At 39.2% G+C, this 57,671-nt stretch carries 50 protein-coding genes (1 of these 50 only partly in view); 13 read left to right on the top strand and 37 right to left on the bottom strand.

Annotated features, from left to right (window positions below):
- The first annotated feature begins 120 nt into the window (after positions 1–120).
- A complete protein-coding gene (locus tag BUQ87_RS00735; protein ID WP_077216421.1) occupies positions 121–1,302 on the top strand; it encodes a Card1-like endonuclease domain-containing protein in 1,182 nt (393 codons plus the stop codon).
- 119 nt (positions 1,303–1,421) lie between these two features.
- Here BUQ87_RS00735 and metK read toward each other — a convergent pair whose 3' ends face one another.
- Entirely contained in the window at positions 1,422–2,600 is a 1,179-nt protein-coding gene (gene metK, locus BUQ87_RS00730) for a methionine adenosyltransferase (RefSeq protein WP_038261089.1), read from the bottom strand.
- 581 nt (positions 2,601–3,181) lie between these two features.
- Between metK and BUQ87_RS00725 the strand changes: the two genes are divergently transcribed.
- Positions 3,182–3,370, top strand: coding sequence for a hypothetical protein (locus tag BUQ87_RS00725; RefSeq protein WP_038261090.1), 189 nt, complete (start codon positions 3,182–3,184; stop codon positions 3,368–3,370).
- 3 nt (positions 3,371–3,373) lie between these two features.
- Here BUQ87_RS00725 and BUQ87_RS14900 read toward each other — a convergent pair whose 3' ends face one another.
- Positions 3,374–3,820, bottom strand: coding sequence for a family 1 glycosylhydrolase (locus tag BUQ87_RS14900; RefSeq protein ID WP_077216422.1), 447 nt, complete (start codon positions 3,818–3,820; stop codon positions 3,374–3,376).
- Between the two features lie 291 nt (positions 3,821–4,111).
- Between BUQ87_RS14900 and BUQ87_RS00715 the strand changes: the two genes are divergently transcribed.
- On the top strand, positions 4,112–4,849 hold the full coding sequence (locus BUQ87_RS00715; protein WP_038261092.1) for a metallophosphoesterase family protein: 738 nt from the start codon (positions 4,112–4,114) through the stop codon (positions 4,847–4,849).
- Between the two features lie 155 nt (positions 4,850–5,004).
- Positions 5,005–5,649 (top strand): epoxyqueuosine reductase QueH, encoded by a 645-nt coding sequence (locus BUQ87_RS00710; RefSeq protein ID WP_038261093.1) that lies wholly within the window; start codon positions 5,005–5,007, stop codon positions 5,647–5,649.
- A gap of 119 nt (positions 5,650–5,768) precedes the next feature.
- Here BUQ87_RS00710 and BUQ87_RS00705 read toward each other — a convergent pair whose 3' ends face one another.
- From BUQ87_RS00705 to BUQ87_RS00685, 5 genes are all read right to left on the bottom strand, one after another.
- Positions 5,769–5,993 carry a hypothetical protein gene (locus tag BUQ87_RS00705; RefSeq protein ID WP_038261094.1) on the bottom strand — a complete coding sequence of 75 codons (225 nt, stop codon included), beginning with the start codon at positions 5,991–5,993 and terminating at the stop codon, positions 5,769–5,771.
- Between the two features lie 309 nt (positions 5,994–6,302).
- Positions 6,303–7,766, bottom strand: a complete 1,464-nt coding sequence (locus tag BUQ87_RS00700) for an aminoacyl-histidine dipeptidase (RefSeq protein ID WP_038261096.1) — start codon at positions 7,764–7,766, stop codon at positions 6,303–6,305.
- A 13-nt stretch (positions 7,767–7,779) separates the two neighbouring features.
- The gene (locus BUQ87_RS00695; RefSeq protein ID WP_207647160.1) at positions 7,780–8,133 is read right to left on the bottom strand and encodes a hypothetical protein; all 354 of its coding nucleotides are present in this window, start codon (positions 8,131–8,133) and stop codon (positions 7,780–7,782) included.
- A complete protein-coding gene (locus BUQ87_RS00690) occupies positions 8,117–8,485 on the bottom strand; it encodes a PqqD family protein (protein WP_052635858.1) in 369 nt (122 codons plus the stop codon). The genes BUQ87_RS00695 and BUQ87_RS00690 overlap by 17 nt, the downstream gene beginning before the upstream one ends.
- A 152-nt stretch (positions 8,486–8,637) precedes the next feature.
- On the bottom strand, positions 8,638–10,551 hold the full coding sequence (locus BUQ87_RS00685; RefSeq protein WP_038261103.1) for an OPT family oligopeptide transporter: 1,914 nt from the start codon (positions 10,549–10,551) through the stop codon (positions 8,638–8,640).
- A 361-nt stretch (positions 10,552–10,912) separates the two neighbouring features.
- Here BUQ87_RS00685 and BUQ87_RS00680 point away from each other — a divergent pair, with 361 nt between their 5' ends.
- A complete protein-coding gene (locus BUQ87_RS00680; protein WP_038261107.1) occupies positions 10,913–11,575 on the top strand; it encodes a TetR/AcrR family transcriptional regulator in 663 nt (220 codons plus the stop codon).
- Positions 11,576–11,728: 153 nt separating this feature from the next.
- Here the strand turns inward: BUQ87_RS00680 and BUQ87_RS00675 are convergent, their stop codons facing one another.
- Positions 11,729–13,033: a GerMN domain-containing protein gene (locus BUQ87_RS00675; protein WP_052635859.1), complete on the bottom strand. Its 1,305-nt coding sequence runs from the start codon at positions 13,031–13,033 to the stop codon at positions 11,729–11,731.
- A 233-nt stretch (positions 13,034–13,266) separates the two neighbouring features.
- Here BUQ87_RS00675 and BUQ87_RS00670 point away from each other — a divergent pair, with 233 nt between their 5' ends.
- A complete protein-coding gene (locus BUQ87_RS00670) occupies positions 13,267–13,410 on the top strand; it encodes a CDGSH iron-sulfur domain-containing protein (RefSeq protein WP_074209998.1) in 144 nt (47 codons plus the stop codon).
- A 168-nt stretch (positions 13,411–13,578) separates the two neighbouring features.
- Here the strand turns inward: BUQ87_RS00670 and proC are convergent, their stop codons facing one another.
- The 4 genes from proC to BUQ87_RS00650 form a co-directional block, all read right to left on the bottom strand.
- Positions 13,579–14,397 carry a pyrroline-5-carboxylate reductase gene (gene proC, locus BUQ87_RS00665; protein ID WP_038261111.1) on the bottom strand — a complete coding sequence of 273 codons (819 nt, stop codon included), beginning with the start codon at positions 14,395–14,397 and terminating at the stop codon, positions 13,579–13,581.
- A gap of 84 nt (positions 14,398–14,481) precedes the next feature.
- Complete coding sequence (hypD, locus tag BUQ87_RS00660; RefSeq protein ID WP_038261115.1) at positions 14,482–16,851, bottom strand: trans-4-hydroxy-L-proline dehydratase; 2,370 nt, start codon at positions 16,849–16,851, stop codon at positions 14,482–14,484.
- A gap of 3 nt (positions 16,852–16,854) precedes the next feature.
- Positions 16,855–17,751 (bottom strand): glycyl-radical enzyme activating protein, encoded by an 897-nt coding sequence (locus BUQ87_RS00655; RefSeq protein ID WP_038261118.1) that lies wholly within the window; start codon positions 17,749–17,751, stop codon positions 16,855–16,857.
- A gap of 39 nt (positions 17,752–17,790) precedes the next feature.
- On the bottom strand, positions 17,791–18,357 hold the full coding sequence (locus BUQ87_RS00650; protein ID WP_038261120.1) for a helix-turn-helix domain-containing protein: 567 nt from the start codon (positions 18,355–18,357) through the stop codon (positions 17,791–17,793).
- A 220-nt stretch (positions 18,358–18,577) separates the two neighbouring features.
- On the opposite strand from BUQ87_RS00650, the gene BUQ87_RS15795 reads away from it, so the two are divergent.
- Together BUQ87_RS15795 and ltrA are read left to right on the top strand one after the other, a co-directional pair.
- Positions 18,578–18,709, top strand: coding sequence for an MATE family efflux transporter (locus BUQ87_RS15795; protein WP_077216424.1), 132 nt, complete (start codon positions 18,578–18,580; stop codon positions 18,707–18,709).
- Positions 18,710–19,542: 833 nt separating this feature from the next.
- Positions 19,543–20,547 (top strand): group II intron reverse transcriptase/maturase, encoded by a 1,005-nt coding sequence (gene ltrA / locus BUQ87_RS00640; protein WP_330391162.1) that lies wholly within the window; start codon positions 19,543–19,545, stop codon positions 20,545–20,547.
- A gap of 98 nt (positions 20,548–20,645) precedes the next feature.
- Here the strand turns inward: ltrA and BUQ87_RS00635 are convergent, their stop codons facing one another.
- The 10 genes from BUQ87_RS00635 to BUQ87_RS00590 form a co-directional block, all read right to left on the bottom strand.
- Positions 20,646–21,137 (bottom strand): GNAT family N-acetyltransferase, encoded by a 492-nt coding sequence (locus BUQ87_RS00635; protein WP_038261122.1) that lies wholly within the window; start codon positions 21,135–21,137, stop codon positions 20,646–20,648.
- Positions 21,138–21,352: 215 nt separating this feature from the next.
- Positions 21,353–22,471: a GNAT family N-acetyltransferase gene (locus BUQ87_RS00630; RefSeq protein ID WP_038261125.1), complete on the bottom strand. Its 1,119-nt coding sequence runs from the start codon at positions 22,469–22,471 to the stop codon at positions 21,353–21,355.
- Complete coding sequence (locus tag BUQ87_RS00625) at positions 22,455–23,789, bottom strand: B12-binding domain-containing radical SAM protein (RefSeq protein WP_038261128.1); 1,335 nt, start codon at positions 23,787–23,789, stop codon at positions 22,455–22,457. The genes BUQ87_RS00630 and BUQ87_RS00625 overlap by 17 nt, the downstream gene beginning before the upstream one ends.
- 1 nt (position 23,790) lies before the next feature.
- Positions 23,791–25,137 carry a B12-binding domain-containing radical SAM protein gene (locus BUQ87_RS00620; protein WP_038261131.1) on the bottom strand — a complete coding sequence of 449 codons (1,347 nt, stop codon included), beginning with the start codon at positions 25,135–25,137 and terminating at the stop codon, positions 23,791–23,793.
- Positions 25,118–26,473: a B12-binding domain-containing radical SAM protein gene (locus tag BUQ87_RS00615; protein WP_052635860.1), complete on the bottom strand. Its 1,356-nt coding sequence runs from the start codon at positions 26,471–26,473 to the stop codon at positions 25,118–25,120. The genes BUQ87_RS00620 and BUQ87_RS00615 overlap by 20 nt, the downstream gene beginning before the upstream one ends.
- A gap of 14 nt (positions 26,474–26,487) precedes the next feature.
- Entirely contained in the window at positions 26,488–27,813 is a 1,326-nt protein-coding gene (locus tag BUQ87_RS00610; RefSeq protein WP_038261135.1) for a B12-binding domain-containing radical SAM protein, read from the bottom strand.
- Complete coding sequence (locus BUQ87_RS00605; RefSeq protein ID WP_052635861.1) at positions 27,810–29,567, bottom strand: GH3 auxin-responsive promoter family protein; 1,758 nt, start codon at positions 29,565–29,567, stop codon at positions 27,810–27,812. The genes BUQ87_RS00610 and BUQ87_RS00605 overlap by 4 nt, the downstream gene beginning before the upstream one ends.
- Positions 29,560–30,279, bottom strand: coding sequence for a hypothetical protein (locus BUQ87_RS00600; RefSeq protein WP_052635862.1), 720 nt, complete (start codon positions 30,277–30,279; stop codon positions 29,560–29,562). Before BUQ87_RS00600 ends, BUQ87_RS00605 begins: the two co-directional genes overlap by 8 nt.
- A gap of 325 nt (positions 30,280–30,604) precedes the next feature.
- A complete protein-coding gene (gene rfbH / locus BUQ87_RS00595; RefSeq protein WP_038261138.1) occupies positions 30,605–31,990 on the bottom strand; it encodes a lipopolysaccharide biosynthesis protein RfbH in 1,386 nt (461 codons plus the stop codon).
- Positions 31,991–32,314: 324 nt separating this feature from the next.
- Positions 32,315–33,460, bottom strand: a complete 1,146-nt coding sequence (locus BUQ87_RS00590; protein ID WP_038261141.1) for a tyrosine-type recombinase/integrase — start codon at positions 33,458–33,460, stop codon at positions 32,315–32,317.
- Between the two features lie 916 nt (positions 33,461–34,376).
- On the opposite strand from BUQ87_RS00590, the gene BUQ87_RS00585 reads away from it, so the two are divergent.
- Positions 34,377–34,646 carry a hypothetical protein gene (locus BUQ87_RS00585; protein WP_052635863.1) on the top strand — a complete coding sequence of 90 codons (270 nt, stop codon included), beginning with the start codon at positions 34,377–34,379 and terminating at the stop codon, positions 34,644–34,646.
- 100 nt (positions 34,647–34,746) lie between these two features.
- Here the strand turns inward: BUQ87_RS00585 and BUQ87_RS00580 are convergent, their stop codons facing one another.
- The 7 genes from BUQ87_RS00580 to bioF form a co-directional block, all read right to left on the bottom strand.
- Positions 34,747–36,741: a methyl-accepting chemotaxis protein gene (locus tag BUQ87_RS00580; RefSeq protein ID WP_038261142.1), complete on the bottom strand. Its 1,995-nt coding sequence runs from the start codon at positions 36,739–36,741 to the stop codon at positions 34,747–34,749.
- 240 nt (positions 36,742–36,981) lie between these two features.
- Positions 36,982–37,674: a class I SAM-dependent methyltransferase gene (locus BUQ87_RS00575; protein ID WP_038261144.1), complete on the bottom strand. Its 693-nt coding sequence runs from the start codon at positions 37,672–37,674 to the stop codon at positions 36,982–36,984.
- A gap of 392 nt (positions 37,675–38,066) precedes the next feature.
- Complete coding sequence (locus BUQ87_RS00565; protein WP_038261150.1) at positions 38,067–38,708, bottom strand: dienelactone hydrolase family protein; 642 nt, start codon at positions 38,706–38,708, stop codon at positions 38,067–38,069.
- A gap of 4 nt (positions 38,709–38,712) precedes the next feature.
- The gene (locus tag BUQ87_RS00560) at positions 38,713–39,354 is read right to left on the bottom strand and encodes a phosphoribosyltransferase (RefSeq protein ID WP_038261153.1); all 642 of its coding nucleotides are present in this window, start codon (positions 39,352–39,354) and stop codon (positions 38,713–38,715) included.
- A gap of 139 nt (positions 39,355–39,493) precedes the next feature.
- The gene (gene bioC, locus BUQ87_RS00555; RefSeq protein ID WP_038261155.1) at positions 39,494–40,339 is read right to left on the bottom strand and encodes a malonyl-ACP O-methyltransferase BioC; all 846 of its coding nucleotides are present in this window, start codon (positions 40,337–40,339) and stop codon (positions 39,494–39,496) included.
- The gene (locus BUQ87_RS00550; RefSeq protein WP_038261158.1) at positions 40,336–41,088 is read right to left on the bottom strand and encodes an alpha/beta fold hydrolase; all 753 of its coding nucleotides are present in this window, start codon (positions 41,086–41,088) and stop codon (positions 40,336–40,338) included. The genes bioC and BUQ87_RS00550 overlap by 4 nt, the downstream gene beginning before the upstream one ends.
- 4 nt (positions 41,089–41,092) lie before the next feature.
- Positions 41,093–42,265 carry an 8-amino-7-oxononanoate synthase gene (bioF, locus tag BUQ87_RS00545; protein WP_038261159.1) on the bottom strand — a complete coding sequence of 391 codons (1,173 nt, stop codon included), beginning with the start codon at positions 42,263–42,265 and terminating at the stop codon, positions 41,093–41,095.
- Positions 42,266–42,428: 163 nt separating this feature from the next.
- Here bioF and BUQ87_RS00540 point away from each other — a divergent pair, with 163 nt between their 5' ends.
- From BUQ87_RS00540 to thpR, 3 genes are all read left to right on the top strand, one after another.
- Positions 42,429–42,662 (top strand): phosphopantetheine-binding protein, encoded by a 234-nt coding sequence (locus BUQ87_RS00540; RefSeq protein ID WP_038261162.1) that lies wholly within the window; start codon positions 42,429–42,431, stop codon positions 42,660–42,662.
- A gap of 9 nt (positions 42,663–42,671) precedes the next feature.
- Entirely contained in the window at positions 42,672–43,904 is a 1,233-nt protein-coding gene (gene fabF, locus BUQ87_RS00535) for a beta-ketoacyl-ACP synthase II (protein ID WP_038261165.1), read from the top strand.
- A 116-nt stretch (positions 43,905–44,020) separates the two neighbouring features.
- Positions 44,021–44,545 (top strand): RNA 2',3'-cyclic phosphodiesterase, encoded by a 525-nt coding sequence (gene thpR, locus BUQ87_RS00530; protein WP_038261168.1) that lies wholly within the window; start codon positions 44,021–44,023, stop codon positions 44,543–44,545.
- 107 nt (positions 44,546–44,652) lie between these two features.
- Here thpR and BUQ87_RS00525 read toward each other — a convergent pair whose 3' ends face one another.
- The gene (locus BUQ87_RS00525) at positions 44,653–44,844 is read right to left on the bottom strand and encodes a hypothetical protein (RefSeq protein ID WP_038261170.1); all 192 of its coding nucleotides are present in this window, start codon (positions 44,842–44,844) and stop codon (positions 44,653–44,655) included.
- A 390-nt stretch (positions 44,845–45,234) separates the two neighbouring features.
- Between BUQ87_RS00525 and BUQ87_RS00520 the strand changes: the two genes are divergently transcribed.
- Positions 45,235–45,966, top strand: coding sequence for an MEDS domain-containing protein (locus tag BUQ87_RS00520; protein ID WP_038261173.1), 732 nt, complete (start codon positions 45,235–45,237; stop codon positions 45,964–45,966).
- 61 nt (positions 45,967–46,027) lie between these two features.
- On the opposite strand, the gene BUQ87_RS00515 is transcribed toward BUQ87_RS00520, so the two are convergent.
- The 7 genes from BUQ87_RS00515 to BUQ87_RS00485 form a co-directional block, all read right to left on the bottom strand.
- The gene (locus tag BUQ87_RS00515) at positions 46,028–47,596 is read right to left on the bottom strand and encodes a hypothetical protein (RefSeq protein WP_038261177.1); all 1,569 of its coding nucleotides are present in this window, start codon (positions 47,594–47,596) and stop codon (positions 46,028–46,030) included.
- A 174-nt stretch (positions 47,597–47,770) separates the two neighbouring features.
- Positions 47,771–49,150, bottom strand: a complete 1,380-nt coding sequence (locus BUQ87_RS00510; RefSeq protein WP_038261180.1) for a branched-chain amino acid transport system II carrier protein — start codon at positions 49,148–49,150, stop codon at positions 47,771–47,773.
- A gap of 222 nt (positions 49,151–49,372) precedes the next feature.
- Positions 49,373–51,562: a sigma 54-interacting transcriptional regulator gene (locus BUQ87_RS00505; RefSeq protein WP_038261640.1), complete on the bottom strand. Its 2,190-nt coding sequence runs from the start codon at positions 51,560–51,562 to the stop codon at positions 49,373–49,375.
- A 764-nt stretch (positions 51,563–52,326) separates the two neighbouring features.
- Complete coding sequence (locus BUQ87_RS00500) at positions 52,327–53,331, bottom strand: GGDEF domain-containing response regulator (RefSeq protein ID WP_038261183.1); 1,005 nt, start codon at positions 53,329–53,331, stop codon at positions 52,327–52,329.
- 2 nt (positions 53,332–53,333) lie between these two features.
- Positions 53,334–53,903 carry a chemotaxis protein CheB gene (locus BUQ87_RS00495; RefSeq protein ID WP_038261186.1) on the bottom strand — a complete coding sequence of 190 codons (570 nt, stop codon included), beginning with the start codon at positions 53,901–53,903 and terminating at the stop codon, positions 53,334–53,336.
- A gap of 44 nt (positions 53,904–53,947) precedes the next feature.
- Positions 53,948–54,778, bottom strand: coding sequence for a CheR family methyltransferase (locus BUQ87_RS00490; protein WP_038261189.1), 831 nt, complete (start codon positions 54,776–54,778; stop codon positions 53,948–53,950).
- Positions 54,775–57,671: the 3' portion of a response regulator gene (locus BUQ87_RS00485; protein ID WP_052635864.1), read on the bottom strand. The gene runs 736 nt beyond the window's last position; only the last 2,897 of its 3,633 coding nucleotides appear in the window; the start codon falls outside the window, past its right edge; the stop codon is at positions 54,775–54,777. The genes BUQ87_RS00490 and BUQ87_RS00485 overlap by 4 nt, the downstream gene beginning before the upstream one ends.

Here is a 57,671-nt window from a genome sequence, read left to right as displayed (position 1 = left end):
CGTCTTATTGAGGGTATTTTTATTGTAAACAGTGAAAGGTCGGCACTACAGGCATACACAGATTCGAACAAGGTGACGCAGCATTGCAGATTATAAGAAATAAGATAGTGAAAATAATATATGAATGTGGGTGATAATATGAGCGTAATAGTAGGGCTTGTAAACAGAAGACACATTTCGCTGCTGGTGGCAATTAAAAAACTCAAGCCAAGAGGGGTGTATCTTATACATTCGGGTAAGGAGTATGACAAAGACGATCTTTCGGATATCCGTGAGTTTTTGAATGACATGTATCCCGACATATTCGTGGAGGACAGAAGGGTGAACTGCTACAGCTGCAATGAGGTTACAAGTACCCTTGAGCAGATAGCCGCCAGGGAAAAGGAAGATCTGGTCCTGGACCTTTCAAACGGCCATCCCGTAGCAATGGCCTTTCTCAGGGAAGCTTCTCACAACAAGTATCCAGTGTTTATATTCTCGGAAAGAGATAACAGGGCTGTCATCATAGAAAAGGGGGAGTGCCGCGATCTCCAGTTGAAGGAAGTAAGCTTCGAGGTTGAGGATTTCATAGAAAGCGGAGGAGGCGCTGTATATCATAAGTCCACCGAGACATTTGACAGAGCAGAGATAGAAGATATATTGTCCTGGCAGATTGGAAACTACTCAAAGTGGCTCAAAATAAACAGGATAATAAAGGAAAGGGCGATTTTCAAGACATTCGGAGAAAGCGAGCAGGAGACAAGGGTCCTTGCGGACATGAAAAATATCAAGCCCAAGGATAAGAGTCTGATACTGGAGTACATCTATGCCCTCCACAGATTCAAGCTCATAAAAATGGACAAACACAACAAAAACAATTATTTTCTCAACTTCAAGTCCATGGCCTTCAAACACTATGCAATGACATATGGCACTTGGCTCGAAGCCCTGGCCTACAGCGTCATAAAGCATTTGGACATAATGGATGATGTCGAAAGCGGAGTTACGCTTTTTTGGGACAAGTCAGACACATCCATAGTCAACGAGATTGACGTAATGGCTGTCTACAAGGGGCGACTCGTAGCCGTATCATGCAAGGACTCGTCAAGGTATGACGAAGACACGCTTCGGGAACTCGAAATGGAGGCGGCCACGCTGGGAGGCTCGTCTGCAATCAAGATACTTGTAACTACATCGTTGCCTTCCAAGAAAACAATAGAGGAAAGAGCGGCGCAGATGGATATTAGGCTTATTATTTTCAAGGGTGATTTGAATGAGTTTTGTAAGGAATTCAAGAGCGTGTTCATCCAGAGCCAGGCATAGCATTTTGGTGCTGAATGAGCTAAACAAAAAGGGCGGCTTATTTTTTTAGAGCCGCCTTTTTCCAATCCCGATTTCTTCGCTTATACTATTAACTTAAATTCATTTTCAAGTTTTGATTGCTATAATTCTTTCCTCAATAGCTCGGCCTTGTCTGTATTTTCCCATGGAAGATCAAGGTCTGGCCTTCCGAAGTGGCCGTAGCAGGCCACCTGCCTATAAATAGGTTTTCTTAGATCGAGATTCTTCATAATTGCCGATGGCCTTAGGTCGAAATGTATTCTTATAAGCTCTTCTATTTTTTCTTCTTCTATTTTGTTGGTTCCAAAAGTATCCACCATTATGGAAATGGGATGGGACACGCCTATTGCATAGGCCAGCTGGATCTCACACTTGTCTGCAAGACCTGCGGCTACTACATTTTTGGCTACATATCGAGCGGCATAAGTAGCTGAGCGGTCAACTTTGGTAGCATCCTTGCCAGAGAAAGAGCCGCCGCCATGTCTTGAATAGCCGCCATAGGTATCTACTATTATTTTTTTGCCGGTAAGTCCTGAATCAGCCTGAGGTCCTCCAGTTACAAACCTGCCCGTGGTGTTGACAAAGTATTTCGTCTGATTGTCGAGCAGAGCTGCGGGAACTACGGCTTTTATTACTTTTTTTATTATGTCCTGCCTGATTTGTTCCTGGACTACGTATTCGGCATGCTGGCAGGAAACAACAATGCTATCAATACGAACGACTTTGCTGCCAAGATATTCCACTGTGACTTGGACTTTACCGTCAGGCCTCAAATATGGAAGTTCCTTAGATTTTCGCACGTCTGCCAGCTTTTTGGCTAATTTGTGGGCAAGTGAAATGGGCATTGGCATAAGCTCGGGAGTTTCATTACAGGCAAAGCCAAACATAATTCCCTGGTCTCCTGCTCCGAGAAGGTCCAGCTCATCGCCTGAGCCCTCTTTGTATTCAACTGATGCATTTACACCGATAGCAATATCTGATGACTGTTCATCTATTGCAGGCAAAACAGCACAGGCATCTCCATCAAAGCCGAACTTTGCCGTTATGTATCCAATGTCTTTAATAATCTCCCTGGCGATTTTGGGGATGTTTATATTGCAAGTCGTAGTTACTTGTCCAACTATCAAAACTAGTCCTGTGCTTATAGAAGTTTCAACGGCAACCCTGCCATAGGGGTCTTGTTCCATTATTGCATCCAAGATGCCGTCTGATATTTGATCGCAAATTTTGTCAGGATGACCTTCAGCTACGGATTCTGAAGTGAAAAACCATTTTTTCATATTCTTTGCCCCTTTCGATAATCGTAATTGTTGTTTTGTTTATCATTCCATTCTAAAATTTAATTTCACATTACATTGTGACATATCAACTGAATACTTCTTTGTCATTATGTTAATCACTTTATACCCAATATATATTTGAATTGTTTAAATTCCAGCAAAAAAATAGAGCTTTTAATTCGGGTTGCATAAAAGCATGGAAAAATAATGCTCTACTGATATATTATTGTTGAATTTATATTTATTTATAGCTGCCAGTTAAATAACAATGAATTTTATATTTGTGAAAGTAATTTAATGTAATGTGCGGTGAAATTTATATGGAGTGTTTTGAAAATGCTAAAAACACTCCATTGTTGTTAAAGTCAGAATGAAAACATAACAGGATAAAATTTAACAATGTTGCAAGGAAAAATCAGTCCAATTCTTTTGTCAGAAAACTAACGGAGAATATAGCGCGAAAACGTTGTAATTGATATGGTTTTATAATATAATTTATCTACAAACTGCATGTTTGTTTGAGATACATGCATATCATACGTGCTAATGTAAACGGTGTTAAAATTGGAGGGGAATTTTTTATGGAAAATGCAAGAAAAATCGTGAGTTGTGTTATTGAAGGTGGAAAGATATTTACAGAGGCAATTAGATTTGAAAGAGGCTCAGAGGAGTGTCCTGTGTCCCTTATGGCATCAGAGCTTCAGTCAAGAAATGAATTGATATCTAGCTACAATGAACAATATGAATTTTGCAAAGTGGATCTTGTATAGCTTTTACTTAAATATTAAAGTGGACATAATAAGCGGTATATCTCCTAAGTTGACGGGAAGCGTCAACTTAGGAGATATACCGCTTATTATGTTTATACTTTTTATCTTTATAAAATTGCCATGCCAGTATCCGCTGTCCTTTATTCTTCCAGAGTGACTTTCAAAGTCAACATAAACAAGGCCGAATCTTTTTGTATATCCAGATGTCCATTCGAAGTTATCTAGAAGGGACCAGACATATATTCCGCGCACATTAACCCCTTCGTTCATGGCCCTTGCAATTTGGCTTATGTGTTCTTCTAAATAAACTATCCTCTTGCTGTCGTGAACCCTGCCATCAGGCGATACTGCATCATCGAAAGAGCAGCCTATTTCGGTAATGCATATAGGAAAGTCTCCGTAATAATTCTTGATCCTCTTTAGGTTTACATAGATGCCTTCAGGAAATATCTCTTTTCACATGCTTGTGAATTCATTTCCAATTTTAGCCTCCAGACTATCTTGCATATAGATTGCCAGTGCTATAAATAGGGAATTAAATTATGATATAATGCGCTTGCAATTCATATTTTAAAAGAAATGCTACGTGAATATGTAAAGCTGATGCATAACATAAAGACATATACATTTTAAGGGCTGAAATAGGCAAGTGATTGTTCTATGGAATTAAATCCTGAAAATAAGGGTAATATTAATACAATATATTTGTGTGAGTAAAAAGGGTGTTACTGGAGGTGAGTGATGAAGATAGCACTGCTTTCCGACTGTCATGGAAATATTGCAGCTCTTGAGGTCGCCATGAATATTGTCAGGAAAATAAGGGTAGACAAAGTATATTTTTTAGGGGATATGGTAGGCTACTATCCAAATCCTAACGAATGCCTTGATATTGCAAAATCACATGAATGCATTATGGGAAATCACGAATATGCATGCCTTCATAGAGAATATGCAAGCCTTTTTAATCCAGCTGCGAAAAATGCAATAGAATGGACGCTCAATGAGCTTACAGCTGATAATATTGAATATATCAAGAATCTGCCGGATAAACTCAGGAATGAAGAGTTTGGCTTTTTAATGATTCATGGGGCTCTGACAAGGCCTTTTGAATATATAAGGGACAAGCACACTGCATGGGCCAATTTTAAACTGTTTAAAGAATATATTATGTTTGGCGGGCATACGCACATACCTGCGATATGGACACAAGGCGAATCAGGTGAATATGATATCGACATGGTCCGGGTGCAAGATGATTTCACATTTTTTATTGACTCTAAAAAAAGATATATCATAAATGTGGGATCTGTCGGCCAGCCGCGGGACGGAAACCCTGACGGCTGTTTTGTGATTTTTGAAACTGGCGATAAATCCGTCAGTTTCATACGGTTTGAGTACCCTGTGGAGATTACATCTGAGCGGGCATACAAGGCGGGAATGGACAGGTTCTTATGTGAGAGGATATTTATGGGAATGTGAAAAGCAAAAATGTATATGGATTTGTATTTTTTATGAAAAGCGAGTATATATAAATGCCTTGCTATATTGATTTATTGACAGGCTTGGATTAAAATATAAGAGCACATTTGGTCAGATTTTCAAATACTTTTAAAGAACGACTTGGAGTTGATAAAGTGAAAATAAACTATCAAAAGCTGCTTGACGAAAATATATACCAGATTCAAAAAAAAGGAACTAGGCCTTCACTTTTGATTCACAGCTGCTGCGCACCTTGCAGCTCTTATGTCATAGAATATCTTTCCAACTATTTTGACATAACGGTGTTTTTTTATAATCCAAACATACACCCTGAAGAGGAATACAGGAAAAGGGTTATAGAGCAAATGGAGTTCATTCGAAAATTTCCTTCTGCAAGCCCTGTTTCATTTGTAGAGGCAGTCTACGATGTTGGATCATTCTTTGCCATCTCGAGAGGGCTTGAAAACGAGCCTGAGAGAGGCAAAAGGTGCACTCTGTGCTTTGGGCTTAGACTTGAACAAACTGCCCGCTACGCTGCTGAAAACGGCTTCAATTACTATACCACTACGCTTTCAATAAGCCCGCATAAGGACGCGCAGCTTTTAAACTCTATGGGAGAAAAACTTGGAGAAAATTACGGGGTCTCATTCCTGAGTTCCGATTTCAAGAAGAAAAACGGATACAAGAGGTCATGTGAGCTCAGCTTGGAGTATGGACTTTACAGACAGGACTACTGCGGATGTGTATATTCCAAAATTCAAAGTGATGCCCAGAGGGAATCTCAGCAAAATACAGAATAGTTTAAGAGAGAACTAAACGAGGGACATACATTATGGCAAGTGTCTGCAGATAGCGAATATAAAAAAGCTGCTCAGCAGGATTATCCTGCTGAGCAGCTTTTGCATTATACATAAAATTTCTATCTCAATTCTATTCTTCTATCCTGAATGAATCTCTTTATAGTTTTGAGGGGTATCCTGGTATTGGTATAGATTTCAGCCATGGATGCTCCTTGATGACTAACGAGATAGTTCTTCACAGCTGAATATTCCATAGTGTCCCTGTCCATGCAGGTTTCACACATTTCCTCATCTGAACTTGTCCTTATGAACTTTCCGCATACCTGGCAAATCTTATATCCCATATAAAACACCTCCCGCATGTAAAGACATATCAAGAATTTAATATCGAGTCTCCTATTAGCTATATTATACCGCCTAACTGGAGTTTTGACGCATACAACATGTCCGATTTATGCATATGAACCCAAAGGCGCATGTTTTGCAGAAATAGCTGTGAATCTTAAGATACCCCATTTTGTTTAATCAGGTTCTAAAGTAGGATATTTGCTTAAGCGCTGCATATTGCACAAAAAAGCCCAATAGGAATATGGTATAAATATTCCTATTGGGCTGAAGTGGTTCATATAGAAAATATGACTTGCTCAGATGTTCTATTTTATGTTTTTAAGCACATCACTCAGGAAGTCAAACACCCTTGCTGTAGAAGATATGCTCAGACTTTCGTTTGGCGTGTGTACATCATACATGTTTGGTCCTATTGATATCATGTCTATGTCGCCTATCTTCTCTTTTAAAAGCCCGCATTCAAGTCCTGCGTGTATTGCATCTACTTTTAGCTCTTTGCCGTATTTGTCTTTGTAGACAGACATCATAAGGTCTCTTATTGGAGAGTCGGCCTTGTATTCCCATTCTGGGTAGTCTGACTGCTTTTCAACAGTTGCATTGCATCTATTAGCTGCTGCTTCTATCCTGTCGCTTATTTCATCTTTAAGGCTCTTTACAGAGCTTCTTACGGCGCTTTCAAACACTACTTCGCCGTCTTTAAGCTCCAAAACGCCAATATTGCTTGAACTTTCAACAAGCCCATCTATGTCGGCGCTCATTGTTTGGATTCCTGTAGGAATCAAAAGGGCAAGGTCTACAACGTTCTTTGAAGTGGCTTCATCAAGAACTTTTTCAGGAGTTTCTATGTTTTCAATTGAAATTGATATTCCGGGGTCCGAAGTTTTGAATTCGTTTGAAAACTTATCGTGGTATCCTGAGACTATATTCTTGATGTTTTCTATTTCACTTGCATTTGTGACTATTACAGCGTGGGCGTGTTTTGGAATTGCATTCATCTTTTCCCCGCCGGCTATGTCGGCAATATGAATTTTGTCTCCGAGTCCTTTTTGCAGTGCGCTTAGAGTTCTTCCCATAAGCCTTATTGCATTGGCTCTGTTTTTGTTTATCTCCATGCCTGAGTGGCCGCCTGCCAGTCCATCTATTTGAAGCTTTAGTGTGATGTTGTCATCAGAGTCGATGTTTTCCCACTGCAGTGGAAGGTGCACTATCACCCTGACTCCTCCTGCGCATGAAACAGTGGCCTTGCCTTCTTCTTCAGAATCTATGTTTATAAGTATGTCTCCTGATATGTTCTCAGGCTGCAGGTTTATGGCTCCGTCCATTCCAGTTTCTTCGGCAGATGTTATAAGGGCCGATATTGCAGGATGTTTCATGTCTTTTGACTCAAGTATGGCCATTGTCATTGCAACAGCTATTCCATTGTCAGCTCCAAGTGATGTTCCTTCTGTCTTTATTATGTCTCCATCTAGAGCTATTGGTATTGCATCTTTTTCAAAGTCAAATTCAAAGCCGGGTTTTTTTACGCATACCATGTCCATGTGTCCCTGAAGTATTACCTTAGGTGCGTTTTCGTATCCTGGTGATGCTGGTTTTTCTATTATAACGTTGTGTGAGTCTTCCTGGATTGCTTTTAATCCGTTCTTTTTTGCAAAGTCCATAAGAAAATCGCTTACCATCTTTTCATTTCCAGACTCTCTTGGTATTCTTGTCAAGTCCTCGAAATGTGTAAATACAGCTTTTGGTTCAAGATTTGAAAGTATTTCTGCCACTTTCAAGCACCTCCTATTTGAGTATATAGATTTTTCTATTGTTGCTAAAATCTTCTTCTATTATACCTTCTCTAAGCATTTTTTCGATCACTATTTTTGCAGCTGTCTTGGCATTTGTAATTTTAACATGCTCTTTGCTCCAAAAAAGAGAGGCTTTGGTGTTTAGTATAAGGGATTCTATTTCCTTCATTGAAAGTTGTCCGCTTTTTTCGAGCCCCTGTGTTATTTTATTTTGCATTTTCGCATATATCTTATCTATGAGTTCTTTTGACTTTTTCTGCTCCTTAACTATCCCCCACGCCCCGAGAAAAGCTATGGTGAGAGCCAGAAAGAGGACTTTAATTATGAAATCAAGCATTTTGATCATTTGCCTTTTCAAGATGTATGAAATTGTTGTTTCTCAATATGTTTATGTGCATTAAAAGCCTCTCGTAAATAGGATCTACATCTTTTCCGAATTCAGACTTTAAAAGCGAGCCTATTTCATATATGCTGTTTTGCCCGTTTATGGACTTTATTACGAAGCTGCCTATGCTGTCAAGCTTTATGTTCATCTCCTTTGGAGTCTTGCAAAAAAGCCTGACGAGCTTGTCGAAAAAGCCGTCTCTGGGCACTACAATAGTCGCTATTCCATTTTCATCTTCATTCAGGCTTATCTTTTTATTTAGTAGGGGAATCAGTTCAAGCATATTGTCATCTTTAGATATTTTGCTTTTCAAAAATAACACCTCTTTTTCATCGAAATAACTTTGAGAAGAAACTTGTCTGTACATATGATTTCAAGCGCATGCTAAAAATCAACTAATTATTAAGAAGACTAAAAGGGATGAATTCATCCCCTTTAGTCAGAAAATTTCAATCTATAGGCTCGCTATGAAACCTTTTTGAATACCGAGTACTTGGCTAGAGAGAATGTCAAAAGACCAAATGCTACAAGCGCTCCGAGCTGGCCTAGATCGATTCCGAGATTAGTATTTATGCCTACAACTGTAAGAACTGCAAGCATTATGCCAACAAGACCTTCTCCAGCTATAAGACCTGACGCGTAAAGTATTCCAGAGTCTATCTTTTCTTTTATCTCTTCCTGGTTTGCATCTGATTTTTCAGCCCTCTTGTCAAGTATTCCCCTTATTATTCCACCAAGCATTATTGGCGTACTAAGGTGTATTGGCAGGTACATTCCTATTGCTATAGGAAGCACTGGAAGACCAAGAAGCTCTATTGCAACTCCCATTCCCATTCCTGTAAATACTAGAGACCAAGGCAGGTTTCCGCCCATAACCCCTTCTATAACAAGACGCATAAGCGTAGCCTGTGGAGCCGGAAGCTCCTGAGATCCAAATCCCCATGCGTTGTTTAGAAGAGTAAGAACAGCACCTATTGCAAGAGCCGCTGAAACAGCTCCTATAAGCTCGCCTATCTGCTGCTTTACTGGAGTCGCTCCAACAAGAAATCCAGTCTTAAGGTCCTGAGATGTGTCCCCTGACATTGCAGCTATTATACATATTACGGCACCAACGGAAAGTGTTGCTATCATTCCAGGAAGCCCGTCGTTTCCTGTAGCCTTGAATATTATTGCTGTTATTATAAGGGTAGCTATTGTCATACCTGAAACAGGGTTTGACGAACTACCTACAAGTCCGACTATTCTTGAAGAAACTGTAGCAAAGAAGAAACCAAATACTGCTATTATAAGCGCTCCGCCTATTCCAACAGGTATTATAGGAAGCATTGCCATTGCAGCTACAACAGCTAAAGATCCGATAAGAACAAGCTTCATTGACATGTCCCTGTCTGTTCTTATGTCGACTCTCTCGCCCATGTTAGACGAATAGTCCTTCATAGTGTCCTTAAACGTTTGAACTATAAGAGGTATGGTTTTTATAAGATTGTATATACCTCCGAACGCAACAGCTCCGGCACCAACGTATCTTATATAGTTGTTCCATATTCCCCAGTATCCAAGTTCGCTTATAGGAACAGAAGCGGGATACATTACAACCTCTCCTATGGATCCTATGTTGGATATAAGAGGTATTAGTCCGAACCAGCTTATTACCGCTCCTGAAAGCATGTATGCTGATATCTTAGGTCCTATTATGAATCCGACACCAAGAAGCGCAGGAAGTACGTCAGCTCCTATTGCAGCATCTTTGTATCCTGGTATTGTAGTTTCTATTTCACTTGGGAAAAGACCAAATCCGCCAGCTATGAATTTGTATAGCGCTCCTATTCCAAGACCTGTAAAACATGCAGCAGCCTTGTCTCCGCCTTCCTCTCCGGCAAGAAGAACTTCTGCACATGCAGTTCCCTCGGGATAAGGAAGAACACCGTGCTCTTTTACTATAAGGGCCTTTCTAAGTGGCACCATGAAAAGAACACCCAGAATACCTCCGCAAAGAGCTATTACTGTTATTGTCATAAGACTTGGTGCAGGCATGCCTTCCTGCTGGGTCCATATATAAAGCGCAGGCAGTGTGAATATCGCACCTGCGGCAAGTGATTCACCGGCCGATCCGATAGTCTGAACCATGTTGTTTTCAAGTATTGATTCTTTTTTAAGTACTCCTCTTATTATTCCCATAGATATTACCGCAGCAGGTATAGATGCACTTATTGTCATACCGACCTTAAGTCCAAGATATGCATTGGCGCCACCAAATATAACAGCCAGCAGTATACCAAGTATTATGGATGTTCCTGTGAACTCAGGAAGAACCCTGTCTGCCGATATAAATGGTTTAAACTCGGTATCTTTTTGCTGCTTTTTAAGTTGAGTTTCCATCCGTCAACCTCCTCATTTGTAGTTAAGAAAATAGATACATAAAATATAAAAACAATCCAATTGGCCAATGGATAATTTTAGACTATGTTATTTAATGAAAGAATCGTGTATATGTAGCAAATAAATTTAATTTAAATTTAAAATTATATATTATTATTGTACCATCAAAAGTATTTATTATAAATAATTTTTTTTGTAAATTAGAATTTTCAGACTCTTCAGCCGTTTAGACTGATTTATATATCCTGATGACTGAAAGTGTAGCAGTATTAAAAAAAAGTGTCAACAGGACAAATTGTACTGGAAACGAGTACATATTGAATGATATAATCTACCTAACGACAGGTAGGTGGTGTTTTAAATGAATACACGTGAAAAGATAATTGATTCATCTCTTAAAAATTTTTTGATATTTGGATATGAAAATACGTCCCTTTTAAAAGTAGCAGAAGAGGTTGGCATAAAAAAGGCTTCAATATACTATCACTTTAGAAACAAAGAAGAGATTTTCCATGAATCCATAAGATACCTTATATCGACAATAAAAAATACAATAGAGGATTCGGTAGGTGGGAAGTCAAATGCAAAAACAATAATACATTCCCTCATGAACAGTATAATAGAATTTAACTTTCATCTTTCACACATGGCTGGAATTGAAAAATCACATTTTTTAAGTGCGTCAAGACTTATGGAATATGGGCTTAGGGAATTTCCGGATCTGAAAAAAGATGTAGACAACTACTACGACTATATAAAAAACACCCTTATGGACGCAATTCATTCGGGACAGAAGAACAAGGAGATAAAAAAGGAATTCAATGCTGAAATGCTTGCATTTGAAATCATATCCAAGATAGAGGGGTTTTGCCTACTGTCTAGCTCATATTCGAAGTTCAATATAAATATTGTAAGGCAGAGCATGTATGATAATTTGTGGAAGCTCATAGGAGATGAAAACAGCGGGAAGAGGGGATTTTTCAAATACAAGGCAAAGTCCATACCTATATCCACAAGGTGGTAAAAGGATTTGCTGGTTAGAGTGGAATAAAATGCATATTTTCAAAAATCACCATTTTGAGTATGCTCTGAATCTAAAAAGCTCTACTTGAAAGTAGAGCTTTTGGGGGTTGGTAGTATTAAGCATGTACTTCTTTTTATATTTTAAATTTATCGATTAACAGTTGCAACCTTCAGATAACCTTTCTAGGCTTTGTGAATGACTAGACAGTTCTTCAATGGATGCAAGTTGTTCGCCTATCAAGTTATCCATTCTTTCAAGTGGCACATCGAGCAGTATGTTTCCTAGTGTCTCGCCTTTTTTCCCTTCAACAAGTATTTGAACCTTTTTGACGGAGTCAAATTCGGTCAGTGTGTTCACTATGGATGCGAGTGTCATAAGTTCTGAGGCGCTTCCCCCGGAATGGTTGTCTATGAACTCTCTTGAAAAGTCAACATAACAGACTCCATTGGATATTGATATATCTAAAAGCCTTGTGCCAATGGGAATTGCTCCTGCAAGGTTATCATCTATAGGGCCGCGCATGAGCGTCTGCATAGCACCTTGAGCTATTTTGGCATCATCTATAAATATGTTTCTCTTTTCCATATGCACTTTTTCTGCTTTTTTATCTGGAAAATAGATTTTCACATCTACTCTTTTAACATCACCGCTTAAATACAGAAAATAGCTTACAGGAAAAGTTGAATCTTCAAGCTCCAGCAGCTTTTCAACAGATATGACGCCAGCCCCTTCTTTTATAATACGTTCTTCATAATAGCTGCTGTTTATGTCTTCATATCTTACTGTATATTGCTTTAAACCATCTTCATCGATTTCAACTTTAGTGATAATCGAATTTATGCTAGTTCCTTTGCCGCTACTGTCAGTAAGCTTTTCGCTCCAGAACGTGCCTGCGACAAGAGGTGTCTTTATAAGTGTTATCCTGTCAAACTTCGAATCCAGCATTGCCTTTTCAGTTTTTTCCTGGATTAGGCTGTTTTCGCTTATTATATATGTTATATCTATGCCCATGTCCGATTTGCTTTCTCCATCGGAAAGGTCTTCCACTTCGCCTCTTATGAAATATGTCATTTTCTGATATTCATCTTTTATTGAATCTAAAGTCATTTCATGGGCATATTCCGCAAACCCATTGTAAATCCACCTGTAGCCAGTCTTCTGGGGAAGAAGCTTTGAAATCTGGTTTTTTTCATACTTCTTGTTATCTATGCTGGCTACATTAGTAAATGCATTCCAGCCTACACTTTTACCTAATATTTCAGATATGGCCCTGAGAGGCACATATGTAGTTCCATTGTATATGAAATTGTCGGCATTTAACCGTTCACCGTTTACATCTATTTTGGCCTTGTTTCTATATATTGTAACTGTTTCTCCATTATCTTCGCAGTATGCAATGCCAAATGAGAATATTAAAAGTGCTGACAAAGCAAATGCATATAGTCCTATCTTTTTCATATACACTAACCCCCTGCAATAATATTTATAATATTTATATCCATATATAGTGGGAGTAATAAAGTATATTTACTGTAGGGGAATGTAAAAATCAATTATTGTTTGAGTAAATTCCAAACCCATCGGGTATGATAATTCAAATATAAATTATAGATATTGCAAGGGAGGAGTGATTTACTTGGCAGACAAAAAGGATAAGAAGCCCATTAGTATTTACGAAGTATTTGCCTTACATGGTTGTTGATATGGATGAGATAGAGGATTCGGAAAGCAAAAGATACAAAATGGAAAAGGTGACTTCGCTGTGCAGGTGTGGAAAGTCTGAAAACAAGCCTTACTGCGACGGAACGCACAGGGATATTGAATTTAAAGGCTAAATATAATTTTAATATCGACATAAACACAGGGAACCTCTGTTCGAAGAGGTTCCCTGTGCCATTTAAAACCATTGTTTGCATTAATGCGTTGATTTAATTATCTTTCACTTCATTCGTGGGCACGTATTCAGTGTCCAAATATATATAACTTTTACAGGCGTATTAATGCTATTTGCTTGAAGGTTGCGACATTTTGATTGATTTTTCTATGCATTTTTGTACTCCGGATATTACAGAAGCTCTAAGTCCAGTTTTTTCAAGTTCCGCAACAGCTTCTATGGTAGTTCCGCCAGGTGAGCAAACCATGTCCTTTAGCTCTCCAGGATGCTTTCCTGTTTCAAGCACCATCTTTGCAGATCCAAGCACTGCCTGAGCAGCCATTTTGTACGCACTTTCCCTTGGAAGGCCCGCCATTACAGCAGCATCGGCCATGGCCTCTATGAACATGAATACATACGCCGGAGACGAACCGCTTACTCCTATTACCGCATCAATTAGGTATTCAGCTACTACCTGTGTTTTTCCAAAGCTTTGAAGCAGCTGGTCTATTTGAGAAAGTTCATCCTCTTCAACATTTGCATTCGGGCATACTGCAGTCATACCTTCTCCCACAAGAGCAGGCGTATTCGGCATTGTCCTGACTATTTTCTTGTCAGGGCCCACTACCTTTTCGATGTCGCCTATGGTCTTTCCAGCAGCTATTGAAATGACTACTTTTCTTGAATCTATGTCGTTCTTTATTCCTTCAAGCACCATGTCGAATATGTTAGGTTTTACCGCCATGACTATTATGTCTGAATTTTGAGCCACAAATGAGTTGTCTGTGGAAGTGTTCACTCCGTATTCTGCCTCAACAGTCTGAAGCTTTTCAGCGTTCATGTCAGATATAAACACATCAGATGAATCCAAAAGACCCGACTTTATTATACCGCCCATCATTGCTGTTCCCATGTTTCCGCATCCTATAAAACCAACTTTTCTTTGCATAGCATAAACCTCCCATATTATTTTAGTATATAGACTATATTAACCCAAATATGCTGCATCTTAAAATATAAATTTGCCAATGTCCTATAGGCACTGCTCTGTTCTGCCTATTATTTCATCCTGAAGTGATTTGTCTAGATTGTGGAAATAGTCGCTGTAGCCTGCAACTCTTACAATGAGATCCCTGTATTCTTCAGGACTTTTTTGGGCGTTTACAAGGGTCTGCCTGTCTATTACGTTAAACTGTATGTGGTGGCCGTCCATTTTGAAATACGTTCGTATAAGCGCCGACAGCTTTTCAAGACCATCGTTCCCTGCAAGAACTGAAGGAGTGAACTTTTGGTTCAAAAGTGTTCCGCCTGTTCTGAGGTGGTCCATTTTTGAAGCTGACTTTATTACAGATGTCGGACCGTTTTTGTCTGCGCCCTTGCCAGGTGATATTCCCTCTGAAAGAGGTCTTCCGCAGAGCCTTCCATCTGCCGAAGATCCCATTATCGATCCGAAATATACGTGACATGTGGTAGGGAGCATGTCTATTCTGTAAGAGCCGCCTTTCATATTTTTTCTTCCAGTGACTTCGCTGTAAAAGGCATTGAATGCCATAAGCATTATTTCATCTGCGTAGTCTTCATCATTTCCGTATTTTGGAGTCTTGTTCATTATGATATTGTATATCATTTCATGGCCGTTGAAGTCATCGTCAAGTGCGCTCATAAGCTCTTGAATTGAAAATCTCTTCTTGTCAAATACATTATATTTTATTGACGAGAGGCAGTCTGTAAGAGTTCCTATGCCGACTCCCTGTATATAATTTGTATTATACCTTGCTCCTCCACTGTTATAGTCCATTCCCTTTGATATGCAGTCGTCAGTTATGACAGAAAGAAACGGCGCAGGCATATGCTTTGAATATATGCTCTCTATTATGTTGTTTCCCCTGATCTTTATTTCCACAAAGTGGTGAAGCTGCATTTTGAAGGCTTCAAACAGATCGTCAAACGTCTCAAAGTCTTTGGCCTCTCCCGTTTTAATTCCAAGCTGTTTGCCGCTTTTTTTGTCAAAACCATTATGCAGCGTTATTTCGAGTATTTTGGGAATGTTGAGATATCCCGTGAGTATATATGCCTCTTTCCCAAATGCACCGGTTTCTACGCATCCGCTGGTTCCGCCCTGCCTCGCATCTTCAATGCTCTTCCCGGCGTTCAAAAGTTCCTGAACTATTGCTTCAGTGTTGTAAAACGCTGGTTGTCCCCATCCCTTTCTCGATATTTCGCAAGCTCTTTTGAGGAATGCATGGGGAGTCTTTTTGCTTATTTGGACATTTGAACTCGGCTGTAGCAGTTTCATCTCGTCCATTACATCCAGTATTATGTATGAGACGTCGTTCACGCCGCTCATGCCGTCTTCTCTTATACCGCCTGTGTTTATATTTGCAAAATCAGTGTATGTTCCGCTTTCTTTCAGTGTTATGCCTACCTTAGGAGGTGCGGGCTGGTTGTTGAACTTTATCCAAAGGCATTCTAGGATCTCCCTCGCCTTGTCCCTTGTGAGAGTACCATCAGCTGCTTCTCTCTCGTAAAACGGGTAAAGATGCTGGTCAAGCCTTCCGGGGCTGAATGCGTCCCAGTTGTTCAGCTCGGTTGTAACCCCTATGTGTACAAACCAGTACATCTGAACGGCCTGCATGAAAGTCTGAGGAGGATTTGCAGGCACCACGTCGCAGTTTTGAGCTATTGTAAGAAGCTCATTTTTTCTGTTTTGCTCTTCTTCGTTTTGGGCAAGGCTTCTTGCGTAGTCTGCATATCTCTTTCCATATTCTATTATGGCATCGCAGCATATTGACATGGCCTCAAGCTGGGCTTTTTTATCATAGGCCTTGTCATCGCTGTAAAAGTCGAGATTTTCGAGGGCCGTTTGTACGTCTTCCTTGAATCCTAAAAAACCCTTCTTGTACATTTTGCCGTCTGCAACGGTATGACCCGGAGCCCTTTGCTCCATGAACTCGGTGAATATTCCGTTTTCATAGCAGTCTACCCATTCATTTGACATGTGGTCGAATATTTTTTTCCTAATTGAACGGTTTTTCCAGTATGGGATTATCTCTTTCTTCTGGATATTTTTTGCCTCTTCAGATACCTTGAATGATATGTTCTCCCTATTGTCCATGACTTCAAAATCGTCAATAGTGTGGCAGCAAAGCTCTGGATATGTGGGAGTCGACTGAGGACTTTCTCCCTTTTCACCCACTATAAGTTCGCCATCGTTTATGCAAAGCTTTTTGTTTTCCATTATGTGTTTGAATGCAAGAGCTCTCATAACAGGTGTTTCAACGCTTCCTTCATGCTTCTTGTAGGCCTGTGTCAAAAGAACCGCCCTCTCTATGGAAATATGGGGCTGGGTTGAAATGCTTTCTTTCCTCAAAGTCATTGTTCTTTCATTCATTCCTCTGCTCATATTTTATCCTCCTATCTTTGCGTTTAATCCGTATTCCTCAAATATGATTTTTATGTTTTGGAGCTTTTCATCACTTGGTTTTTCAAACTGCAAGGCTACTCCCATTCCAAGCCTTGGATACTTGTAGTTCCCTATGCTGTGGTATGGGAGTAGGCTTACTCCCGTAATTCCAAGTTCTTTTGAAAAAAAGGCTGTTTCTCTTATATTTTTTTCATCGGTGTTGAAACCGTCTATTAGGGGAATCCTGAGCTGCACTTTGCACCCAAGCCTTGAAATAAGCCTTAGGTTATGGAGTATAAGCGCATTGGAAACTCCGGTGTATTCCTTGTGTATATTTTCATCCATGTGCTTTATGTCATACAGGAAAAGATCTACAAGATCTGCGATCTTTTCGAAGCTTTCAGAAGGGGCATACCCGCATGTGTCGACTGTGACGTGTATTTGGGAGTCCTTGCAAAGACTTATGGTCTCATGTAAAAAGTCGATATGGGTCATGGCCTCTCCGCCTGAAAATGTAGCCCCTCCCCCTGATTCTTCATAAAATGGAATGTCTTTTTCTATCTGTGACAAAAGTTCCCTTGAAGACATTTTTTTGCCTGTGATTTCTATGCATGAACTTGGACAAAAATCCACGCATTTTTCGCACATTGTGCACTTTTGGGGATCATATGATATTAACGGGTTGTCAAATGAAATGGCCCCCATGTCGCATTTTGATATGCATATTTTGCACAATGTGCATGTATCGCTGTTGTGAAACATCTCAGGCATATAGGACTGGGTCTCTGGATTGTGGCACCATTTGCATTTTAATGGGCACCCTTTAAAAAATACGGTGGTCCTTATTCCAGGGCCGTCATGGACTGAACATTTTTGTATGTTAGTTATGAATCCTTCCATTTGAATACCTCACTTTCAGATATATTTTTGAAGCCGTCCCTATTCTTTTTCTCTCAAAAAGTTGGGGGTGTTTACAGTTATTATCTTTACTGTCATGGAAGTGTAGTTTGCCCAGTTGTGAATGTCTCCAGAGTCAAAATGGGCGCTGTCTCCGGGATATAGCTGGTACTCCCTGTTTTTGAGGTAAAGGGTTAGTATACCTTCTAGAACGTATATGAACTCTTCACCTTCGTGCTGGTATTCTTTGACATGCTCCCGGCTGTCCCCGGGAAGTATTTCTATGAGCTTTGGTATCATATTCCTTTTAGATGGAGAGTTTGTAAGGTGATAGTGTATGAACCTTCCACCTTCAACCTGAAAGAGCTTTTTCTCGTAGCTTTTTACTACTATGTCGTCGCCCCCAGCGGGAGTTCCTATGAAATATCCCGCTTCTACGCCGAGTGCCTTGGCTATTTTTGCAAGTGAATCAACTGCAACGCTTGTAAGCCCCCTTTCAAGCTGGGACAAAAAACCGGTTGAAAGACTAGTCTTTTCGCTGAGTTCCTTGAGAGTCATCTTTTTAGATGCTCTTACCCTCTTTATGGAACTGCCCACATCTATATTCAATTAAAAACCTCCTTTAACTGTTTGGAATTTGCCGTATTTAAAATTTTCATATGAAACATAGACTAAAGCTGTTCATATATATGAAAATTTATAAGATTATGTTCATGATACCATATTTTATATGTTAATATCCATTATTTATCAAAAAAAATAGTATGCTCACCACACCTGCTCGTTTGACTATTTTCATTAAACAGTTCGATCAAGCGTACTTACCAATATGGCTTTGAATTTTCAAAGAATTTATTTAGTAAAATACGTGTTCTTATGTGTTATGACGGTTTTATCCAGTACCCTGAGGGGGGCAAGGGATACTAAGTTCCCCATGTATTCCGATTTGATAGGCATATAATAAGGGTAATTGAAGTATATATACTGAGCATCAGAATGGGATTTGGACTATCTCTTCAGCTGAAGACAAGTTTGTAAAATGACAATAAACCAGATAGCATTTCGATTCCACATAAAGTTAGAATCGAAATGCTATCTGGTTTACATAATCTTGATACGGTGAAGTTTATAAGGATATTAGATTTTACTACTGCTGTTTGCGGACATCCATGCTTTTAATGAATTCTGGCAGAAATAATGAGTTGGTTTGCATAATTCAAACGCAGTAAACCGATACGCGGATGTCAGTGCGCCACGAAAGCGCGTCCAAGTAGCGTAAGCTATTTGAAGACAGCTATGCTGTACAGATGATGGTGGCGGGCCCACCGAAATCGCCATACAGGTGGAGGTTTCAAACCGCCTTAAGGTGCTGTGGTCAAAAGCTATGGTATTGAGCGTTAAGGAAAAGGCAGCGATAGCTGTCAGGTGTGTGTTAAGGAGATGAATGAGCATGTGAACCACTTACGGAAATGTCGAAAGCGTAGAGATTCCATCAAAACCAGGGGGTAGTCGTTAACCTGGGATAAGCTTAGAGGAAACCTGTTTACTGTCTAAGTGGTGGGCGGCATAGAGGTGGCATGAACTTAACATAGGCGTCTGTATGGAACGTGGGAACCCACGGACTGATGTTAAGGAAGTATTTCAAGCGGAAGAACCGCAAGAAAAGAGTACCGATGCAGTCATGGGGGCAGATTGGATTGTAGTAGTGAAGAGGTTTCTGTAATGGAAATGGAGCGAAGAATCCAAATTATCCTGTTTCTAAAGTAGGTCAACTTTGAAAGGAGGAGGAACTTATTGAAAGAAACAAAGCCGTTTAATATTTCAAAAAGTGCCGTGAAACTGGCATATAAGAAAGTGAAAGCAAATAAGGGGACACATGGAGTTGATGAACAATCAATAGAAGATTTTGAAAAGAATCTAAACAATAACCTATACAAAATCTGGAACAGGTTGTCATCGGGAACCTATTTTCCTAAACCGGTAAAAGCTGTAGCAATTCCCAAGAAGAACGGAGGAACAAGAATACTTGGTATCCCCACGGTCGAAGATAGGATTGCACAAATGGTGGCAAAGTTATACTTCGAACCATCAGTAGAGTCTATGTTTTATGAGGATTCTTATGGTTACAGGCCAAAGAAATCAGCAATACAAGCAATAGAAAAGACAAGAACAAGATGTTGGAGGAAAGACTGGGTACTGGAGTTTGACATCAAGGGGCTGTTTGATAACATCAGGCACGACTATCTAATGAAAATGGTAAAAAGGCATACAAAGGAAGGGTGGATTATACTCTATATACAAAGATGGCTTACAACACCATTTCAAATGGAAGATGGCACAATAACATCTAGGACATCTGGAACTCCACAAGGAGGAGTTATAAGTCCAGTTCTTGCGAATCTATTTTTACACTATGCATTTGATGATTTTATGGCAAAAGAATTTCCAACTATACCCTGGGCTAGATATGCTGATGATGGAATAACCCACTGTGTATCATTAAAACAGTCAAAATATCTGCAAAGAAGACTCCAGAGAAGAGTTGAGCAGTGTGGACTGCAGTTAAATCAAGAGAAAACAAGGATTGTCTATTGTAAAGATGATGATCGAAAGGGAGAATACCCCAACATATCCTTTGACTTTCTTGGGTATACGTTCAGGCCAAGACGCTCAAAGAATAAATACGGAAAGTATTTCATTAACTTTCTACCCGCGATAGCGGAAAAAGCAAAGGTAGCAATTCGTAAATCACTGGAAATTTGGAATATTACCAACGGCTGGATGATGGGAGCCGTATGAGCTGAGAGGTTCACGTACGGTTCTGAGAGGGGCTAAGGGGGAGGTTCCTTTGGCCTGCTTACTTCATCTGTATTCATTTACTTTTTAGCTTTTGCTCTTCAAATAAGTTTATCATAGCAGCAAAAATCTCCGTCCACCCCGGCGAATTGCACTGTGCCTATGTACTTGAATCCACATTTCGTAATAAGCGAGTTCATTTTTGCATTCTGAGAAGATGTATCTACCCTTATATAGTTCAAATCTTTTGCAACTGCCAGTTCGTCTGCAAACTCCATAAGCTTTTTTGCAAGCCCTCTTCCTCTAAAATTAGGATTTACGCCCATCCTGTGTACTACAAGGGCCTTTTGGTCAATAGACCATTCAAGCTCTTTATATTCAGGAGCTTCCACGCAGTTCAAGCATATGAAGCTTGCAATTTTTCCATCTAGTTCTTCGACATACAGGTTGCCTTTTTCCATATCGTCTGTAAAGTCATCTGGTGACGGATAACTCTCATTCCACTGGTAGTTTCCGTATGAATTCATCTCTTTTACTATCGCCTTTATGATTTCCATTATTCCGTCCAGATCTTTCGGTGTTGACTTTCTCATAAATACTCACTCCTATTGCAGTATATTAAGTTGAATCTTTGAGCATTGCAATTGAAACTTCGTGTGTACTATAATACCACATTTTGATTCAGCGTGTATTTAAATATTAAATTAATTTCGAATAGATTAAGTTGGTTTATACATGTCTATTGCATAGTCAAGACGATTGCTCCGGCAGCAAAATTGACATTTTTGACATGCGGCAGCAGTTAAATTTAGAGCATTCCACATTCGATATATATGCTTTGTTTTGAGTCGAAATCACCAGCTACTTTTATTGATTTCTCCCAGTTGACAAGGTAGACCCTGCTACTATAATTGATATGGGGAGTTTTATCAAGCAGGTCTTTTAGCGGGTCTCTTTCATTTATCCCAATAAGAAAAAAAGTATGACTATTGGCGCATTGTGAAATGCCATTTAAAAATACATTGAATATTTCTCTGCTGCCGCCTTTTATAGCCCAAAATGACAGGGTGGAAAAATCAAGGATGCTGTCCAGTTTTGGAAGGGCGGGGTAGCCGGCTATTGGAAGCAGAGTCGAAATCGGATGCAGTAGTTTAAGTAACCCGCCGTATTTTTTGACAATATACTGCTTATAACTTTGCTGGTTCCACAGCGCGCCACAGGCGAGAATTTCATTTTGACGGCTAAAAAGCAAATGGAAGTCATCGTAATTTAGACCCGGAATACAATTGTGTGTAATCAAGTCTTCGGTTATTTGGGGGTAAAAATGCTTTTTCTTGCCTTCAGCATTTAAAAACTCTATTATTTCAGGTATGTCGCCTTTGGATGCACGTCTAAACGTAAATCCATCCTTAGTCCTGCTTTTCTGCCTTGGATTTGCCTTTAAAGCATAGACGTTATAATTGCAAAGAAACTCATAGTGCGGAATGGAAGCTCTCTTTTTCTCGAAAATCCTTTGGGCGTGTTTGTTTTCTTCCAAAATCGTAGTGTATATATAGCGTATACCCATTTTCTCCAAGAGGGAATGTATAAAGGCATAGCCCCGTGGAATCAAGGAGTAGGCCTTTCTGTACCCCTTTTTTATCCTAAGACCAAATAAATAGCCTACCTTTTCTTCTTTGCCGTTTATATATGCCATTCTACAGGCTAATGCACCCATTCCTGCAATTGCTGAATTATGAGTATCCCGACAGACAAGCATATGCACTTCATCGCCCTCTTTCATAAAGGAGTCATATGCATTTGGCCTTCGCGTATAGCAGATTGATATGTTCCCCTTGAAATCGTCCTCTTCAAGTATGTTTAGGATTTCCTCGCTGTCTTTGGGACTTGCAAGTTCAAATATAAACCGTTTACTTTGGAAATTCATCAAGACCACTCCCTATGGGCATGCTTAATTTTCTGTCCACTTCAAGCTTCAAATTTATGTTTTGGCTTAAAAATATCATCGAAAGCAGCGGGTCGGGATTTCTCAAAAGAAGTTTAGTCCACCTTTTAAATATTGAAGAGTACTTGAAAAAATCCCTTCTCGCCTTGGCGCATCTACACGAAAGCTCTTCGGGAGACATGTTCCTGGGGATGAAAGATATGTCTCCATACTTATATCCCGGCTCAAGCCACCACTTTTCGCTAGTCAGCCTCTTTTCATATTTTAGCCGTTCATATAACGGTGTTCCGGGAAACGGAAGCAGGTGATTGAATGCCGCAAAGAAAAAATCATGATTTAATGAAAATTCAACCGCTCTTTCAAACGACGAAGGGGTGTCGTAGTCGAATCCAAACACAAATGTTGCGTAAATACTTATGCCTGCGTCGTGAATTCGCTTAATCAGCTCATCCCTTTCCCCTATTTTAAGGCTCCAGTCCTTTTTCATTTGATTTAAATTTCTCTCATCTAGGGATTCAAACCCAATTAAAATAGTATCGCATCCGCTTTTTTTCATGAGCTTTAAGAGATCCTTGTCCTTGGCCATGGTCAGTGAGCCCTGGCTTGTCCACTTTATATTAAGCGGGGCTATAGCGGAAAACAGCTCCTTACAATGTTCTGGATTTGCCACAATATTGTCGTCAACCAGGAAAAAATATCTGCCATTTGATTTTTTAATGTCTTCTATCACACTTTCAATTGGCCTTGGCCTGTAATTTGAGCAGTAGTATGATGAAATCGCACAAAATTCACAGCTAAAGGGGCATCCACGCCCTGTCTCAACCAATGACAATGGTAGATACTTCTTGTCAGCATATATGCTCCTGTCAGGGATGGAATTCAAAATTTGAGGTCTGCCACTATACATCTTCTTCAAATTTCCCCTTTTGAAGTCTTCAATCACAATTTCCCATATGGTTTCAGCATTTCCAGATAAAACGGCATCCGCGTATTTTACAGCCTCATCTGGTAGTAGTGTTACATGATAGCCGCCCATTATTACCTTGACGCCTCTTTTTCTAAACTCTCCGCTGATTTGATATGCCCTTTTTGCAGTGTAAGTCTCAACGGAAATCACGACTAGGTCGGTAGGGGTATTATAGTCAATTAGCTCTAATCTGTCGTCGAAAAACTCTGTTTCAATGTCATTTGGAGTCAGCTTCTTTAGAGTTGCAATTGTAAGGGGTTCCATTTTCCAAGTCTTTATATACTTTTCATTTTCCTTTTTACCTATGCCTGGCAAAATAAAAGTTATTTTCATGTCATTTCTCCTGTTCCATGTTATTTAAGCCGAATATCATTCCCTGCTTTTTGAATACCTCTTTCCTAAAAAGCGGGTTATAGCTGGCATATATCGCCAACCTGTAAAGTGAACTCATATTTGTTTTAAAATCAAAAGCCCGCTTTATTATGGAGGCCGGGCTGTTGAAAATTTTACGAGCTTCAAAACAAGCCTCAGTCAGTTCGTCTGCTGACATATTTTTTGGCTCATATGCTGCATAGTTAAATCTATACTCGGGATGCAGCCACCATTTTCCATCGTATAGCAGCCTGTTTTCCTCTTTTAATTTTTCATAAAGTGGTGTTTGAGGATAGGGCATGAGTATATTGAATGCCGCAAAACAAAACTTGTTATTCACAGCAAATTCAAGGGTTCTCTTTATGGAGTCTAGAGTGTCAAAATCATGTCCTAGTGTAAAAGCTGCCCACAATTGAAGTCCGTGGTCACGTAAAATCTTAAGCTGTCTATCGTATCCGTCAAAGAGATTGAGGTTTGGAGTTTTGTTCATCCACTTAAGGTTTTTGACATCGATTGACTCAAATCCAACAACATGTCCAAGACATCCGCTTTTCACCATAAGATCCATCAATTCCTTGTCCTGAGTCATATCTATGCTTGCCTGGCTGACCCATTTCACATTCAGTGGAATTAATTCGCGGAAAAGTTTTTTTGCAGCATCGGGATTTGCCACGATATTGTCGTCCACAAAAAATATGAGATTCCTTTCCTGTGATTCAATCTCCCCTATGACTTCTTTTACATCCCTAAAGCAGTGAGTCCTGTTAAAATAAACACTTGTGACACAAAATGAGCAGTTATACCTGCAGCCCCGGCTAAACTGCGTGAGAGTGATTGGCAGGTACCCCTTCCCCTTAAAAATGTCCCTTCGAGTATATACTCCAGGATGGGGTATGCCAATGCCGCCCGCATAAACTTTATTAAGCTTTCCTTTTTTAACATCATCTATAACGGCATGCCAAAGCTTTTCAGCATCACCTATGAATATTGAATCTGCATGCTCAGATGCCTCTTCAGGCATAAGCCTGACGTGCATGCCGCCTAATATCACTCTGACACCGCGTTTTCTAAACTCACCTGCAATTTCATAAGCTCTTCTAGCTGTGAATGTTTCTACAGTGACCGCAACAAGATCTGTTTGGCGGTCATAGGGGATTGCTTCCATCCTGTCGTCGTACATCTCCAATTCCAATTCTTCAGGTGTAAGAGCAGCAATAACGCCTAGCTGCAGTGGCTCCATTCTTGCCTCGTCTACATAGAGGCTGTGTTCCATTTTGCCTATATTTGGCTTAATAAGCGTTATCCTCATTTGCCACCTCCAAAACATCCTCGTCTTTCATGTCATCTCCAAGCAAAATACCTTGCTTTTGGAAAATTTCCCTCCTCGATATGGCGTTTGAAACCAGGAATATGGACAAATTGCCTATGCTTGAACAATTTGCCTTAAAGTCAGTAACGCGCTTTAAAATAGAGCTGTAACTGCTAAACTTGTACCTTGCATATTTGCAGCCTTCCGTCAGATCAAAGGCGCTCATTCCAGCGGGGTTAAACATGGCCTTGCCATACCTGTATTCGGGATCCAGCCACCATTTGTCGTATATGAGACTGCCTTTCAGTTTCATCCTGGCATAAAGATCTGTTCCAGGCATAGTCATCAGAGGGTTGAAATTCGCCAAGGCAATTTTGTTTTTTATCGCAAATTCTAGGCAAGCTTCAAAAGAGTACTGCGTATCGTAGTCGTATCCCAAAATAAAAGTGCCGTAGACCATGATGCCGTGTTCGCGAATTTTTTTGATAGCCAGTGAATAATCGCTATTTTTTATATTGACTCCCTTACCCATCTGCAACAAATTTCTTTTGTCTAGAGACTCAAAGCCTATGAGAAGAGTCATGCAGCCGCTCTTTGCCATGAGCTTAAGCAGCTCGGGATCATTTACAATATCAATACTTACTTGGCTGGTCCAGCGCACCTTTAACGGTATGAGTTTAGTAAAAAACTCACGGGCCTTTTTCCCATCAATGCATATATTGTCATCAACTATGAATATGTGCTTTTTGCCCAAGTATTCAATTTCGGCAATTACTTCATCTACAGGCCTTTGCCTGAGACTGTTCCCGTAAAAAGCATTGATAGAACAAAAGTCACATGAATACTTGCAACCCCTTCCAAATTGAACAGGATAGATGGGGGCGTATTTTTTGCCCTTGAATATTGATCTATCGTATACAATTCCATTAAGTGAATGAGGCTTGTCTTGCCTGTATACCTTCGATAGTTTTTTGCTTGCGGCATCTTCAATTATTTTTTCCCATATCCCTTCAGCGTCGCCAATAACCACGCTATCTGCAAATTTAAGCACCTCATGAGGAAGAAAACTTGGATGAAAGCCGCCCATAATTACAGGCAAACCCATTTTTTTATATTTTAATGCCAGCTGGTAAGCTCTTCTTGCTGTAAAGGTTTCCACTGACAAGACAACTAAATCAGTATTTATATTCTCGGGTACTTTTTCTATTCTGTCGTCGTAAAATTCAATTTCAACATTATCGGGCGTAATGCCTGCGAGTATTGAAAATGCTAACGGTTGAAGAGCATCTGCCGCTTTATATATGCTCATGTTCGGCCTTATAAAAGTAACCTTCAAATTAGACACTCTCCTTATATATCTGAATTGTCGGTCATCACATCTCTAGTGAACTTCCTGAAGTTTCTGGCGTAAATCCTATATCCAAACAAGTTTGCCGGGATGGACGCCATATGGGGTGTGCCAAACGTGCTCAGTCTTTTTGCGATGTTTAAAAAGGAATACGTCTGCCTCCAGGCCCACTCAGTTCCGTCTTCCAGCTCATCAGGTGTCATTAGCTTAGGCTTGAATACGCAGTGTTCAACATCGTACATGGCCCAGTTTTTTTCAATTATCCGCCCCTGCTTGGAAAGGTCGTTGTACAGCGGGGTGCCAGGAAAAGGCGTAAGTATGGAATACCTGGGAAGGTCGATTTTCAACTTTACCACGGCCTCCACGGTTCTTTCAAATACGCTCTTATTCTCCTTGTCACCGCCAAATGCAAAGCACCCATTGATTGCAATGCCAGCGCTGTGTAGTTTGTCAACTAAAACTACATACTGGTCAACCCTGTTGATGCCCTTTTTCACAAATTTTTGCGACTCCTGTAGTACAGATTCAAAGCCTATCAGCAGGCCCTTGCAGCCGCTTTTTACAATTACATTGAAGAGCTCTTCATCTTCTGCAACCTCCGAAGTTGCCAGCCCAAACCACCACCGCTTAAGCGGAGTCAGTTCCCTGAAAAGCTCTTTGGCATACTCCCTGTCCGCAATTAGATTGATATCGGGAAAAACAATTTCTTTCCCCACCAGCATTTCAATTTCCCTGACGACCTCGCCTACAGGCCTCCTGTACACTTTTCTGCCAAAAGCTGCAGGAAAGGCGCAGAAATTGCAGGCGTGATTGCACCCTCTTATGGCTTCGACACTGTTTACTGTGATGTATCTTTTGCGCTCCAGAAGGTCCCTTCTTGGAATTGGCCTGCCAATCATGCTGAAGTCATTTTTTTGATAGTAAAATTTTTTCGCTGCATGGTTTGCAAAATCCATGAGCACAATGGGCCACGTCTGCTCTGAAAATCCAACCATTACAGAATCGGCATGGCTTGAAGCTTCATGGGGCATAAGAGTCGGATGAACCCCCCCTAGAACCACATGTATGCCCTTTGACCTGAAATGGTCTGCCCAGCGGTAGGCCCTTACCGATGTGCCCGTTATTGCTGTGATACCTATAATATCTGCTTCGATGTCCTTAGGTATTATCCCTGCCGTTTCGTCATATATTTTTATTTCCGCTCGAAGCTCCGGCGGAACAAGGGCTGCAAGTGTCGTGAGAGTCAAGGGGGCGTAGTGCAGGGGCTTTTTAAAGTTTCCGCCAAACCTGTGCATGGCTCCGGCTGGTGCTAAAAGGGCTATTTTCATTTTGAGGCCTCCTCTTCTTTGTAAATTAGCTCCTTGAATTGTTCTAGCCATACTGCTTTTTTGTGCAGGGCCACAGGCTTTACATTGCCTTCTCTTTGTCCGAGAAGACGGCACACGTCCGTATATATTTCAATAGCAGACTTTCCATTTGCCGGTTTTTCTTTCAAAATATAGAGCCTTAAATGCTCAAGCTGGCCCAGGGCTCTGCAGTATTTGTAGTGGAAGTTCTCATTTAGCTGCTTTTCAAATTCTTTGGCTGCTGAATTCAAACTGCTGGAAAATGCCTTGCTTTCGCCATCCTCCAGTTCGATAAATGCAGAATAATAGTATTTTGAATTTTCTATGTCTGACTCTGGCGCCATCATATAAAACGAAGGGGATATTTCATATTTGTCAAATATGCTTTTGAATACGCGGTGAACATGGTATTCATTCAGCTTTTCTCCAAAATAGTCGGATATATTGCCCTCCTTGCCTACAAAGCGGACTCTGGGGCAGCCCTTTGTAAAGCCAAGCACTTGAATCAAATCCATAAGCCTGTATCGGTAAAATCCGCCCCCGGTGCTTATAATTACTGAATAAATCTGCCCTATCTCCAGCTCATGTGCAAGCACGGTATTGTAATCATCAACTTGGCCGCTTTTTACGTCATATCTCAAGAATTCAAAAAAATGCGAACGGATTGAAAGCATGCATCCTTCATGACCTACAAGAGGTAATGATATAAATCCCTCGGTTGAAAGAAGCCCTTTTCCCTGTATGAATACATTTGGAAAGAGTGCTTTTAGCTGATTTGTATAAATAGCAGCATTTGCATCAGTCCAGCAGCTTATAACTTGCAGGTTGGGCCATATCTCTTCGTATATCGAATCTGCATCCCTCGGGCAACTGCACTCCCATTTTTTGAGTATTGATGAAATTTCACTTGCTCTTTTTGGGTTTGGTTTGAGCTTTTTCGAGAGGATTTTATGAATATCTGGCTGTATTTTTCCAGGTGGATTTATAGTGCCAGCTTCCAAATCAGCCACTAGGCTGCACGAGTGTGTTTTAAATGCATCTAAAAGAAGGATCAAAAAAGTTGGATTCCATATGGATATCAGAGATAGCGATTTTTCGTTCAGCAGAAATAGCAAAGTTATGTAGCGAAAGGAACTGATATCATGTACATGTATCAATTCCTTGGGAACTGCAAAAATAAGACTCAAAAAGAATTTTTCCAGGAAGCCGAAATACTGACTGTCTTCCTCGAAACCTATTGGGGTTTTGCCATGACTTTTACCGCTTGAAAGTTTAACGGGGGTGATGGACCAGTATGACTTTCCATTTACAAGGCCCTTATTGAATGAATACAGGTCATATATCCATGGGGCTATTCCTCTTAAAAACTCATTTTTAAGAGAATGCGTATATGGGATTAGCTTGGAGGCACTCGAAGTTCCGCTTGACTCTTCAAACCTCAAAACCTTTTCAGCGGTCAGTACCCTTTCAATCCCGTTTTCGATTTTTTTAACATAAGGCAAAAAATCGTCATATGTTCTAATGGGCACCAGGGCCCTGTATTCATTTATACTTCTAATGTTCTTGAAGTCATGACTCTTTCCGAACAAACTGTCCTGGTTTTTCTTTATGACTTTCTTGATCAAATGCTCCTGGACATTTTCTACGTTGCCTGTGGCATTATGAAATCCAATGCTTTTCTTTGAATAAAGCAACAACAAAATGCGGTTTGCAATTGAAATGATGGGATTACTCATGGGATTTCCCCATTAAGTGAGAATGAAAAAATGATTTTATATTATCGGGGGAAAGGCTTGCAATGCAAACGAGTTCATCTCCGATTGCATATCCAGGATTAGCTTTAGCAAAGAATTCAATATTTGGGTCTTTGAGCTGCCTGGCTGTAATATCTGCTACCCCGAGTTTTAGGAAGTCCTTTTTGTGATTTGCACGAATTACGCCCGCATGAGAATCGTATTGCCCGCTGAATGTGGTTGATCCAAAGTGGTCCATCAAAGACTTTTCAAATTCAGGGGTAGGCGTATCGAGGCGGGGGTAATAGCTTTTATAGAATGTAGAAAGATACTTATACGTTTTATAGCCCTTTGATATTAAAAACCAGTAAAATAAGCCGTTTTTGTATTCAGCTGCCAACTCGAGCACAAACCTCCCCCAAACCCTCGGAAGCTCTAAACTGCCCCAATACTCCTTGTTTATTATGGTGTCACCGGAAAAGATGCCCTTAACGTCCTTACCTCCAAATTTAAAGGCTACAAAAAGCATAGTTGTGAATCCCTGGATTATATTTTTTTCATCTTTAATAATGACAGCCCAACTTTTTTCACTTAAATCACTTGTGAACATGTCCCAACTCATATTTTCATAATGCAAGTCCATCAGATTGAACATTCGCCTAATGTCCGGCTGCGATATATTTGATATTTCTACAACTTCACCATGTAATTTCAATATGCTTACCTCCTGCAGTTGAATGAATTAATACAGAGTAAATGAAAATGGCTATATTAACTTATATAGCCATTTTTAAGCGAGATTTACCATTTTTATTTTGTAATTATATATGCACAAGCCCGTATCGACAAGGCGGATACTTACAGGTATTACCAGGTCCAAGTGTTAAATTGGAATTTTCTCGCCTTGTTTCCACGTGGAAATCCCGTACATAATTGTATTATTGTAAACTTACGAGGGCAGGATTTACTGCACATGTCCCGATCTAAAAGCTTATATCCTTTGAAATCGAGACATGTACATTTTGTGGGGGTATAAATTTCTATTTGATTTCACATATATTGCGCATGAACTTGTCAACTGTATTGAAAATGTAATCCATCATTTCATCAGTGATCCCTTTGTATGTTCCAAAGAAGAAAGTCTTATCCATTGCTGTATTTGAATTTACTATATCGCCGAAAATCCTGCACTCTATATCAGCATATGCCGGCTGCTTTAAGAAGTTTCCTGCGAATAGAAGTCTTGTTTCAATCATATTGTCTTTCAAAAATTCAATCAAATCGATCCGTTTAAAAGGAGCATTATCCCTTAGTGTAAGAGGGAAACCAAACCAGCAGATGTCATATTTTTCATTTCCTCGTTTTGGCAGTATAAAATAGTCTTTCCATTTCTCGAAGTATTTATACAATTTGTTGAAATTACTTTGGCGAGAGGTTATGAGATCCGGAAGTCTTTTCAGCTGTTCTATTCCCATAGCCGCCTGAAACTCAAGTGGCTTGAGGTTGTATCCGATTTCGATATATGTATATCTTCTATCGTATTCATCAATCATGCTGCCGCTTGAAATGCTATTTGCTGCATTTAGTATTTTAGAATGGTGATTGAATCTGGCTGGACAGTTGAAGTTTGGATTCATAAACACCTTGCAGGGCTGGCATACACAGGCTCTACCCCAATCCCTAAATGATCTTATTATTCTCGCGAGGTTTTTATCGTTTGTTACTATTGCTCCTCCTTCTCCAGTTGTCATTTGATGAGCCACATAAAACGAAAAAGTCCCTGCAGTTCCGAATGTGCCTACCGGTTTTCCGTTTATGCTGCTACCAAGAGCGTCGCATGCATCCTCTACCACGAAAAGATCATGCCTGTTGGCTATATCCATTATTTTTTCCATATCAGCCGGAAATCCAAGCGTATGAGCTATCATTATACCCCTTGTTTTTTCTGATATTGCAGCTTCTATCTTATCGGCATCGAGATTGTAAGTCACCGGTTCGCAGTCCACAAATACCGGAACAAGCCCATTTTGGATTATTGGATTTAATGTGCTTGGAAACCCTGTTGCTGCTATTATTATTTCATCGCCCTTTTGCAGATGGCTTTTGCCAAGTCTCTTTGAAGTGAGTGCTGAAATGGAGAGAAGATTTGCCGAAGAACCTGAATTTGTAAGAATCACCTCTCCGACGCCAAGGTACTGGGCAAGTGCCTTCTCGAACTCGAGAGCTTTTTTGCTAAGGCCGAACCAGCCGTCCAATATGGATTCTAACATTGCGTTTATTTCATTATGGTCATAAACGGCGCCCGCATATTGAAGGTTTGTTTTTCCTGGTATGAATTCCTGTGATTTTGATTTTTCCTCCAGAAATTCTTTTACTTTGTCGAAAATTTCATGTTTTATTATTTCGGATTTGTCTCTATTGCCCACTATGTCTCCCCCTTTGATATTTATTCAAAGTATGCGATTTCATATGGAAGTCGTATCTCCATTTTAAATGAAATTCTTTGATTTGGTTTTGTAGATTGTCTTAATCATATTCGCTAGTGATATAAGAAAATTTTACCCTAGATGACAATATCTAATCTAGAGGAGTATTATTATTTGGAGGTATATGACAATGCTTGTGCTGAAGAAAGGAGCAAAAGACTATGCTCGAGAGTGATAATGGGTTTTCAAATCAATTTGGCTAAGAGGCATAAAAAAACCAAATGGCTCCAGCCCTTTGGTTTACATAACTATATTACGGTTCATCTATTCGAATGTTATTATCTCGGCCATTTGCTTTTTGGCTTTTTCGTTGTCCTTGAGGTACTTTTGTGTAGTGGCCGTTGAACTGTGATCTAGAGTCTGCTGGACGGTGTAGATATTGCCGGTGATTTCAAGCGACTTGGTCGCAAATGTAGCTCTGAGCTTGTGGGGTGATATTTTGGGATTTCGAGAAACTTTGGTGGTGTATTTTTTTACGATTTTTCTTATCTGCTCAATACTAAGCCTCGAATGGTCCTTTCCATTTCTGGAGGAACTGAGAAAAAGGGCGTCTTCGTCTCCGGGTCTTATTCCATCCTTCGGCTTTTCGTTTTCCAAATAGTTCTCAAGAGCCTTTAATGATTGATTTGAAAAGTACATTTTCTTTTTCTTGTTACGTTTTCTGAATATGTTGAATACACCCTTTTCGATTTCAAGTGACGACATGTTGATATGATAGAGCTCAGATATTCTGAGCCCGTGATATATGAACATACTTAAAATTGCATGATCTCTGAGCCTTGTATTTTTGAAGTTTTCCATCTCTTTTTTAGAAAGGCCTATGTCCATGCCGTATATGGTGCATGTTCCCGTCGCAGAAAGCTCAAGGGAGGCCATGACTTCTTCGTCTGTGAGAGTCAGGACTTCATGAGTGTCGTTTGTGAGTATCTTTCTGAGCTTTTCTGTTTCGTTCTTTTCTATGTATTCATTCTTGTACAGCCATGTAAAAAATCCCTTTATGCAGGTTTGTTTGAGTGAAAGTGTCCTTGGACTGTTGCTGTATATGACTTTTTCGCCATTGGAATTAACATGGACATAGCTACCGCACGAATCTATATAGTCCTGTATATCTTCGGAACATATTTCATCAATCTCCAAAGGGCTTATTTGGGATAGTGATTGCACAGAGATGATGCCTCTATCTATAAGTGCCTGTAAAAATGAAGTGATCTCCCGTGTATATTTGAGCGCGGTGTTAATGTTTACACTCCTTGCACTTTCGTTTCTATAAAGATAGTTAATGTACTTTTTTAAGAGCGGCGGCGCGCCTGATTTTAACGAATCCAGTTTTTCCTTCAATATGGCCCTCTCTATCAGTATGTTGTCTGGAATTTCACTTCTGTTTTTTTCTGATATCTTAAACCTATTCATAGTTCCCTCCTGCTACTGTATTTTTTGCGATTTTGCTGTAATTTCGATTATTTTCAATTTTAAGGCGTGGTTGCTGCTGTTGAATACGATAAGTCTATAACGGAAATAAATATCTCTTTAACGCTATTTATGGAGCTTGGATTTCAAGTGATGATTTACCCCCGTTCCCCTATATGTAATTTTACCACACAACTATACCGATAATCTACATTTCCGGTACAGTTGTGTGGCTTTTTTCAAATATGTGTCTTTAATCGATAATCATCCGCGTAAATAATACCACCGCAGATGAAATTTCTCTGCTTTTTAACTTGCCAAATGGACTCTCTCTATTTCGACCGAACAAGAAAAAATAATTGTATTTGGGGGACATAAAAAACGGGTGCTTCCCGTATTTTTTTATTGCGTAAAAACCATCATAAAATTATATAATTTTACATACCAGGAGGAAACAGAAAATGTTGGACTTGAAGATTCAGATCAAAGAGACAAGGGAGTTGCTTAACTCTAAATTGAAAAATTTCGCTTACATTGAAAAAAGATCATATTCAGAAGACTATATATTGGAATTGAGCCAGCAACTGAATATTTTGATTACCGAGTATTGGATGTTGTACGACTGTTATATCGAGTAACTGCACGTCTTTTACGCTGTGCTAACGACAATGCTGAGGGAATGAATTAAATCAATCGGATAATTTACCTTTAGGAATCTTATTTATTGCGCTTCCGAAGCAATAAGTTTTAATCACAATTGAGTATACACGTTATTTTCATAAATCCTATATCCGGAAGAGTATCAGGATAAGCATTCCAGTTTTTTATCGCTCATGGGCCATTATATTTCAATTTAAGTGAATCCGTCGACATTCAGGGTATATATTGTCATAGGAACTTACAGAAGAGGAGGATGCCTATGAATACGAAATGTGATTCAATAATGGATAAATGCATCAAAATTGCAAACGAAAAATATGACGGACATTTTACACTAATGAAATTTTCAAGCAACTGGAGATTTTGCTTCGATACTTTTCTCCCAGATAATTATACGCAAGGCCATCTGATCATAAATGAAATGGCAGAGGGAGAAACAATGGAAGAAGCCATAAGAAAAGGGATAGACGAGGATGTTAACTACCGTAAGATAAAACTGAAAGTTGAATCATTCTCCGAGCAAGACTAAATTGTGAAATTTTAAAGCCCACGGCGTTTATCTGTCGCTATGGGCTTTAGTTATTCGTCCTTATTAAGGCTTATGTTTTAGGTGTTTTCTGCGGATACGATTAAATCTTGAACTTGTTTATAGACTCTTGCAGATCTTGGGCAAGGTCGGCAAGAGCTGAGCTTGCATTTGAGATTTCAACCATTGAAGCCAGCTGCTCTTCCGTAGAGGCTGCCGCCTCTTCTGTCGAAGCTGCATTCTGCTCTGCTATGACAGATAGTCCATGTATATTTTTGAGTATTTCATCCTTCTTGCTCACCATGTTGTCACTTGCGCCTATGAGCCTTTGTATAGCTTCCTCTGACCTCTTCATTGCATTTGATATGTCTTTGTATTTTATTTCGGTAGTCTTCACGCTTTCTATCTGGCTTTTTATAAGCTCCGAAACCTTCTTTATTGTATCAACCGATATACTCGAGTTCTCCTGGAGCTTTACAACCGAGTTGTCTATAGTACGTGTAGACTCTGTTGACTGTTCCGCTAGCTTTCTTATCTCATCTGCAACTACGGCAAATCCTTTTCCGTGTTCTCCAGCTCTTGCCGCCTCTATGGCAGCGTTTAGAGCAAGAAGGTTTGTCTGCTCCGCTATGGACGCTATGAACTGGCTGGCTTTTCCTATGTCCTCGGCGCTTTTATTTGTCTTGAGTATTATGTCGTACACTTCCTTTATCGCATCATCATTTTCATCAGTCTTTTTCGAAAGCTCTTCAACTATGTCTAGCCCTTCACCTATTGATTCGGCAACTACTTTTACCGACGATTCTATGTCTGAAACGTGCTGCCTATCTTCCTCTATCAAACTTCCAAGGAACTCAGTCTTCTCAGAACCTTCTCCGGTTTGAACAGCCTGGTCTGTAGCGCCCCTTGCTATCTCATCTATAGTGCTTGAAACCTGCGCTGAAGATTCAGCCGCCTGCCCGGAAGTCGCCATGAACTGCTGTGCTGAAGCAGCAACGTGCTGAGCAGACTCAGTTATCTCTCTTATAAGATCTCTGAAATTTTGGGTCATGGCATCGAAGGCCTTTGCAAGACCTCCTATTTCATCCTGCCTATTGAGCATGTCCTCCTCTATGTTGTCTGTAAAATCTCCATTCGAAAGCTTTTCAGAATGTCTTGAAAGTCTCACTATTGGATTTGCTATCTGGGTCCCTATTACGTATGCAACCGCAATTGCAATTGATATAAGCACTGCTGCCGCCAGCGATATATTCCTCTTCATAATTCCAAGTTCCTTGAACACTTCACTTAGAGGCGCTGTCGCTGAAAGAGACCAGCTTGTCCCCTCTATAGGAGCATAGCCCATTATCTTGTCTTCACCCTTGTACCAGTAGCTTCCTGTACCACTTTCTCCGGCAATCATCTTTTCAGAAAGACTTGCAAGCTCTTCCATTTTCTTGTCAGACTTCGCAGCACTCAAGAGGTTGAACTGGTCCATGACCGCCCGCTTGTCCTTGTGGCCTATTATTTCGCCCTTTTGGTTTATAATGTAGGCATAGCCGTCTTCCCCTATTTTGATGGAGTCCACTATTGTGCTTAAGGCATTGCCGTCTCTTATAGCTATAAGCGCGCCTGTCATCTGGCCGTTATAAGTTATGGGAACGGCATATACTATTATTACAGAACCGTCTTCCTTGCTGACAAGAGGATCCGATATGTTACTTTCTCCCATCATGGCTTTTTTGAAGTACTCCCTGTCAGACAGGTTTAAAATCGTACCTTCAGTATTTATTCCCTGTCCAGCTGAATCAATCACATACATGTGGATGTGGCCACTTCTGCTTTTTTCTTTCCTTAAAATATTTAGTTTTTCTTCTATTGAAACTTCAGGATTACTTATGTCGTAGCTTGCAGCCAGAATTTCAAGCTTCCCAAATTCAGCAGCTATCTCGCTTTCTACAAATTTAGATGTTTCAGTCGCTATTATTTCGAGATTTCTTTCGACACTGGCAGAAAGCCCTTTAGATGCAGTATAGTAAGATACAAATCCAAGTACAAGGCTCAGTGCTATAATGAGCGCTGAAAACGAAGCTATAAGTCTGTTTTTGATACCTTTCATAACATCACTCCAATACTTTGTCTTTTGGTATTTCTTATGCTCTTTTAAATCTGCTATGTAATAATTTTCCGTCCGATCTTGTGATATTTAGTATGTACGTTTTATTTATGCATTCGACCGAATAAATTCACAGAATGCACTCTGTTAAAATTATATGCCGCTGATATTGTTTTGTCAATGATGTGAAGCTTGATTCAGGGGAATTATGTGACGTTCAAAGCTTTTCCATATGAATAAAAACTATGGTTCCGTAGTATATATACTCTGTTTTTCGGCTAACACTATTTCTACAGATAGGCCCCACATATACATTATATCCTGGCTAAGAACACGAAAACCTGCATTTTCAATTGAGCGCTTAACATATATGGGCCTGCAGTCAAAAGAATTGGGAAAGCACCTATGGAGCCATTCGTAAAACGACTTGACATTTTTGTGATTGCCTTCTTTCGAAAGCGCTACAATACAAATTCTTCCCACTTTGTTGAGAACTCTTGTGCATTCATCAAGAAGTAGCGGTATTTCGGGCGTGTCGAAGAGCTCCAATGTGAAGCTCATAAATATGGCGTCGAAAAAACCATCAGCAAATGGAAGATTTAGTGCATCGGCGCATTCCAGCACCACCCTATCTGAAAGCCCTGCTCTTTGAACTCTATTTCTGGTAATTTGGCACATGCCCTTTGAAATATCTATGCCGTATACCATCCCGAAGCTACCAACCGATTCGGCTAAGGCCAATATGCAGCGTCCCGTCCCAAATCCGATTTCGAGTACTGTGTCACCCTTCATGGCGGCAAGCTTTTTTAATCCGGCATCCCTATATTTGTTTTCTGTTTTACCAGAAAACAAATCATACCATTTGCTCAGTTTGTCGTATGTGATTTTGGCTTTTTCTTTTGATCTTTTGACTCTGCTGATATCATATTTTGACATAGATTCCTCCTTGAAATGCTACAGGGACTACTTATACATTACCTCGTAATCAGATTTTACAAAATTTTTTTGGGCATAAATAAAAAGAGGTGATAAAGATGAAACCATTAGATCAAAGTACAATTCGAAAAATGTCAGTACTAGATGTCCAGGTTTTAAAGATGGCAGCCTTTGTAGCTGGTCTCATTGCTGCGAAAGTATGGCCGCCAATACTTTCATTAAAACTATACTGGTATGTCATTATCTTTATACTGTCTTTGGCATATCTGTTTTATGTAATATTTCTTAAAAAGCACAAGACTGATTTTTAAATAATTCAAGCAGAGTATTTTTATAAAAAAAGGGTTAACTCCAAAATGAAGTTGACCCCGTGTAGTCTTTCGTATAGACAATTACTTGCCGAGATATTTTTCAAACCACCTGGCAGCTAGTTTTGCAACGATTTCCAAGGCACCAGGCTCTTCAAAAAGATGTGTCGCACCCGGAATGACTTCCAGCTCTTTGACGGCCGTAATTTTTTCATAGGCCTTTTGGTTGAGATCTATGACTACATCATCATTTCCGCCTACAATCAGTAGCGTAGGCGAATTTATTTTGTCAAGATAAGGAAATGCCATATCAGGACGTCCACCTCTGGAAACAATTGCGCTGACCTGTTCGTCCAGTGTAGCTGCGGCTTGGATGGCTGCAGCAGCCCCGGTGCTCGCGCCGAAATACCCAATGGCGAGCTGGCTCGTTTCGTCTTGTTCCCTCAGCCATTTCGTCGCGGCAATCAAACGGCGTGTCAGCAAGTCGATATCAAAACGCCTCTCGTAATCCAGGTCTTCTTCTGGTGTCATCAAATCCATGAGCAGAGTTCCAAGGCCGTGTTGCCTAAGCATTTCTGCAACGTAGTTGTTGCGAGGGCTGAATCTGCTACTGCCACTTCCATGTGCAAAGAGCACAAGGCCTTTTGTGCCCTTTGGAATTTCTAGCGAACCCGGCAGATGTATTTTCCCATCCGGTATAAACACCAGAGTTTCTTTTTTATCCATCTTATCAATCCTCCTTGATTTCAACAGACTTTAAGATAGAAATGACTTCTCTGTCTTCCACCTGTCTGAAATCACCGTAGTACGCACCCACCGCGCCCAGATAATAAGAATCAATATCCAGCGCGACCAACTCATCCACCCTGTCATTCAGCTTTTGTGCAGTGTCGTAGGGAACAACAGGAATAGCAACCACCAGCCTTTTAGGATGGCGGCTTTTGACTTCGTCTATGGCGGCCATCATCGTCAGTCCTGTCGCGATGCCGTCGTCTACGATTATTGCTGTTTTTCCTTCGAGAGTTTGACGCTTGGTGTCTCCAAGATACTTCTCCCTACGCCTTTTGATCTCCCTTCGCCCATTTTGTATGCTCCTCTGGAACCACTCGGGATTGACGCGCTTTATTTCCGCCTCATTGCAAACGGGATCGCCCTCTTCCGCTATGGCGCATATCGCATACTCCTCGTTCATGGGATGGCCGATCTTTTTTGTTATTATCAGATCGAGCGGTACGCCCAGTTTATTTGCAATCTCAACTCCCAGGACAACGCCCCCTCTGGGCAGAGCAAATACAATCGCCTCATCACCCTGGTATTTTTCCAGGGATTGCGCAAGCTTGATTCCAGCCTCTTTTCTGTCTTTGAATAACATTTTTTCACCCCTTTTAATGTGAGCCTAAAAAACCTGTGACGGCAATGTTGATTTACTTTACTTATTACCCACGAGAGCGAGGCTGGAAACTCATCACAGGGGATAGATATGGCCAGCTTTAAACCTTGTCAATTGTATATCATCCAATTGCATTGAATCTATTATTCACCAGATAAAAATACAAATTGTGATAAGTCGCAACCACTTTATTGTCAGCAGAATAATCATTGTCGTAAATCTCTATGACTTTTTCTATAAAGCCTGGATTAGATGTGTTTTTGCCTCTCTGACTTTTGTTTGCTCCGATTTTTTTGACTGTATTCAAAAAGTCGATGCAACGGTCAAAATATTCACGTTCATAAGATTCAAAAGAGTGTATATTCAGTCCATTTTGATTATTTTGCCCCATTAACGAATAAATTATTTGCTCCAAATCATTCAATGAGTAAAAAACCTGACCCGGAGAAACAGCACCTTCTATTTCAAGAATATTTTTTGCCTTGTCAAAGGCTTCGTGGAGTTCTTGAAATGTATGTTGGCCAAAAGTCGAAAAGCAGAGTATGCCATTTTCATTTAATATCCCAATAAGCCTGGCCACCGTCTTTTCAAAGTCATTAAGCCACTGAAAAGTTGCATTGGAAACAATCAAATCGTAATTGTCAACAATGTAAATTTCTTCAATATCTGCACATATAAAATCAATGTTATTATTTTGAATAGTGGATTTTACAAGCTCTATCATTCCCGGCGCAATGTCCACTGCTGTGATTTGTGCATTGGGATAGTCATTTGCTAATTTTCGTGTTACATACCCCGTCCCACACCCTATCTCTAGTATTTTTTTTATTTGCGAACATTCAATTATTGTGTGTTTTACCAAATTGTCGACTAGAAAGCTTCCCATTTTTTTTTGGACATTTGCATATTCATCATAATTTTTGGCGTTCCGGCTAAACCTTCTTTTTAATTTTTCTTTATCTATCATAATACTTCCCCCATACCTATATTTAAAAAACTATTAATAGCCTCATAACACCTCTGCGGATTGGTGTAAAATGGCATGTGCCCCGTCTCTTTAAATACTATTAATTCAGATTTTTTTAAATGACTGTGAATGTAAACTGAGGCGATTACGGGACATATCAAATCATCACATCCATGTATTAATAAAGCCGGTATATCTATGCAGTTGATTTTTTCTCTAAAGTCAGATTTAATAAGATATTCCAAACCCAATACCAGTGAACGCACTGAATCAAATTCAGTCAGTGGAACCACTTCATTAAGAAAACAGTCATGATAGCCCTTTTTTATTTCACTTTGACTAAACATCTTTTTATAAAAACTGCTAAGTGTGTGATTTATGTTTTTTTCTAATGAGCAAATCATCTTATTTACAATTTTCTCGTCCCACCCACAATTGTAGCTTTCACTATTTTCCTGAGTAAACTTGCCTGTCCCGCTAATTAAAACAATATTTTCAATTCCAAAGAGATTGCCGGCGGCAATATTTATTGCCGACAGGGAACCCAAAGACCAGCCTATTACCGAAAATCTGTCCATACCTTTTTTCTGTATCACTCTAGTGGCTTTTTGATTAAAGCCATCTAGTGTGTCCACGTCATTCCAATCCACTAAGCTAAGTTCATAATCTTGTTCAAGCAGATCGAAAAGGGGTTTCCATGCAGATGGTTGAATTGCCCAGCCTGAAAGTATTAGCAAGTGTTTTTTCATAATATCAACCCTCAATGACTCCTAGCCTTTTTGCGTGGAATACAAGCTTATCAAATACGTATTCAAGTTCATAGTCAGTATGTGTTGCCATTAGCGAAAGCCTAAGCCTGCTGGTTCCATTGGACACCGTAGGCGGTCTTATAGCAGGTATAAAAATGCCTTCTTGCAGTAGGCTTTTGCTTATTTCAACTGCCTTTTGGGCATCTCCTATGATTACTGGAATTATTGGCGTAATTGTATCGGACACTATAAAACCTGCATCTGTTAGCTTGTTTTTAAACCCATTGGCCATTTTTAAAAGATGCACTCTTTTGCTATCTTCGTTTTCTATGATTTCAATTGCCTTAAGTGAGGCGGCAATAGATGCAGGCGGAAGTGATGTTGAATAGATAAAGCTTCTTGCAAAATTTCTGAAATAGTCAATAAAGCACTGCTTTCCGGCAACATATCCGCCAATTGAACCTATGGCTTTGCTCAAGGTTCCCATTTGTATGTCTATTTCATCATCCACCCTGAAATGCGAAACCGTTCCAGAGCCCTTTTCTCCTAGAACCCCTACCCCATGGGCGTCATCCACCATTGTGATTGCTCCATATTTTTTAGCCAGTTTAACAATACAGTCTAATGGGGCCACATCCCCATCCATGCTGAACACTCCGTCAGTCACTATCAAATTACTGCTTCCTCTATGCTCTATAATTTTCCTCTCAAGATCACCCATATCGCAGTGTTTATATCTGACGAGCCTCGACCCGTTTAGCAGGCAGCCGTCAACTATGCTTGCGTGATTATTTTTATCTGAAAAAATAGCCCATTTCCTATCGCAAAGAGATGATATTACTCCAACATTCGCCATGTACCCTGTATTAAAAATCAAGCTTGCCTGCGTGCCTTTAAAGTCAGCAATTTTTCTTTCTAGCGCCCTATGCAAATCATAAGAACCGGTAGTAAGCCTAGAGCCCCCTGAGCCCACACCGTATTTAACTGTTGCGTCAATAGCAGCTTCTTTGAGCCTGATGTCACTGCAAAGGCCCAAATAGTTGTTCGAGCCAAGCAGTATGGTCTCTTTTCCTTCCATTTCAACTTTGTGAGCTTGCTCGGAGCTGAGGTGTTTAAAGTCTTCTCTATACAAACCTTTTTCTTTTAATGCAGACATCATTTGATGAATATTTGTCATAATTCATTCTCCTAAAATTTTTAGAATAGTTTCTATATATATAAAAAGTATACTACTAATACGCATTTGTCAACCGCAACACATAAGCAAGGTTTACAATACCGAAAATTTATATATAATAGTAAATAATAATATTATTATTAAAACAGCGGAGGTTATGATTATGGTATTTGAAAGCATAAAAAGAACTATAATGGATATTATGGGAATTCCTGAAGATGAAATCTTGCAAGGGTGCGATATATACAACGATTTGGATGCCGATTCTCTGGACATGTCTCAAATTATAATTGCCTTAGAAAATGAATACAAAATCGAGATTGAAAATGAAGAAATTGCAGAATTCAAAACAGTTAAAGACATAGCCGACAGTATTGAAATCAGAATCAACAAATAGGTGGATATTATGAAAAAAAGAGTTGTAGTCACAGGCATTGGAGCCATTACACCCATAGGCAATACTGTGAGTGATTTTTGGAGTAATGCTAAAAGCGGCATGTGTGGAATAGATTATATAAAATCATTTAACACAGAAAATTCCAAAGTAAAAATAGCTGCTGAAATAAAGGGATTCGACCCAATGGATTTTTTCAGCAGGAAGCAGGCAAACAGACTGGACCGCTTTTCACAGATTGGAGTTGTTGCTGCAAGAGAAGCTTATTGTAATGCAGGGCTCGATAAAGCCGATATAGACAAGAATAGACTCGGAGTATCCATGGGCAATGGCGTAGGTGGAATTATAACCATTGTAGAGGAAACCCAGAAGCTGTTAAATGGTGGTATGAATATGGTTTCCCCACTACTAATCCCTAAGTCTTTGCCAAATATTTTGAGCGGTAATATATCAATAGAGTTTGAAGCCAAGGGGATTTCAAATACAGTAGTTACAGCATGTGCAGCAGGAACAAATTCCATAGGAGAGGCTTTCAGAGCCATCCAGTACGAAGATGCCGACATAATGATATCAGGGGCAAGCGAAGCATGCATAACACCTCTTATGATAGCAGGCTTTACAAACCTCAATGCACTGTCATTAAAAAATGACATCAGCCGCGCATCTATTCCTTTCGACATGGAAAGAGATGGTTTTGTAATAGGGGAAGGTGCTGGAATTTTAATATTGGAAGAACTTGAACATGCCCTAAAAAGAGGGGCTAGAATATATTGCGAGCTTGCTGGATACGGATTTACAAGTGATGCATATCATCTGACATCCCCAGCACCAGAAGGCGAAGGTGCAGCAAGAGCTATGAATCTGGCAATTGAAAATGCAGGGATAGAGCCAAAAGACATATCCTATATCAATGCGCATGGAACTTCAACACATTACAATGACAAATTCGAAACTCAAGCTGTTAAAACGGTTTTTAAAGAACATGCATATAAAATCCCCATAAGCTCAACTAAATCCATGATAGGGCATTTGCTGGGAGCCTCAGGGGCAGTTGAGGCCATATCGTGCATCAAAGCGCTTGAAGAAAATTATATTCACGGGACAACAGGCTATAAGGTCAAAGACGGCGAATGTGACCTTGACTATACAGTAAGTGAAGGTCGCAGCTTAGACGTCCAATACACTTTATCAAATTCATTTGGATTTGGAGGCCATAATGCTTCCGTGATATTTAAAAAATGGTAATATAGGCGCCATAAATGGCAGCCATTTTGTGATTCGATTTTGGCGGGTGCGGTAAATATATAATATTCATATTGACCCACGGAAAACAATTTATATTAAAAGAAAGGAGGAGAGCCATGAGACTTTTTATAGCTGCCTGCCCGCCAGAAGAAATACTATACTATATCTACTCTGTTCAAAATAATCTTATTTCAAAAGGAATCAAAGGAAATTATGCAAAACCAAGAAATATTCACATGACAATTAAGTTCTTGGGAGAAACAGACGAGTCAGATATTCCGAAGCTGGTAAGCATACTGGAGAACTATAGGCACTTGGATATTGAATTCAAGCTAGATGGCATATCGTGGTTTAAAAGAAGAGGACGATTAATACTTTTTATAGATCTTGCCGGAGATGTCGAAAGACTCGAACTAGCAGTGAATGAGATTGAGGATAAATTCGAAAGAATGGGATTCGAAAGGGAGAAAAAGAAATTTTATCCACATATGACAATAGCCAGAAAAGTGAACCTAAGCGAAGCAAACATCAATAAAATACTGCACACAAAAATCAAACCCATCCATTTTAAACTTGAAGAGTTCAACCTGGTAAAGAGCACGTTGACAGACGAGGGTCCGATTTATGAAATACTATACTAAGCATTCTCAATCAGACCCTCTTTTGCCATATAATATCAAATGACAATATATGTACTATTTACAGGCAAATTGTCATTTGATTATTTAGAATTGATCTACTGCATATATTACTGGAGAATCTTTTCAATTTCACTTATAATACTTTTCAAAGTCTCTTTTTCCGTGACTTCCTCTTCGTTAAGACCCATTTTTTTTTCGAGTTCTTCTTTCCTTCTTATTGCCGCCCCTAAAATGACTGTAGCTTCCTGGATCTTCAAAAACATTTGGATATCATAATTTTTTTTGTCTACTATTTTCATTTTAATTCCTCCAATTTGAAAAAATTAGCATATTAGACCACTAATATATATATGATTGGACTGGCTTTTTCTTTATACTGAAAAAATACCCTATTGTGTATATTTGAATCATATACAGCTTGGAAATGTGAGCATATTAATCAACAGCATTTCATTACAAAGACAAAAATAAAGGAGCTTGTTAAACGTATACACTCTCAAATCTACTTGTCGAAAAAAACGGATAAAAAAATATTTCATTCACATGTATAATTGATTTTTAAAATTTTTTTTACGGAATTTTCAAAAATTATTGAATGTAATAGATAAAATTGGTAATATATAATATACACAGGTATTAGCCCTTTATCTGTTTTCGAAGTGCGGATTGCCTGGAAAGGGGAGATTCACATGAAGTACATGTGTACAAAATGCAGCCTTAAAGATAAAATCGAAAAGATGAAATTGAATTTGGATCATTTGATATATGAAAAAAAAGCTGATTTTTCTAATTCTCAGATAATGAAGCTTAGCAGAGAAATAGATAAGTATGTGAACGAATGTATCCATTGCAAATCTAGGATATCAAAATTAAACGATGCAATAACCGATGTAAAAGGGTGCCACCTCTCATTTTACTACTATGGCGAGGTACATCTTACAATGAATATGTGCAGTTATATAATAAAGGGCATCCAGCAGGGTGAGATTGTTTATGTATCAATGGATGAGAAGGTATTTAAAAATCTCAAAGGAATGCTTAACAGAAGCGGCATAGACGATGAAAGAGTACAGTTTTATCCTGTGGAAAAGCTTATAATGCTCAATTCAAAAGAAGGGCGCGATGTATTAAGAGAACAGGTGAGCAAATTTGGAATAAATGCTGTTCAAAAGGGATACACTGGAATAAGATGGATAGGCCAACCTTCATATGCAATAAAAAAGACTTCCAAAAATGATTTTTTGAAATTTGAGTCTTCGCTTTCACATGCAGTTGGAGGTTCAAATGTTTCAATACTATGTATTTACGACTTATACGATTACATTAACGATGGATTGATTATAGATAATGATATAATAGAGGATTCTTTCTCAACGCATACACATCTGCTCAGTGAATACGAAATAAGAAAAATCATATAAAAAGCCCGCTGTTTAAATTCGGGCTTTTTATATTTCTAAAACAGGCTGTCGGTTTTGTTTTTTAATTTAAAATTGATATCTCAACTCTGCCATCCCTTATTTCAGCATAGTATCGGATTGCTATGTATTCGTACACCTCTCTTAGCATATCCGCATCAGAAGTGTCTATAGATGCAATACTGTACCGCTTTTCTAAATAGTCAAGTACTTCTTTATACATACTATTTTTAACCGGGCTTTCTTTTATTAAAAAGCTTATTATATACAGTATTTGGTCATCTGGTCTTTCATACCCGACTTTTTTCGCTTTTCCGGAGACTTCTTTTGTGCTTTCTCCATCCATGTACTCCACAAGGACTTTCTTTTGGCTTTTTGAAAGCTCAAATCTTACCTTCTCATATTCGAGACATTTTGATGTGAAGTCAAGAAGGTAGAAAAAGAACTCACTTTGGTTTTCTATATAGTTTTTATAGAATTTTATGTCGGGTCCTATTCCAATACTAATACTCCCACCTTGTTTTCCAGATACTCTTATTATAAGACTGTCGTCCTTTGCGTATACATCGCTTACCGGTATTGGTTTATTTGAATTTTTATATGATTTAAAAAGTGCAATGCTGGTTTTTTCAGAAGTGCTTTGGGCAAATGAAACCTCTCCTATGGATTCATCTATAAATATCACCATGTTTTCGGGATTTTTACATGCTATCCGCATGTAAACCAGTATCCGCTTGAAATCAATGCATTTTTGAAGGTCCACTTTCATAAGCTCAATGCACTTTTGTCTTATATATTCATCTGCGCCATTCCTGTACGTCTTGTAGCTTACAAAATATTTTATTGCATCCTTTTTCCCATCCCCCGCTTTGTTAAGCAGTTTGTATATCTTCTCGAGGCTTTCATCTTTTTTGTCTATCATAGATACGAATCTGAAGTATTCCAGCTTCTGGAGCAAATGGTAAAAGAAAAGAGGATTTATTCGAAGCTGCAGCTTCGAATTTACGGATTCGAAGTTTGAGGACAATTGGCTTTCTATTGTATGTTCCTTTATCAAGTTTTTCATATGCCTGCTGAGTGCAGACAGTATCAAAAGTTCTGTCTCTGATGATGTGTTTTTATAAAGCGAATATGTGATTTTTTGAAGCGTTTCAACTTGCTCAAAACTCATATCCAAAACAACCTCTTCACCTTCAAGGTTTACAGTATCAATCTCCATATGTGATTTTAAAAGGTTGTCGTATTGGAAAGTTAAGAATTTTACAAATTCAGTTTTACATTTTTCAATGTCATCGGTGTATAGCATTTCGACATATTCCATTCGGCCTCCAAAGATATCCATCTGAAAGCCGATTCTAATTACAGAAGAACAGCTTAATGAAAATTCCCTGTAGACCATTTCTCTGTCATAATTACTTACACCAAAGTCAAACAGTATTTTTTCTTCAGTCGTTTTAATATACTCCTCGAGCTGTACTGCCTGTGAGCCAAATTTAAATAAACCCTTTTTATTTGAATTTTCATCATAAGATGAAACACTATACATTATACAGTTTTCAAACTCACCAGTGTCTTTGACCTGCCTTATTTTTTGAATCATGCTGTTTTCAATGTCAGAATAATTGGAATGCATATGCCGCCCCCTGATTTTTATTATTTCTAAATTATATGTAATACTAACAGTTATTATATATATGATAACATTAATGCGTTCATAAATGAATCGGTATTATGGATTCATAAAAACAGGCCGTACACATAAAAGCATACGGCCCATTTCAAGGAGTTATTTTGGCGTTTTTATATTTTATTTCGATTGAGCCTGTGCTTTTTGAATATCGCCACACGCATATTTCGGAGAGCCCTGCCTTAGGTTTCTTGCTATAAATCCTAGTGCTGCAAAAATTGCTGCCGTGCATATCCATCCCAGCCCATACTCTGAAAGCGGCATTTTTGATATGAACATATCCAGCATATTTGAACGTGCCCCAAACATATTCATATAGCCTTGAATCCCTTCCACTATTCCCCATGCAAACGAAGCGGTGAATGCATATTTGTATGAAGCAAACACAGCGGGTTTTGATTCTATCTGGCCCAAAAGCGAATAGTAAAGCGTCATGACTATGGCAGAAGGATATACAACATTGAGCATGGGAGTTATAAACTCGACTATTGCAGAAAGCCCCATGCTGCTTATGAGCATGCTTACAAAAAGAGTTCCCGCAGCACCTTTAGCATATGATATCTTCGAGTTTGTAATTTCTTCAAAATAGCTGGCCGTTGATACTGATATTCCTATTGCCGCAGTAAACGATGCGAATAAAAGTGCTATGTTGAATATTATACCGCCCGCCTGGCCCCACAGATTTACGACTACAGCTGCATAGAGGCTTGCGTATTTAAGGTCCTTATATACTCCTGCGGCATGCGAGCCTACGACCATATGGCCAAAATGAACTAGCGAGAGTATTCCTATCCCCAATATGCCCACTATGTAGAGATTCTTTTCCAGATTCTTGCCTTCTAATCCCCTGTGCTTTAATTCGGATATTATTATGGTCGCATATACAAGCGCACACGGCAGTTCAAGAGTTGCATACCCTTCCCTGAATCCATAAGCAAAAGCTGGTTCACTGTATACAGGAGGAAGAACTGGCGATATTGGACTTAGTATCCCCTTAGATATTATTGCGCTTACAGAGACGAGAAGTACAGGAAGTAGTATTTTCCCGATCTTGTTTATTGTCTGTGATCGTTTCGATATGAACCAGTACACTATAATATAATATATTATGGAGAATATGAATCCCGGTACAAATGATGTATTTGCAAATCCTGATATCTGTACAAATGCATCCCATGCAGCTGCGCTCATTCGCGGGATCACAAACAGTGGACCCAACACAAGCATTGTGGTTCCGCAAAATATAAGAGCCATAGGTTTTGATATCCTGCACACTATGGAATAAAATGTCCCGTTTCCTTTCGAGAGAGCGACATACCCCAAAAGTGGAAACAAAAGCGCCGTGAGGAATATCCCCCCGAAAGCCATTATTACCGAACTTCCACTTTCCTTGCCCCATGTCATAGGCCATATCATGCTTGAGCTTCCAAAATGCATTGAAAATATTACTCCTCCAAGCATAAATAGTTTTAGTATCTTTCCTTTATTTCCTGCGTTCAAAAATATCACATCCCATCTCAAGTATATCTGCTAATATATAGAGCAATAAGCGTGCCAAAATTTATTGCCTGGATTGATTAGTTATAGAAAACTAGATTTATGCATAAGTGTTGATATATCAAGCTTTATGGAATGGATAAATGAATATCTGCCTGTAGACAAAAAAAAACACAGAACAAATCACTATCTAAAATCCTGATTTGTCCTGTCTAATGGTATTTTTTATTCCAGTTTAACACTGCTTATGGATTTTATGTCGTCTCTGTTTAGTAGCTTATACGGAAGAGACTTTTCTATCTTGAGTATGGAGTGGTATATTTCATCGACAGTCGAATAAGGAATAAGCGCCTTGTGTATGGCCTCTATTACCATGGGAGTGTCCACTCTGGGTATGGTTTTGATTTTATTTTCATATTCTGATGCAATTATCTCGCAGTAGCTTAAAAGAGGTTCCATATCCACCAGTATAACTACCCCTTTGCCGTTGTCTGCCAGCTCTATTGCACTTTTCATTTTGGAGATTGCAAGGCTTGAATCTTCATTTAATTCAAGCTGGATATAGCTCCCGTAGTCAACCCCTAAAAATTCGCGTGCAGTGCTCACAAGGGATTTCGAAACATCTCCATAGCCAGCAACCAGCACTCCCACATTGCTGTCCGATTCTGAATGTGATTTTCTTGCAAAATAATTTAATATTAATGCAATGTATGCACATTCAGCCTCTGGAAACTCCAACCCTTCAGAATTGATAAAGTGCTGGATCATCCGCCTGGACATTTCATAATAGGCATTAAAATCATGCTTTATGTCTTCTGCAAAAGGGTTTGAAATGTCTATTCTTTTGCTTATCCTTTCCATTGCTATACTTATATGCAGTGAAACTACCGCCCTGAGTGTCTTACTTGATATTCCCTGCGCAATCTCTCCAAGTGCTTTTTCTACCACTCCTGAGACTCTCTCTCCCACTATGGCCTTGAGATTTTCGTCAGATATTGATGAATACCTATTTTCGATGTCAAGCAGATATGCATCGACCTTTTCCAGTATTCTTTTGAATTTTTCATGTCGATGATCATATCCGATTGAATCACGAGAAGTGGTGACGTCTTTAAAATCATCTGTTTTATCTGACTCGAATATCCTGTATATGTTCTCCTTGAATATGCAGTCTTCTATATTTACACAGGATGACTCACCAGAAGATATGAAAAGGTCAGATACGACGATTTGCATCTGCCTTGAAACCTTGTCATCTATTTCGTGCAGCTGGTCCTGCACATTGCTCGGAAGATGACCCGTCTCAATACTTATGCAGCCGCAATATTCATTGTCCATGGAGTCTATATATGCCTGAGCGCATGTAACCTGTATATCTGATTTGAGCTGTCCTATGTTTCCGGGGCAATTGTAAAAAAGCAGGGCCTTTGTTATCTGCCTAGGTATGTAAAAATTCATATTGACCCTGTTTGATTCCATCGAAAAGAAAAGCTGTATGATTTCAAACCTCTCCAAAACAGGTCTTTGGGAAAGTGGCGGTATCTGGATCAGAAAAGGTATTCTTCTTCTGAAAGTCATAAGAAGAGTCGATTCTACATTTTCAGTTGTAGCTCCTATAATCATGAGACTTGCCTTTCTGTCCCTTCTTTTCTCTCCAAGTCTTGAAAACACACCTCTGTCTATTATGCTAAATAGTATTTCCTGGCCCTTAGGGGGGAGCCTGTGTATTTCATCAAGAAATAGTATTCCTCCATTTGCCATTTCAACAAGGCCCGGCTTATCTGATTCGGCGCCCGTAAAACTCCCCCTTGCATGTCCGAAAAGCTCCGAGACAAGAAGCTGTGGGTTTTCTGAATAATCCGCGCAATTGAAGAGTATAAAAGGCATATTCTCATCTCGTTTAAAGCATTTTGTAAATTTATATAACGCTTCTACAATGCTGCTTTTGCCTGAACCCGTTTCTCCAACCAAAAGTGCATGGAGTCCGTTTGGAGGATATAGTGCCGCAGCTTTTCCCTTTTTAATTGCTGGCTTTAGGCTCTTTGAATACCCTATTATGGACTCAAATGCCTTGTCACAATCTGAATAGCTGCCGCCTGATTCTACAGCTTTTTTTTTGATCTCCTCTATTTTTTCTCTGTACCTGTTCAATCCGTATGCTGAAATCTCAAATCCATTTTTATTAAGTTTTACTACAATCTGTCTTATTGAAATTTCAGGATCATTTTCTATTATGTTTTCAATTTCGGCCGTAAGAGAATTATTTCTTCTTTCTGTATAACTTGGGATTTCAAGCTTGTTTCTGAGTTCATTGACTTTGGTTCGCGAAATGCCAAGCATATTTGCGAGCTGTTCGTCTTTAAACGGATTTTTTCCATTTTCCGATTCGATTATTTTCAAAAGCTGTCGCTCCATATTTTCCTCCTCAAAGTCAATAAAACAATACTGAGTAACCACTATTATAAAATCATGCCCCGTTGTTTTTTATACTCTGCTTTTGACCGGTATATAAAAAAGAGCAGTAATAGCTGCCCTTATTATAATTACATCATATTGATATGATTACACTATATGTGTCATATTTAATGTTATTGATATCATAAGTGTTAATGCTGCCAGAATAACAAATAGCGCTTTCATAATTTAAGGCTCATAAAACCCGGCATATTAAAGGTTTTATTCATACACGAGCATATACAGGTGTACATAATGACATCTCCCTATAATGTCATACCGCAAGCCATGCGGTGCTTTATTCACTTCCTTTCTTGAATTTAATCAGCTAATTTCTTATGGCAAAAATATAGGGTAGCTTTATTTCTATTACTTTTAGTATATTCTTATATTATTTTAACAAATTTTCGCTATATTTCCAAATTATTTTTAATGCTTTTCAATATCCTATTTTTGTTTCATGTAATCTTTTTTGGGTTTATAATTAACATAAGAGGTTTTATGTAAAGATTCAATGTAATAAACTACATTTTTTGTTATTTATCCAAGGAGGCGTTTTTATGAGTAAAACTCTTGTTCTTTTAGGGTTCACTGGATTAATAATAGTTCTATTCACTTATATGGCATCGTTTGATTCGAAATCTAATTCAGGCAAATCCAAAAAAACCAAAAAAAAGTAAGGCCGAAATAATCGGCCTTGCTTTTTTAAAATCAAACCATATATACTATATCTCGTCAATATATTCAACTCTGTTACGTCCTTTTTTCTTCGCCTTATACAGCGCATTGTCCGAGGTTTGTATGAATTTTTCCAGACTCAAGTCAGCATTTGGAACCGTGCTGCAAATTCCTACGCTTATAGTAATGCTTCTGCACATGCTGCTGCCATTTTCATATGTGCAGGCTCCTTCTATGGACTTTCTTAGCATTTCTGCCTTTTTGACAGCATCCTCAATAGGAGTTTCAGGAAATACAACTGCAAATTCCTCTCCTCCATATCTTGCAACATATCCATTGTTGCCCTTTGCAAGCTGTGAAAGTATGTTTGCAACCCTTTTAAGGCATTCATCGCCCTTCAAATGGCCGTATGTATCGTTATAGAGTTTGAAGTGATCTATGTCTATAAGCATTAGGCAAATTGTCTTTTCTTCATATTTGTGCTTGATCCATTCATCTTGTATCTTTTCATCAAAACTAAGTCTGTTTGCAATTCCTGTAAGGCCATCTTGTTTTGCCATTTGGCTGAGTTTGCTGTTAAGGTCTTTAAGCTCAGTCTTTGTTTTTTCCAGCTCGGCTATCTTTCTCTCAAGGTCTTCAGCTTTTTGCATTATTATTCTCTTTTGATTTTGAAGTTTTAAAAACACCTTCACCTTGCTTTTAAGTATCTCACTCCTTATAGGCTTATATATATAGTCAACGCCTCCGAGTTCATATCCTTTGAAAACATAGCTTTCTTCCTTGTTTATGGCTGTTACAAATATTATGGGTATCTCACTTGTTTTGGAACTGCTCCTCATTATCTCGGCCACTTCAAACCCATTCATCCCAGGCATTTGTATGTCCAAAAGAACAAGTGAGATGTCTCTGTTTATCATTATCTTAAGAGCTTCATTTCCGGAAGCCGCCTTTATAATTTCAATATTGTCATCCTCTAATATGGCTTCAAGAGCTAGCAGGTTCTCCTCTCTATCGTCTACTATGAGGACTTTGGGTATAGAATCCCTTGTCATTATCATCTCCCCTTTACAATCCCATTCAAAAACTCTGATACTTCATCAAGTTCAAGTATATAATCCGCTCCTGCTGTTTCAATCGCAGCCCTTGGCATTTCAAATGCATATGCTGTATCGGGATTTTGGACTATCGACATTCCTCCAAGTTTTTTTATCCTTTTAAGACCTTCACTTCCGTCGTGATTCGAACCTGTAAGTATTATTCCTATCAGCGATTCCCTGTATACATCAGCAGCGCTTTCAAACAGAGGATCAACGGAAGGCCTTGAAAAATTCACATGAGGTTCCATTGAAAGCGAAAAAGTCTCGTCATCCTCGACAAGAAGATGGTAATCCCTTGGAGCAATGTATACATTACCTCTGCAGAGCTTTTCTTTTTCCTCGGCCTCTTTTATATTTATATCAACTCTGGAATTCAAAAGACACGCAATATTATTTTGAAAATCTGGACTGACATGTTGAACTACTGCTATGGGTATTTGAAAATCCCTGTCAATTTTTCTGAGTACTGTTTCTAACGCATCAAACCCTCCTGCCGAACAGCCCATGACAATTGCCCTATACTCCATGATATCATTCCTTTTAAATTAAAGTAAGTATACTCAACAAAATTTTACAGTATTTTTTTATATATTCTGTTTTCTGCATCTACTGCTTCAAATTTGTCTTCGCTGCAGCTATACTTAATGCTTTCTTTAGAGCCTAAACACAGATATCCTCCCCTGACAAGACTTTCAGAAAAAAGAGATACAACCCTGTTTTGAAGCTCCTTGTCAAAATATATCAACACATTCCGGCATACAACCATATTGACTTCTGCAAAAACACTGTCTGTAACCAGATTATGCTGTGCAAAGAGTATTTTCTTTTTCAATGACTTGTCTATCATTATAAGGTCATATTTTTCAGTATAGTATTTGGAAAAGTCACAGGTTCCTCCAGCCCTTTTATAATTTTGAAAATGTTTTTTCATGCTCTTTGATGAATATATTCCTTCCTTGCCCGCCTGAAGCACATTTTCATTTATATCTGTGGCATAAATCTGAGTTCTTTCCAAAAGTCCTTCTTCTTTAAGCATTATGGCCATGGAGTATACCTCCTCTGCACTTGAACATCCTGCATGCCATATCTTTATGAACGGATACGTCCTTAGTATGGGAATTATGTTTTCTCTTATTGAACTGTAAAACATAGGGTCCCTAAACATTTCGGTTACATTTATGGAAAAATCCATAAGTAGCTGCTTGAAAAAATCTTCATCATAAATGACCATCTCCTGCATCTTTGATATGCTTGAAAGCCCAGACATTGAAAGCCTGTGCCGTACCCTTCTTTTTATATGGGCTTTGGAGTAGTTTCTAAAATCATACCCATATTTCAAATATATAGCTTCCAGCAAAAGGCCTATTTCTATATTCTCATTTTCAATTACGCTGTTTTTCATTTTTGAAGCCACATCCTAAGCATAGAAAGAAGCTTTTCACTCTCAACGGGCTTTGAAAGGTAGTCATTTGCACCCGCCTCAAGGCACTTAACTTTGTCGCCCTTCATTGCTTTTGCTGTAAATGCTATTATTGGAACTTCCGAATACCTTTTTCCTGCTCTTATATTCTTCATCGCCTCGTAGCCGTCCATTTCCGGCATCATTATATCCATTATTACAAGGTCTATATCGTCTTCTTCTTTAAGCTTTTCAATTCCGTCTCTACCATTTGAAGCCGCCACCACATTGATATTTTTTTCTTCCAGTATGCTTGATACAGCAAATACATTCCTCATATCGTCATCTACCACAAGAATCTTTTTGCCGTTGAAAACCTGGTCTCCTGAATATTTAGAGATTATTTTGCCCTTGTCTTCATTTTTGTGGTTTTGTTCTATGCTACGAAGGAAAAGCCTTATTTCGTCAAAAATCCTCTCGCTGAATTTTTCGCTTTTTATTATTATCTCATTTGCAAACTTTCCAATTTGGGTCTGTTTTTCTCTCGTTATATTATCATTCGTATAGACTATTATTGGAACTTTGCCTGTATTTTCATCGTCTGTGAGTTTCTCCAAAGCTGAAATTTCATGGCTGCTTTCAGTATCCATATTAACTATCACGCAGACATATTCTTTGTTTCTTAGCATTTCATAGGCTTCATCTATTTCCTGGGCTTTGTCTATTTCAATGTCCGAATTCCTGCTGCATATATAGTCCTTCAGCTCAAACTGTACGAGTTGATCTTTTTCAATTATTAGTATACTCTTAATATTGTTTTCTTTTGTTACCGCAGCCTCGTCAGCAGAGTCTTGCTTTTCACTTAAAGGCTCTATACATACGTCATCTTCGACAGGTGTATTTGATTTGAGCACTTCTTTGGCTTTTGTGTCGCCTTCAAAACTATGGGAGTCGAGTTGCGATTCAATACATGGAATTGTAAGCGTGAATATGCTTCCTTTTCCCCTTTCACTTTCAAGCTCTATTGACCCTCCCAAAAGCTTTGCATATTCCCTTGATATGGAAAGTCCCAGTCCCGTACCTCCGTATCTTCTGCTTGTAGTTCCATCTTCTTGGTTAAATGCTTCAAATATGTCGCTTTGCCTTTCGTCCGATATTCCTATTCCTGTGTCTTTAACGGCAAATGCAATTTGAGCTGAACTTTTTTTACTTATAACAAGGCTTACTTTTCCGCTGTCTGTAAATTTTATTGCATTTGACAGCAGATTTTTGACTATCTGCTTTAATTTTTGCTCATCAGTATCTATATGTAAAGGCAAGCTGCTTTCAACAGCTATATTAAACTCAAGACCCTTCTTTTGAGCCATTTCTCTAAAGAGCATGAGTATGTCATCTTTAAACCCAGCTATGCTCATTTTTTCGACGTTTATTTCGGTCTTTCCGGCCTCAACCTTTGAAAGGTCGAGTATGTCGTTGATAAGGTGTAAAAGGTCGCTTCCCGACGAATTTATGGTCTTGGCAAATTCAACCTGTTTTTGAGTCAAGTGCCCATTTTTGTTTTCTTTTAAAATTTCAGAAAGTATGAGTATACTGTTAAGTGGAGTTCTAAGTTCATGCGACATATTGGCAAGAAATTCCGACTTGTATTTGCTTGCCAACCTGAGCTGGTCCGCCTTTTTTTCTATATCCTCCCTTACAGTTTCCAGCTGTGTATTCTTTTGTTCAATCTCATAATTTTGCATTATAAGGCTATTTTTCTGTTCTTCGAGTTCTTCATTTACAACTCTTAGTTCTTCCTGCTGCGCCTGGAGCTCCGCTTCTGATTTTTGAAGAGCCCTTGTCTGCTCTTCAAGTTCCTCATTTGCAACCCTCAGTTCTTCCTGCTGAACCTGAAGCTCCTGCGCCTGCACTTCAGTTTTTTCAAGAAGCCTTTGGGTGTCTTCATAGTTTTTAACCGTATTCAAGGCTATAGCTATGCTGTTTGCGGCTTCACTAAGGTATTCCACTTGTATTTCGCTGAAGCTTTCAAGCGAAGCTATTTCTATTACGGAATTGACCTTTCCCTTATATACGCATGGAATTACAGCTATGCTCTTTGGCGTTGTCTCCCCCACCCCTGAGGATATGCTTATGTAGTCGCTTGGAGCCTGTTCTATTACTATAGGTGATTTTTCAATTACGGCCTGTCCTACTATACCGTCTCCAGGGGCATATGAATTATTCACATTTTTTCTTCTGGTGTACGCATAGCTTGCCGCAAGAACATATTTGTCTTTACGTTCGTCCAGTGCGAAAAACGCCCCCACCTGTCCGCCCACATGCTGCACAACATTTTTTATTATCATGTCCGAAAGGCTTTGGAAGTCATTTTGCATGTGCATCACCTTGTTTAGTTCCGCCTGGCCATTTATAAACCAGCTGACCCTTTCCTTTTCTTCATAGTCCCTCTTGAGTTCGTTTATTATATTCTTATACGATGACTTGAGCGCATGCGCTTCTAGTATTCCTTCTGATCGTATCCTTGAACCGTCGAATTCATCAAGATTTTCAGGATTGAAGTTTTTCATCCCTTCTGAAAGGTTTTTGATGGGTCTTGCTATCCGGGATGCCGCCATGCCAAAAATAAATAGTGAAAACAGAAGCAGTAGCAGCCCTATTACTATTTGATTTGCTAAAAGCCTTGAAGCGGAACCCATTATGGTCTTTTGATCTACTGAAAGCTTTATTCCCCATTTATCATCTATGTCCCTTATGTTTATTAGCTCATATACATCAAATATGCCATTGCTGTATTCAACATGCGAACCCTGTTTGAAATGGAGTATTTCTTCTTTTAAGTTCTCATCCTGGTTGTATGCCATTTCGTACTTGCTTCCGACTATGTTGCCCTTACTGC

The sequence above is a fragment of the Peptoclostridium litorale DSM 5388 genome, from assembly GCF_900141635.1.
GTDB lineage: Bacteria > Bacillota > Clostridia > Peptostreptococcales > Peptostreptococcaceae > Peptoclostridium > Peptoclostridium litorale.
This window is presented reverse-complemented; position numbering and strand designations above follow the sequence as displayed.

Coding starts and splice junctions, on each gene's coding strand:
- fabF (WP_038261165.1), top strand. CDS start 42,672: ATGAAAAAAAGAGTTGTAGTCACAGGCATTGGAGCCATTACACCCATA.
- BUQ87_RS00620 (WP_038261131.1), bottom strand. CDS start 25,137: ATGAGGATAACGCTTATTAAGCCAAATATAGGCAAAATGGAACACAGC.
- metK (WP_038261089.1), bottom strand. CDS start 2,600: ATGAAAAAATGGTTTTTCACTTCAGAATCCGTAGCTGAAGGTCATCCT.
- BUQ87_RS00560 (WP_038261153.1), bottom strand. CDS start 39,354: ATGTTATTCAAAGACAGAAAAGAGGCTGGAATCAAGCTTGCGCAATCC.
- hypD (WP_038261115.1), bottom strand. CDS start 16,851: ATGAGCAGAGGAATGAATGAAAGAACAATGACTTTGAGGAAAGAAAGC.
- BUQ87_RS00680 (WP_038261107.1), top strand. CDS start 10,913: ATGAATACACGTGAAAAGATAATTGATTCATCTCTTAAAAATTTTTTG.
- BUQ87_RS00585 (WP_052635863.1), top strand. CDS start 34,377: ATGAATACGAAATGTGATTCAATAATGGATAAATGCATCAAAATTGCA.
- bioF (WP_038261159.1), bottom strand. CDS start 42,265: ATGACAAATATTCATCAAATGATGTCTGCATTAAAAGAAAAAGGTTTG.
- BUQ87_RS00495 (WP_038261186.1), bottom strand. CDS start 53,903: ATGGAGTATAGGGCAATTGTCATGGGCTGTTCGGCAGGAGGGTTTGAT.
- BUQ87_RS00695 (WP_207647160.1), bottom strand. CDS start 8,133: ATGATCAAAATGCTTGATTTCATAATTAAAGTCCTCTTTCTGGCTCTC.
- BUQ87_RS00525 (WP_038261170.1), bottom strand. CDS start 44,844: ATGAAAATAGTAGACAAAAAAAATTATGATATCCAAATGTTTTTGAAG.
- BUQ87_RS00605 (WP_052635861.1), bottom strand. CDS start 29,567: ATGAGTAATCCCATCATTTCAATTGCAAACCGCATTTTGTTGTTGCTT.
- BUQ87_RS00725 (WP_038261090.1), top strand. CDS start 3,182: ATGGAAAATGCAAGAAAAATCGTGAGTTGTGTTATTGAAGGTGGAAAG.
- BUQ87_RS15795 (WP_077216424.1), top strand. CDS start 18,578: ATGGCTTTGAATTTTCAAAGAATTTATTTAGTAAAATACGTGTTCTTA.
- BUQ87_RS00630 (WP_038261125.1), bottom strand. CDS start 22,471: ATGAATTTCCAAAGTAAACGGTTTATATTTGAACTTGCAAGTCCCAAA.
- BUQ87_RS00625 (WP_038261128.1), bottom strand. CDS start 23,789: ATGAAAATAACTTTTATTTTGCCAGGCATAGGTAAAAAGGAAAATGAA.
- BUQ87_RS00685 (WP_038261103.1), bottom strand. CDS start 10,551: ATGGAAACTCAACTTAAAAAGCAGCAAAAAGATACCGAGTTTAAACCA.
- BUQ87_RS00675 (WP_052635859.1), bottom strand. CDS start 13,033: ATGAAAAAGATAGGACTATATGCATTTGCTTTGTCAGCACTTTTAATA.
- BUQ87_RS00635 (WP_038261122.1), bottom strand. CDS start 21,137: ATGAGAAAGTCAACACCGAAAGATCTGGACGGAATAATGGAAATCATA.
- BUQ87_RS00590 (WP_038261141.1), bottom strand. CDS start 33,460: ATGAATAGGTTTAAGATATCAGAAAAAAACAGAAGTGAAATTCCAGAC.
- BUQ87_RS00540 (WP_038261162.1), top strand. CDS start 42,429: ATGGTATTTGAAAGCATAAAAAGAACTATAATGGATATTATGGGAATT.
- thpR (WP_038261168.1), top strand. CDS start 44,021: ATGAGACTTTTTATAGCTGCCTGCCCGCCAGAAGAAATACTATACTAT.
- BUQ87_RS00670 (WP_074209998.1), top strand. CDS start 13,267: ATGGTTGTTGATATGGATGAGATAGAGGATTCGGAAAGCAAAAGATAC.
- BUQ87_RS00735 (WP_077216421.1), top strand. CDS start 121: ATGAATGTGGGTGATAATATGAGCGTAATAGTAGGGCTTGTAAACAGA.
- bioC (WP_038261155.1), bottom strand. CDS start 40,339: ATGATAGATAAAGAAAAATTAAAAAGAAGGTTTAGCCGGAACGCCAAA.
- BUQ87_RS00715 (WP_038261092.1), top strand. CDS start 4,112: ATGAAGATAGCACTGCTTTCCGACTGTCATGGAAATATTGCAGCTCTT.
- BUQ87_RS00550 (WP_038261158.1), bottom strand. CDS start 41,088: ATGAAAAAACACTTGCTAATACTTTCAGGCTGGGCAATTCAACCATCT.
- BUQ87_RS00505 (WP_038261640.1), bottom strand. CDS start 51,562: ATGGAGCGACAGCTTTTGAAAATAATCGAATCGGAAAATGGAAAAAAT.
- BUQ87_RS00655 (WP_038261118.1), bottom strand. CDS start 17,751: ATGGAAGGATTCATAACTAACATACAAAAATGTTCAGTCCATGACGGC.
- BUQ87_RS00575 (WP_038261144.1), bottom strand. CDS start 37,674: ATGTCAAAATATGATATCAGCAGAGTCAAAAGATCAAAAGAAAAAGCC.
- BUQ87_RS00490 (WP_038261189.1), bottom strand. CDS start 54,778: ATGAAAAACAGCGTAATTGAAAATGAGAATATAGAAATAGGCCTTTTG.
- proC (WP_038261111.1), bottom strand. CDS start 14,397: ATGCAAAGAAAAGTTGGTTTTATAGGATGCGGAAACATGGGAACAGCA.
- BUQ87_RS00705 (WP_038261094.1), bottom strand. CDS start 5,993: ATGGGATATAAGATTTGCCAGGTATGCGGAAAGTTCATAAGGACAAGT.
- BUQ87_RS00520 (WP_038261173.1), top strand. CDS start 45,235: ATGAAGTACATGTGTACAAAATGCAGCCTTAAAGATAAAATCGAAAAG.
- BUQ87_RS00515 (WP_038261177.1), bottom strand. CDS start 47,596: ATGCATTCCAATTATTCTGACATTGAAAACAGCATGATTCAAAAAATA.
- BUQ87_RS00610 (WP_038261135.1), bottom strand. CDS start 27,813: ATGAAAATAGCCCTTTTAGCACCAGCCGGAGCCATGCACAGGTTTGGC.
- BUQ87_RS00500 (WP_038261183.1), bottom strand. CDS start 53,331: ATGACAAGGGATTCTATACCCAAAGTCCTCATAGTAGACGATAGAGAG.
- BUQ87_RS00565 (WP_038261150.1), bottom strand. CDS start 38,708: ATGGATAAAAAAGAAACTCTGGTGTTTATACCGGATGGGAAAATACAT.
- BUQ87_RS00580 (WP_038261142.1), bottom strand. CDS start 36,741: ATGAAAGGTATCAAAAACAGACTTATAGCTTCGTTTTCAGCGCTCATT.